Raw genomic sequence first — 57,671 nt, 5'->3', positions numbered from 1 at the left:
TACGACTTCATTCAGTGCAGTGCCGAAGTCGCCTACCAGAGAACAGCAGATACACCCGGAATTCATTTCCGTCACCTGGATTCCCGCCTCTTTTAAAAATCCTCCGTCAATGCCGATCTCTCCAAATTCATTTTCAATCAGAACGACCTTTTCCTGCCCCAAAGCCTCTTTTAAAAGCTTTTTGATCAGCGTTGTTTTTCCTGCTCCTAAAAAACCTGATACAATATCTATTTTTGTCATGGTCCTTACTTCCTTTCCTTCCAATTGCACAAGATAAAAACAACCCGTGTGAGCCTGTTAAAATCAACATTACACGGGTTTTATATATACTGTTATAATTTAATTTGCCTGTGCCAAAAATTTTTTAATCATCGTTACATCCACTTTAAGAGATTCAATATCATCGCTGCCGTCTTGATAACGTTTGTAGGTATCTAAGTAACAGGACTCGATCTCTTTTAAACGCGGCAGTATTTCATTTTGCTGTGTAATCTCTAAGTTTGTAATGCTGTCTTTTACTGTCTTTAAATCTGCCTTTAGGAAAACAACATCCTTCTTTATAGTCGAAACTTCTTTACTCACTGATGTAACTTCTTCACTCACTGATTCGACTTGTTCTCTTACTGATATGACTTCTTCACTCACTGATGTGACTTCTTCACTTACTGATGTGACTTGTTCTCTTACTGATGTGACTTCTTCACTTACTGTTTCGACTTCTTCACTTACTAATGTGACTTGTTCTCTTACTGTTTCGACTTCTTCACTCACTGATGTGACTTGTTCTCTTACTGTTTCGACTTCTTCACTTACTGATGTGACTTGTTCTCTTACTGATGTGACCTCTTCACTCACTGATTCGACTTGTTCTCTTACTGATGTGACTTCTTCTCTCACTGATGTAAAATCTTTTTTCAAAGTACTTATATCCGTACTCATACTTGCCATATTGACAGTCAATTCAGACATCATTTTTAACATCGTGTTCTCGAAATTACTCACTGCATCACCTCACTTGTTAACATAGCAATATATTAGCATAGAATACATGCAAAGTCTATGATGTTGAGCTGATTTTAATTATTAAATTTCCATAAAATTCCACACAAATAAATCATTTTATACCTTACTGTGGAATGTCCTTTTGGGTATACTTTTCACTTGTGATATAATCGGTATATCAACGGCAGTCTTAATTTGTCATATTCCCCGGCCGCAGTTTTTTTGTCCTGAACGTAGCAAACACGGATTACTTCGCGTTGCATTTCCTTAATTATAGGTTATTTTTATGACAGGGCGGGGTTCATCTTTTATAGTGGTTCCTGTATAGGAGCCAACGAAGATCAGGCAGACAGAAAGGAGTTTTATGTTAGAAATCATTCTCTGTGACGATGATCCTTTTATCTTGAAGATTATCAAAGAGCAGGTAGAACATATTTTATCAGAGTCGGTCTCTGAAGGCCGTGTGGCATGTGTTGCCTCCGGCTATCAGGAATTGTTTCTCTATTTAAAGAAGAATCCAGGCGACTATCTTTTCTTTTTAGATCTGGATTTTGGAAGCAATGAATTTAATGGAATTGATATTGCAAAACAAATCAAAAAGAATTCTCCAGGATCAAAGATCGTATTTGTCACAAACCACTATGAACTGGCACTGAATGTTCTGAAATCCGGGGTCGAGCCTTTTGGCTTCATTGAGAAAACCACGGACATTAACAAAATGAACCAGTGCTGCTACCAGTATATCTATCTTGCACAAAAAAGTCTTCCGTCCAGCCACCCTGAGACGGATACTGATACAGTAACTTTGAAGATCGGTACCGATGAAGAGCTTTCTCTTCCCACAGCCGATATCCTCTATGTGGAAGCAGTCAAAACAAAATCTCACTGTATCTGCTATCACACAGTAAACGGCTCTTCTATTACTGTCCGGGAAACCATAGACCATGCATTGGAATCTTTAGGTGATGGATTCATAAAAAGCCACCGCTCGGTGATCGTCCAAAAGTGTCACATGATCGGCCTTTCCGACGGAATGATTAAGTTTATTAACGGAGACACAGCTCCCTGCTCATTCCGGCAGAGAAACGAAATAAAAGGAGTTATCTATGGAAACCACGGCTAGGAAGTTCGTATTGATCCTGTATCCTTTTGTCCTCGGACTGATCTGGTACCTTCTGTTTTGGCGGATTAAAAATATGACAGGCACCACTTTTATGCAGTATTTTGTAATCAGCTTAGTATCAGTCCTGTCCATTGCCATTTTAAATCTGCTGCGTTTCCGGCTTCCGGATTATTTGCTGCTGTTTTCTGCCATCCTGCTGGCAGTGTCAAAGCCCTTTTTTATAGAAACAATTTCAGATTTCTTTATATTCTTTCTGATCTTTGGCATCAGCTATTACAGGAAAGAGCTTCAAAACGGCCAAGTGTTTTTTTCGTGGATCACTTTTATTCTATATGTGGTCAACAGGCTGTTCCTGCGGATGATTTACGATTCGTTTATGGACATTTATTTCAGCTATGCCAATGGGCAGCAGGCGGAATATTTAATTAAAATAGGAATCTTTGCGCTTTTATCCGCTGCTGTGATCCTGCTGGATGCTCTTTTTGTTTTTTTGATCCGCAGGCTGTTCGGCCGGTTTCTTTTAAAAATCTCATTGCTGGAAAAATCTTATCCAAAGATTGCCCGCAATTTTATCATCTGCACCATTCTATTATTTGCATGGGGACTGGTCTTTCAATATCAGCTCTCTGTCCTCATGATAAAATTTTATACGAATAATTATTTAGAATTTTACAGCCAGCTCACAAAAAGTATCAATATTATAACAGTTTTTGTTATGCTGATTCAGATCATTATTCTGATAACCCTGCTGATGTTTTCCAAATACCGCTTTACCATTGACGCAAAGCGGCGGAACGAAGAAAATCTGCTTCTTTACAGCAATGACCTGGAAAAAAATCTGACAGAGATACGGAATCTCAAACACGATATGAAAAATATTTTATTTACCCTGAGCCATCTGATCGAGAACAGTCACGATGAACCTCTGAAAGAATATTTTCAACAGACAGTCAACCCTTATTTCCAGAGTGAATTAAAGAAAAATGATTTATATGCCCAGCTGCAGCAGGCAGATGATGAGCAGCTGAGAGCTTTTCTATATTATAAGATTTCTTCCGGCTTCCGTGAACACCTGGATATCCATCTGTCTTTTGACGGCACGTTCAAGGAAAGTCTGATTACAGATAACATAGATTTTCTGGACTTTGTCCGCATTCTGGGAATCTTTCTGGACAATGCCATGGAAGAAGCTGCCTTTACTGCAGAAAAACGAATCGACATCCGGTTTGTCTCAACCAGAGACATTTATGAAACTGTCATCTCCAACTCCATCCGGGAAGAAAAGGATGTGGTGCCTGGTCTCTCAGACAAAGGGCTGGGACGGGGCAACGGCCTGATGATCGTTCATAAAATACTGGACAAGTACCCGAATATCATTTTAAACTCCTATACAAACAATGGAAAATTCATCCAGCATCTTGAGATAAGCCGGGCTGAATGATCCTTTTCTGCCTGATCTCCCCACATTGAAAAGGAGATCACTATGAACAAAGAAACATCCAACAAATATTTTCAACGTTTTTTCTGGGCAGTCTTTATTTTCTATCTGCTCATCTTAATAAAAATTGTACTTTTAAAAGACACAGACCTCTCTTCTCTTCCAATGTTTCTGACCGGACAGAAAAAGGGATTCCGCTCTCTGAATCTGATTCCTTTTCAGACCTTTGTAAGCTTTTTCCGCATCGCAGGCCGGGGGAATTTTTTATGGAGCTTTTCAAATCTTTTGGGGAACAGCCTGGTTTTTCTTCCCTTTGGCTATCTTCTTTGCCTACTGAAAGGTCCTAAAGGCTCCAAATTGAAAATTATACTTTCGTCAGCTCTTTTGAGTCTTTTCTTTGAAACAAGCCAGTATGTATTTTACCTTGGATCAGCAGATATTGATGACCTGCTGCTGAATGTTCTGGGAGCAGGTACCGGAATCCTGTGCTTTCAATTTCTCACTGTTTTGTGCAGAAAGAACCAGCACCGGATTTACATCATCAGTCTGATCCTTGGATGTATTTCATTTGCCGCTGCCGGTTCCATTGCCTATCTGGAATTTGGAAACAGGCTGGGCCTCGTGCGCTATAAAACAGAAACTATAGGCGGAGAAGATATTCCAAAAAGGAAACCGGACTATAACGGCTTTGTTACTTCCGGAAATCCCAAGACAATCCGCTGCACCAGTGATATAGATGAAGCTTTCGGCGAACCTTCCGTTATAACTGCCGGTCCAGACACAAAAGTCTTCTATTTAAGTTATGAAAATGACAAAACCAGCCTTTACCAGATTAATACAATCTACAAGCGCTGCAGTCTGTCCCAGCTTAAATCCGTCAAAAAATATACGAAAGTGTCAGCCTGGTTTTCAAAAAAGGATAAGACCGCAGAGATCATCGTCCTGTCTGATCCTCCCGGAAACAGCAAAAACATAAAGACAAATGAATCATCTTCACAAAAGAAAAAGCTGGAAGGAAGCATCACAGATATTGGATCGGGAAGTTTCTCCATTTCCAAAATCAATAGCTACAAGGACAAAAAAAGCGGCGGTGACATTTCTGAAAGCACTGATATCCAGATCAAGGTAAAATATAAAACAAATACAAAGGTCACTGTCTGTGACGCTTACGACCAGGGAACAAGAACGAAAAACAGAAAAGGAAGTATACGGGACATAAAAAAAGGACGCACTGTACATCTTCAGGGGACAGTAAAAAACAAAGTCTTCTATGCTGAAACCATCACTGTATATATATTTCACAAATAAAATGTCCGGCATCACAGGATCATCAGCCTGCTGCGCTTCGTTGACACATTGTACAAGAACTGATACAATTTTTTATAACTATAAAGGCTGTGTGCGGACATAGAATAGCTGTAGAGTGTGCTCAGGTTGATGATATTCAAAAGGAGATTGCCTATGAAAACAGTTGGTCAAAGTATAAAAAGAGTTGATGCTTATGAAAAGGTTTCCGGAAGGGCCAAATTTACTGACGATCTGATTCCAAACCGCTGTCTTTTCGCCAAGGTGCTGCACGCTCCCATTGCCAACGGCATCGTCACCTCCATTGACACTTCCGAAGCCGAAGCTCTGGCCGGTGTTGTAAAGGTTGTCACTTTCCATGATGTGCCAAAGCATACATATCCTACACCCGGACACCCCTGGTCTGTGGAGCCGTCCCATCAGGATGTTGCAGATCGTCATCTGCTGACCGGAAGAGTCCGATATTACGGCGATGATATTGCCGCCGTAGTGGCAGAGGATGAAGTCACGGCTTCCAAAGCCCTGAAACTGATCAAGGCAGAATATAAGGAATATCCGCCGGTTCTGCATCCCCGGGAAGCAATGAAAGGCAGTTTTCCTCCGGTGCATGAGGAAAAGCCGGACAATATTTTAGCAAAAAGCGGATATGAGACCGGCCATGTAGACGATGCTCTCTCCTCATCAGATATCATTCTGAAAGAATCCTTTCGTACACCAATGGTCCAGCACTGCCATATTGAACCCCCGATTTCCTGCGCATATATGGAAAAAGGCAGAATCGTTGTAATCAGTTCCACCCAGATACCTCATATCGTAAAAAGGGTTATCGGCCAGGCTCTTGGTATCCCCTGGGGCAGGGTCCGTGTCATCAAACCATACATCGGCGGAGGGTTCGGCAATAAGCAGGACGTATTATATGAACCTCTCAATGCGTTCCTGACCACAGTTGTAGGCGGCCGTCCGGTCAAGCTGGAGCTTTCCAGGGAGGAGACCTTTGCCAATACAAGAACCCGCCATTCCATTGAATATGATGTAACGGCAGGTGTTTCCAAAGAGGGAAAGATTCTTGCCAAAGATATGAAGGCCTATTCCAATCAGGGAGCCTATGCTTCCCACGGCCATGCGATTGCAGCCAACGGCGCTACCGCCTGGCGCCATATGTATAACGTTAAAAATATCCGTGCAGACGCATATACTGTATATACCAACACGCCGGTAGGCGGAGCTATGCGCGGCTATGGCATCCCGCAGTTTTGTTTTGTGTCTGAGTGCCTGATGGATGATCTTGCCCGCAGACTTTCCATGGACCCGCTCAAATTCCGTGAACTGAATTTATATGACGGATATTTTGAAGATCCCGTTTTAACTCCTATTGCAGCAAATACCAACGGGGTGAAAGAATGTATGAGGCGGGGCGCTGATTATATACATTGGGAAGAAAAAAGGGACTTATATAAAAACCAGACAGGAGATATCCGGCGCGGCGTAGGAATGGCACTGTTCAGCTATAAAACAGGTGTATGGCCCATTTCTCTGGAAATATCCGGCGCCAGACTTGTCCTCAATCAGGATGGCAGTGTCCAGCTCCAGACCGGTGCAGCCGAGATCGGACAGGGTTCAGACACGGTTTTTACACAGATGGCTGCAGAGGTCCTTGGCCTTTCTCCGGAAGACGTACACATTCAATCTGTCCAGGATACGGACATCACTCCGTTTGATACAGGCGCCTATGCTTCCAGGCAGACCTACATCAGCGGAACAGCTGTCAGGGAGTGTGCCGAACTTTTGAAAGAAAAGATCCTTGCTTATGCCGGAACTTTGGTTTCCGAAGAATATAAGGGCCGGGAGCTTTCCCTGTTTGACAAGCAGATCTGGTGCGGCGGGGAATCCATACTGTCTCTGGAGGAACTGGCCCTTAACAGCTATTACAGCCGTTCCTGCTCTTCTGCTGTAACTGCCGATATTTCCCGGCAAATTAAAAAGAATACCATTGCCTTCGGGGCCTGTTTCGCAGAAATTGAGGCAGACTTAAAGCTGGCAAAGATCAAAGTCCTTGATATTATCAATGTCCATGACAGCGGCAAAATCATCAACCCCCAGCTTGCTTCCATGCAGGTCCACGGAGGTATGTCCATGGGCATCGGATATGGACTGAGTGAACAGATGCTGCTGGATGAGAAAACCGGGCGGGTATTAAACGGAACTTTGCTGGATTACAAGCTTCCCACCGCTATGGATGCCCCTGACCTTCATTTGGATTTTGTAGAGCTTGAAGACCCCACCGGTCCATTTGGAAATAAGGCTCTCGGGGAACCTCCGGCTATTCCCCCTGCACCGGCCATCCGAAATGCATTTCTTCACGCCACAGGGATAGCTGTCAACGAAATTCCCCTCTCTCCCCAGAGGGTATTTCAGGCATTAAGAAATGCCGGTCTGGTATAAGGAGGAATTACATATGTATGATATCGCCAATTATTATGAACCAGATTCTATATCAGAGGCTGTAAGCCTTTTAAGGGAACATCCGGATGCAGTTCCTGTCTGCGGGGGCAGTGATGTGCTGATCCGTATACGGGAAGGAAAGCTTGCCGGGTGCAGTCTGGTAAGCCTCAGAAATATCCGCGGCCTGAATGGCGTTACACTTAAGGAAGACAGAACCATCTCCATCGGTGCTTCCACTTCCTTCCGCCGGCTGACAGAAAACAAAGTCATCAGAGAATATATTCCCCTGCTTGGAGAGGCCGTGGATCAGGTCGGAGGCCCGCAGATCCGCAACATAGGCACCATCGGCGGAAATCTCTGCAATGGCGCAGTCAGCGCCGACAGTGCTCCTGCCTGTTTTTGTCTGAATGCCCGCTTAAGGATTGTCAGTAAAGACGGGGATCGAATCCTTCCAATCAAGGATTTTTATCTTGGTCCGGGCCGGGTGGCGCTAAAACCCGGTGAACTGCTGACCCATATTCTGATCAGTAAGGAAGATTACAATGGATATACCGGCCACTATATCAAATATGCCATGAGAAATGCCATGGATATCGCTGCAGTCAGCTGCTGTGTGATGTGCAGGGCTGATCTCCGCCGTCAGATCCTTGAGGATGTAAAAATTGCCTTCGGCGTGGCAGCTCCTGTTCCTTTCTGCTGCGAAAAAACACAGCAGAGACTGAACGGAATGTCTCTGGATGATGAACTGTATCAGACCATAGAGCAATCTGTGCGGAATGAAATCAATCCCCGGGATTCCTGGCGTGCTTCCCGTGAATTCCGGCTTCAGGTCGGTGGCGAGATTGCCCGGCGTGCTTTAAAAAGAGCCATTGAACTACAGGAGGTGAAATAACGTGGAACAGCAAAAAAAACTTATAACCTGTACAGTCAACGGAAAAGAAATTGCTGAATATGTGGATGTCAGGGAATCTCTGCTGGAACTTCTCAGAAACCGCCTTGGGCTTACCTCTGTAAAAAAAGGCTGTGAGGCAGGAGAGTGCGGTGCATGTACGGTCATTGTAGATGGAGAGACCATTGACTCCTGTATTTATCTGGCTGTTTGGGCACAGGGAAAACAGATCCGTACTCTGGAAGGCCTCATGGGCCCAAACGGAGAACTCACCCGGATACAGGAAGCTTTTATCGAAGAAGGAGCCATTCAGTGCGGCTTCTGCACACCAGGTTTTATTATGTCAGCTACAGTTCTCCTGGAACAGGGCGAGAAAGAATTAACCCGTGAAAAAATCCGAAAGCATATGGCCGGAAATCTCTGCCGCTGTACCGGCTATGAAAACATTATCAATGCAGTGCAGAAAGTAAATAAAGAACTCCAACCCTGACAATTTTTATATTTTAGCCATTTTTCCGTCTGCATTCGGACTGGCCAAAATGGACAGTATATATTCAGAAGGAGGCCCTTTCAGGGCCTCCTTCTGACAACTGAGAAATACTCAAAGTTTATTTATATGACTGAAACGGTCTCGGAGTTTTAAAAATCCCGGTGGCACTGCCTGCCAGTTCTGTACCTACATAGGCTTTCCCCATAAAATTCATGATGGTTTTTCCAGTGGATACTGCCTCTGCTTTGACCGTCACCGTTGATCCGATCGGAATTCCTTTCAGAAAAGAGGTGGACAGCTGGACAGTCGGCGCAATGTCGTAATCTCCCAGCCCGCTTGTCAATGTCCCGAACGTTATATCAAACATCCCCACCAGGGATCCCCCGAACATAATGTTAAAACCATTTCTATGAAAATCACCTGCATAGAACTCCATAGTCAGGCTCTTTTTATCATAGTCGTAATCAACAATCTTTCCACTCAGTTCATTAAAAATACTGTGATCGCTCACATGGCGGATAGCTTCCATCCGCCGTCTCATATTTGCTTCAAAGCTCTCCCGGTTTCCCATAAGGCTTTCTTCCCTTCTTTCTGAATTTTTTATTACTGCCTATTTTAACATACATCATCCTTTTTGCATAATATTTCTCTTTTGTGTAAATGCTACCTGTAACAGATGTATTTGAAAGGAGATTCATTATGGATAATCAGAACCTATTAAATGAGATGTACCAAAATCTTCAGATGGTGTTAAATACCATGCCGGAGCTTACCCAGGCCACCACAGACTGTGATCTCAAAGGATGCTTAGAACAGCAGGAACAGCAGTTTCAGGACTTCTTTTCCAGAGTAAAACAGGCAATGACAAAAGATATGCAGCAGCCGGAAGAAATCGGTGAGATACAGAAGAAATATGCTGAATGGATGACCAAAATGAAAGCCATTGCTGATAAATCTACAAGCCATCTGGCTGAGATGTCCATCCAGGGATATACCATGGGAATGATCCAGCTGATCCAGAGTTCCCACAAAAATTGTGACGCTTCCAAGGATAATTTGTCGATGTCAGCGGATCTTGTAAAACTCTACGAAGAAAGTATTGATAGTTTAAAAAAGTATTTGTAAAAAAACAATGGTTGTGTTATGATAATTACTGTTATTAGTGAATGTATAGATCACGTCCGGGCGGATGTTGTATTGCTATGTATCCCTCTGGAACGTGATCTTTTTTCGTTTTATCTTACAGTTCACTGATAATTAAAGTAATGTTAATTTTTTATTTTTAATGGAGGTACCCAAATGAACACTGGTACAGTAAAATGGTTTAACTCAGAAAAAGGTTACGGATTTATTTCACAGGAAGGCGGAGACGACGTATTCGTACACTTCTCAGCAATCTCTGGTGATGGATTCAAAACTTTAGAAGAAGGACAGCAGGTCAGCTTTGAAATCGCAGAAGGACCTCGCGGAAAACAGGCTGAGAACGTATCCAAATTAGCTTAATCTTTTTCTTTTTGAATTAAATAGATTTTGCAAGAATCCCACAGACGGTGCATGCACTGTCTGCGGGATTTTTAAATTTGTTTATGATTTTTCACAGCAGATAACTTCCATGCCCTGCTTTTCCAGCATTTCTCTCGTGTGGACCGGTATATCCCCATCGGTAATCAGCCTGTGGAACTCCTCTGTCTTTGCATAGGAACAGATGGTACGCTTTCCGATCTTAGAGCTGTCGCAGATTAAATACTTGCGCTCTGCGATTCCCATCATCCCTCTTTTTATCTCAGCCTGCTCCAGATTCGGTGTAGTGGCACCCTTTGCTATAGAAAGAGCGTTGGCAGACATAAATGCCTTGTCCGCAGACAGATCTTCCAGAAACTTAAGTCCCATATTTCCCACCGTACATTCAAAATGGTTCCTCACATGACCTCCCAAAAAGATCAGATAGATTCCCTGGTGCTTCTGCAGTTCCAGGGCGATCTGAAGATCATTGGTCACTACAGTGAGATTGTTGGCATCCTTCAAAAGCCTGGCAAGCTCCAGCGTGGTCGTTCCGCTGTCCAGAAGGATCATATCTCCGTCATCAATCATGGTTCTGGCAGTCTCTGCGATCTTTTTCTTCTCCTCTGTCCGTTTATCTTTTCTTGTAGAAATGGATTCTTCCATATCCAGAACATCCTCATTCAGCATGGCTCCCCCGTGTGTCCGGATCAGTTTGCCTGCCTTTTCAAGCTCTGTAAGGTAGGTGCGGATGGTTGTACCGCTGACCTGGAACAATTCGGTGAGTTCTCCGATGCTTGTCCTTTTATTCTGCCTTAAAAGCTTCATGATCTTTTCTTTCCGTTCTTCTGCAAACATATGATTCCTCCATGCTTTTTCTATTCGTTCAAGTATATCTCTTCAGGATAAATTATAGCACAGCATACCAAAAAGAAAAAGCTGCGGGGACTTCTGCCCTGCAGCTTTTGTATTGCTATTTTGTGAGAATTTTATAAAGTCCTTCCACGTCCTGGCCATCAACTATTTTTTGTACTTCATCTTCCTGGTTCAATGTGAGTGCCACATTGGAAAGGATCGACAGATGTTCCTGATCTGCCCCTGCGATTCCGATAATTAGCCGTACATTCTCATCGTTCCACATAACTCCGTCCGGTACAATCAGTGCCGCAATCCCGGAAGATTTGATTTCCTTCTTCGCCTCCAGAACACCGTGGGGAATGGCAATTCCGTTTCCCAGGTTGGTGGGATTTTCTTTCTCTCTTAACAGCATGCCCTCTTCATACCCCTCTGTGACATAACCGTCCTTTAAGAGCATTTGCGCGATCATATGAATTGCATCTTCCTTTGATTTTATCTGCCCGATGACTTTGATATTTTCCTTTTTTAAAACCGGAAGCGGGCTGGATGCCTGCTTTAATTTTAATACGATCTCGTCATATTTCGGACTGGAAAGGAAATTATCAACAGAAATATGTATTGCCTCCGGCCGCTCTCTCATAGCCCGTTCTGTCAGGGATTCATGGGTGACCACCACATCCACATCTGCCGGGAGATTTGGTATCGCCACATTTTTTACTTCAATGTCCAGCCCGGCCTGTTTGGCCTTGTCCTTGAGGATGGAGGCTCCCATGGCGCTGGACCCCATTCCTGCATCACATGCCACGTATACCTTTTTAATAACTTTTCCTGTAAAATCAATGGTTTCCTGTGCCCCTACAAGACCTCCGCCGCCGGTTCCCTCTGCTTTCATTGCATCTTTTTTTGCCACTGCTTTTTGAAGTGCTTCTTCATCGGAGTCATGGCAGAGCCTTAAAATAAAGGCACCTACAGCAAATGACACGGCTGTTGAGACAAGCATTCCTGCAATGATCGGAAGGTAGTCAGATTTCGGCGCCACTGCCAGCACAGAAAAGTAACTTCCCGGGGAAGCTGTAGCTACCAGACCGCATCCAAATATCTGGAAAATAAAGTTTCCTGATACTGCTCCGCAGATAGAAGCCAAAATCATCTGCGGCTTCATAAGGATATATGGAAAATAAGGTTCATGGATTCCGCCGAACGCATGAATGATTGCCACACCAGGAGCCGTCTTTTTAGCTGTTCCTGTTCCAAAGAATGTATAGGCCAGCAGAACTCCCACTCCGGGACCTGGATTCGGCTCCAGGATAAACAGAATGGATTTCCCTGCCTCTGCTGCCTGCGTAATCCCCAGCGGTCCAAGAATTCCATGGTTAATGGCGTTATTAAGGAACAGTACCTTTGCAGGTTCAATAAATATGCTGGCAAACGGTGTCAGTCCATGGTCAATAATAACATTGACTCCGGAAGACATAACATGGTTTAATACCTGCACAAACGGTCCGATGGCAAAAAAGGCTGCCAGGACTAAAAAGATTCCAAGTATCCCGCAGGAAAAATTATTGACGATCATCTCAAAGCCTGGTTTGACTCTTCCCTCAAACAGGCGGTCTACCTGCTTCATACAGACTGCTGCCAAAGGTCCCATGATCATAGCTCCCATAAACATCGGAATATCAGATCCTACGATGACACCCATGGTCGCTGCCGCACCGATGACACCGCCGCGGTCTCCGTAAAAATTCTTTCCTCCTGTATAACCGATCAGTGTCGGAAGCAGATATTTCAGCATTGGATCGATCAAAACCGCAATTTTCTCATTTGGAAACCACCCTGTTTTTAAGAACATTGCAGTGATCAGACCCCAAGTGATAAATGCTCCGATATTCGGCATTACCATGCCGCTTAAAATACCTCCGAACTTTTGGATTCTGGCCCGGAATCCTGTCGCTTCATTTCCCATAATTTCCTCCTATCCTTATAACATTACAATTTTCTTTTGTACAATAGATTCATTCCCCGCCTTCACAATCTTCACTGCCATTTTTCCGTCGTAGCCGCTGCATTCAACTTCGCTGTCATTTAAAATCGCCTCAATAAAGCTCTTGTCTTCCAAAAGATACGCATCCTTGAACAGATGGGTCCAGCTGTGCATGGAAGGCCGCTTTAACTGGTGGCTTTCATTGGCGCTGGTGATCTTCTTTTCATGCATATCTCCGATGCAGATAACACCTTTTGTTCCAAGAATCTCAACTCTGGCATCATATCCATACTGTACGTATTGGGCACCTTCAATGCTTGCGTGCACACCATTTTCAAATTCTGCATTCACGATCACATTGTCGTAAAAATCCGGATACTGTTCTGCAATCTCCTGATTCCTGAAGTTCCCTCCCAGTGCGTATACACTTTTTAACTCACTTCCTGCAAACCACCGCACTGTGTCAATGTCATGGCTGCAGACCTCTGCCAGGGGGCCGTTGCTTTTTTCAATATCATACATCCACTCACGCGGCTTGCTGGGACCCCTTGTGTGGGATTTTACCAGTACCACATCTCCGATCTCGCCCTCTTCAATCATCTTTTTTGCTTCTCTGAAGCTGTCATCAAACCGTCTCATAAATCCGATCTGAAGCTTTACGTTGTTTTTCCCGGCCGCTTTGATCATCTCATCACATTCTTCTTCGTTCATAGCCATAGGCTTTTCACAGAAAATGTGTTTGCCCGCATTTGCCGCTGCTACTGCGATATCTCTGTGGTATTTGGTCGGACAGGCAATGATCACCGCGTCAATCTGCTCATCCTCCAGCGCTTCTTTATAGTCCTGGTAACAGATCCCGATCCCCAGTTCCTCTGCTGCCGCTTTGGCTGCCTTCAGGTCAGGATCACAGGCCGCATAGATTTCTGCTCCCGGAACACTTCCTGCCATATTTCTTGCATGAATCATTCCCGCTCTGCCGGAGCCGATCAAACATACTCTTACTTTCTTCATGTTGTCCACCTCTTTAGTCCTGTTTTTTTAATTCTTTCACAATTTCCACGCCTGCACTGGTTCCCAGCCGTTCTGCTCCTGCCTCAATCATCTGGAGTGCTGTCTTTAAGTCTCTGATGCCCCCGGCTGCTTTGACTTTTACTTCATCACCCACTGTATTTTTCATCAGCTTTACATCCTCCGGAGTAGCTCCTCCTGTACCAAACCCGGTAGAGGTTTTAATAAAATCCGGTTTGACTTCCTTTGCAATCTCAGCAACTTTTACTTTTTCATCATCCGTTAAATAGCAGTTTTCAAAAATCACTTTGCTGATGACTCCTGCATTTCTGCACTCTGCAACGATTTGTTCCATTTCTTTTCTTATGTAGTCATAGTTCTTGTTTTTCAATTCTGCAATATTAATCACATAATCAATCTCGTCCGCACCTTTTTCAATGGCATCTTTTGTCTCAAACACTTTGCACTCCAGTGTGGTCTGTCCCAGCGGAAATCCTATTGCTGCACCTACATGGACCGGACATCCTTCCAAAAGACGTCTGCACCGTTCGGTCTGTGCGGGATTGATTGCCACCATCTTAAATCCGTATTCCCTGGCTTCTGTACATAACTTTTCAAACATTGCCTCATCTGCGAAGGCTTTAAGATTTGTGTGGTCAACCATACCTGCTATTTGTTCTGCAGTTAATTTCATTTTTGCTTCCTCCATTTTGTTTACTTTCATTATCTTTTACTTTGTACTTGTATATTATCATATTAACTTTTGTTTTGCAAGTATAAATACAAGAAAATAAAAGTTATTAAAACTTCAACTCTTTGCTTCTCCACTTAGAGCTGAAATTCTTCTAAACACAAAAAAAGCAGGGTAAATCCTGCTTTTTCTTGTTTGTTCTTATATAATTATTGTTCGTCTATTAATCCGTAAATCGGAAATAGTATAAGGATTGTTTAAATACAACTCTTGTTACTGTTTATCGCTCATTGAGGAAGGATACCAAAAAGGTTTCATAAATTTCAATACAACTCTTGTTACTGTTTATCTTTTTTCTACCAAAACCGCCTGCTCTGCTTCTATTTTATTTCAATACAACTCTTGTTACTGTTTATCTTTGGCTTTGACCTTTTTTCCGTTTAATATCCCCGTATTTCAATACAACTCTTGTTACTGTTTATCACCTAAGAGATATTCCATCGGAGGGAGTAAGAAATAATTTCAATACAACTCTTGTTACTGTTTATCCAACGTATTTACGCCATTCCTTGTTTCTATTATAAGCATCTTTTGGCTTAAAATCAACGTTTTCGCGATTTTTTCCCAACCGCCGTCTGTTTTTCTGTTACCTATATTAAAAATGCTATTTGGGCCCTATTTTATGCGGTTTTCCAGCCTTTGTCCGCGGTCAGAGGTTGGGAAATCAGCCTATAAATCTCTATCTATATCATAATCATAAAATCAAAGTATACTGGCTCCTTTGCATGCCGGATTAGTTTCCCGAATGCAAAGGAGCCGTACAGATACTCTGCACGGCCCGGTTCTTCTCTATGATTTCTGCCAGATATTCACGCTGGCATCGCTCGGCATTCGCAGATCCCCTCTCGGAGACACTGCAACACTTCCCACCTTCGGCCCGTCCGGCAGACAGGAACGCTTGAACTGCTGGCTGAAAAACCGCCAATAAAACTTATCCAGCCACTTTTGTATGGTTTCATCGTCATAGTCACCTGCAAAAGTCAGCCTTGCCATCCGGTAAAGCTTCTCTTTCGGAAACCCGAATCTCAGCATATAATACAGGAAGAAATCATGCAGCTCATACGGCCCCACCAAATCCTCTGTCTTCTGTGAGATCACACCGTCCATCGGAGGAAGCAGTTCCGGACTCACCGGAGTATCCAGCACATCCATTAGCACCTTAGAAAGCTCCTTATTTTCCACAGTCTCTGCATAATACAGCACTAAATATCGCACCAAAGTCTTCGGCACAGAACAGTTTACTGCATACATAGACATATGATCTCCGTTATAAGTAGCCCAGCCAAGGGCAAGCTCTGACATATCTCCGGTTCCGATCACCATACCATTATATTTGTTGGCAATGTCCATAAGGATCTGGGTTCTCTCCCTGGCCTGGGAATTCTCATAGGTCACGTCATGAACATTTTCCTCATGCTCAATATCCAGAAAATGCTGTCTTACCGCCTTCTCGATATTCACTTCCCTGAAAGCAGCTCCCAGCTCACGGATCAGGGACACTGCATTTTGATAAGTCCGGTCTGTTGTCCCAAAACACGGCATGGTCACACAGATGATGTTTTCCCTCGGGATATCCAGCATATCAAAGGCACGCACTGTCACTAAAACAGCCAGAGTGGAGTCCAGTCCGCCGGAAATCCCCACTACGGCATGTCTGCAGCTGGTGTGTTCCAGACGCTTTTTAAGCCCCATGGACTGAATGGATAAGATCTCGTCACACCGCTTCTCCCGCTCCTGCCTGTTGGACGGCACAAACGGATTTTTCGGAAATGTCCTGGAAAGCTGATGTTCCTTTACCGGAAGGATAAACGGCACTCTCCTGTAATCTTCCGGTTCCTCTTCAAAAAAGGTAGTCATCTTTCTCCGCTCTGCCTCAAGGCGTTTTAGATCCAGGTCGGCATAAATGATTTCATTAACAAATCTTTTTGCCTCGGCCAGCACCGTTCCGTTTTCGCAGATCAGATGATGTGCGCTGTAAACTACGTCGGTAGTGGATTCCCCTTCCCCTGCATTGGCATACACATAGCCGGAGAGAAGCCTTCCGGACTGGTTGGATACCAAATTGCTCCTGTATACTTCCTTGGTCGTAGTCTCCACACTGGCAGACGGATTGCAGATCACCGTCGCACCGGCCAAAGCATGAAACGTACTCGGCGGAAGCGGCACCCACAGATCCTCACAGATCTCCATTGCAATGGTCAGCTCCGGAATGTTTTCACAGGCCAGCAGGATATTAGCTCCAAACGGTACTGTCTCTCCATCCAGTACGATATCCTTAACCTTCCTGTTCCCCTTTGCAAAATGTCTGGCTTCATAAAACTCCCTATAGTTGGGCAGATGAATTTTAGGCACAACACCCAGAATATGTCCGTTGAACAAAAGGACACCGCAGTTGTAAAGCTTGTGTTCCACAGTCACAGGACAACCCACAGCAACGACCATGTCCAGACCTTCTGTGGCTCTTTTGATCTCAAACAACCCTTTTTGTGAAGCCTCCAGCAAAGGCTCCTGGAGAAACAGGTCTCCGCACGTATAACCGGAAACCGCAAGTTCAGAAAAGACCAGTAAACTGGTTCCCTGATTTTTTACCTGTCCTATGATCTTTATGATTTCTTTTGTGTTATATTCAGGATCTGCGACCTTTACCTTAGGTGTGGCCGCAGCAACTTTAATAAAACCATCTTTCATATCTACTCTTCTTCCATATTACTTAATTTGGCTGCCTGGTCCGCAGCAGTTAAACTGTCGATCAGCTCATCCAGGTCTCCGTTCATAACTGAATCCAGCTTGTGAAGGGTCAGCTTGATTCTGTGATCCGTCACACGGCCCTGAGGATAGTTGTAGGTTCTGATCTTCTCAGAACGGTCACCGGTTCCTACCTGGCTTTTTCTCTTTTCTGCTTCTGCGTCGTGGGCCTTCTGCTGTTCCAGCTCATACAGACGGGAGCGGAGTACCTTTAAAGCCTTGTCCTTATTCTTAAGCTGGGACTTCTCATCCTGGCAGGATACAACGATTCCTGTAGGAAGGTGAGTCAGCCGGACCGCAGAATCTGTCGTATTGACACACTGTCCTCCGTTTCCGGATGCACGGAACACGTCAAACTTACAGTCATTTAAATCAACTTCAACTTCCACGTCCTCAACTTCCGGCATAATGGCAACAGTGATAGTGGATGTATGGATTCTTCCTCCGGACTCGGTAGCAGGAATTCTCTGCACACGGTGGACACCGCTTTCGTATTTGAATCTGGAGTAAGCTCCCTGTCCCGAGATCATAAATACAAGCTCCTTAAAGCCTCCGATTCCGCTTTCATTAAAGCTCAGTGTCTCAACCTTCCATCTGCGGCCTTCCGCATAGCTCCGGTACATACGTGCCACATCTGCAGCAAACAGGGCAGCTTCATCACCGCCTGCTCCGGCACGGATCTCCACAATGATATTCTTGTCATCGTTTGGGTCCTTGGGAATCAAAAGAATCTTAAGTTCTTCTTCCAGGCGCTCCACATTTGCCTTGGACTCAGAAAGCTCTTCCTTTGCCAGCTCCCTCATCTCTTCGTCAGATTCTTCTTCCAAAAGCTCCAGGCTCTCATCGATGTTCTGCTTCTCCTGTACATATTCCTTATACTTTTCTACGATCGGAGCCAGGTCACTCTGCTCCTTCATCAGATCTCTGAACCGGTTCTGATCTCCGGCCACATCCGGGTCGTTGAGCTGCTGGAGCACGGTGTCCAGGCGTTCTACTAAACTTTCTAATTTATCAAACATCTTCTTCTCCTTCTGTCAGCGTTCCGATCACCATCCGGTCAAGGCCCGCCAAGTCTTTCTTTATCTTCACAGAGGAAAAACCAGTTTCCTCCATCATTGTTTTTACCGCCGCCCCCTGGTCATAACCGATCTCAAACACAAGAGTACCGCCTGTGTTTAAGTACTGCGGGGCTTCGCTCACAATTTTACGGTAAAAATAGAGCCCGTCCTCTTTGCCGTCAAGCGCAAGCATAGGCTCGTGATCTTTTACCTCCGGCATCAGCTCCATACACTCTTTTGTAGGGATATAAGGGGGATTGGAGATGATCAGGTCATAAGAACCGTCTACTCCGGAAAAAAGGTCACTCTTTATAAATTCTACCATAGGAGCCAGTCTTCTTCCATTCTCTTTTGCAATTTCTAAAGCCTTTTCATCAATATCTGTTCCGATGCAGATCTTTGGCTTCAGCATCAGGCACAGACTGACGGCAATACAGCCGGAGCCTGTACATACGTCGAGGATACTCTCATGAGGATACCCACCCTCAGCCACTGCCTCTACGACACACTCTGTATCCTGTCTTGGTATGAGTACATCCGGTGTAACCCGGAATGTATATCCCATAAAATCCTGGGTCCCGGTCAGATACTGAAGAGGGATCCTCTCCGTAATCCTGCGGTCCAGCAATGCTTTGTATCTTTCTAATTCTTCCCCATCTTCCACCGGTGCAGTCATAGAAAATAAATAATCCTCTCTGCTCAGCGAAAAACTGTGCGAAAACAGATACCATGCCTCTCCGTCCGGGTTGTCAATTCCTGCTTCCCGGAGCTTTTGGGCACCGTAAGCAACCCAAATCTTCCTATTCACGTTTGTTCCTTTCCTTTTCCAAATATGCCTTCCAGTCAAAAACCCCTTCCACAGACTTGATCGCCACCTCGATCATGCTCTCATCCGGCTCCTTCGTGGTCAAAAGCTGAAGACAGAGACCCGGTTTGCTGAGCAGCGTGATCACCGGATTATCTGAATTTCCGGCAAGCCGGATGAATTCATAGGAAACACCTGCAATTACCGGAACCAGAAGCAGCCTTGACACCACCTTCATCCAGACTGTATCAACCCTGATAAAAAAGAAAAAGATGATGCTGATGATCATGACGAAAAACAGAAAGCTGGTGCCGCATCTCTTGTGCAGCCTGGAATGCTTTTTCACATTTTCCGGCGTCAGGTCTTCTCCGGCCTCCAGACAGTTAATGGTTTTGTGCTCCGCCCCATGATACATAAATACCCGGCGGATATCGTTCATTCTGGATATGAGGACAATATACCCTAAAAATATACCTACACGGATGAGTCCCTCCAGCAGCAGAACCACCCCGCGGCCCATTCCCCAATGTTCAAATATATTGGACAGGAAATAAGGCAGCACCATAAACAGCCCGATGGCAATGGCAAACGACAGGGCAACGATACAGCCCATGAGGACTCCCTCCCACTTTTCGGAAAAATGGCGGGTAAGCCACTGTTCCAGACGGGACGGTTCTTCTTCCTCTTCTTCTATAAAGTCTGCTGAGTATGTCAGGGTTTTCATTCCGACGACCATAGACTCCACAAAGTTTACCACTCCACGCAGGATCGGAAGTTTTAATACCGGATATTTATCGGAAATGCTCGTATAACGGTCGATCTTCGTCTCAATCTCTCCGTCCGGTCTTCTCACGGAAACTGCATAGCGGTCCTCGTTCTTCATCATGACACCTTCCATGACTGCCTGTCCGCCAATCCTTACTTTCATATTCTGACCGTCCTTCCTTTTAAATTCTTATACAACAAAATAGGCTGAGATTTCGCAACCTCAACCTATCATTTCCCGTTTTCTACTTAGTACCATACTTACGATTGAACTTGTCAATACGTCCGCGGGCTTGAGTAGCTTTCTGTTGTCCAGTGTAAAAAGAATGACACTTAGAACAGATTTCAACGTGGATATCTTCCTTTGTAGAACCTGTTACAAATTCGTTACCGCAGTTGCAAACTACCTTTGCCTGATGGTATTCTGGATGGATTCCTTCGCGCATGTTTCTTCACCTCTTTGATCTTAGTTTATCTTAAACATTCCTTTTGTTTATTCTTAAACAGCTTTCTCATTATATCACAGCATCCGTCACAATGCAAATATTTTTTCGCTTATTTTCTCAGCAGAGATTTCTTTGCAAATTCAATAAATTCCCGGTTATTTTTTGACCGCTTGAACATATTCAGTGTCTGCTCAAAGAACTCATCGGACCGGCTTCCGGACAATTCTTTATGAAGTGCACTGACCACAGACTGTTCATCCTTGGAAAGCAGCAGATCATCCCGCCTTGTACCCGACTTTGCAATATCCACTGCCGGGAAAATCCTGCGTTCTGAAAGATGGCGGCTCAGCACAAGTTCCATGTTTCCGGTTCCCTTGAATTCCTCAAATATCACATCGTCCATCTTGCTTCCTGTCTCTACCAAAGCGGTGGCAAGGATCGTCAGGCTTCCGCCTTCCCGCATATTTCTGGCGGCTCCGAAAAACCTCTTGGGCATATGCAGTGCAGCCGGATCCAGCCCTCCGGTCAAAGTCCTTCCGCTTGGCGGCACCGTAAGGTTATATGCTCTGGCCAGCCTTGTGATGCTGTCTAAAAGAATCACCACATCTTCTTTATGTTCTACAAGGCGTTTTGCCCTCTCCAGCACCATCTCTGATACTCTCTTATGGTGATCCGGGAGTTCGTCAAATGTAGAATAAATAACTTCCACATTCTGGCCTTCCACAGACTCTTTAAAATCTGTTACCTCTTCCGGGCGCTCATCGATCAGCAGTACGATCAGCTTTATATCTTTATAGTTTTGGCTGATGCTCTGGGCCATCTGTTTTAGCAGTGTTGTCTTGCCGGTCTTTGGAGGCGATACGATCATCCCCCTCTGCCCTTTTCCTACCGGTGACAGAAGATCTACCATACGCATCGGAATCGTTGCCCGCTCTGTCTCCAGCCTCAGCCTTTGATTCGGAAAAATCGGCGTCAAATCTTCAAAATGCTTCCGCCTGGCTGCTGCCTCAGGGTGGTATCCATTGACTGATTCAACAAACAGCAGCGCCCCGAATTTCTCGTTCTGGCTTTTTACACGGATTGCACCGCATAAAATATCCCCGGACTTTAAATTAAACCTGCGGATCTGAGTCGGAGATACATAGATGTCATTCTCCCCCGGGAGATAGTTTTCACAGCGGATAAACCCATATCCGTCCGGCAGCACTTCCAGGATTCCGTTGGCTTTTTTTCCGCTGTCCAGGCTTTTGATATCCCTGGGCACCCGTTCCTGCTTTGCCTCTTTTGGAGGTTCATCCTTCTTTTCAGGTTCTGCCTCACTCTGTTTATGTCCGCTGTCATAATTTTTTAAATATTCAATCAGTTCCTGCTTTTTCAGGCTGCTGATACCTTTGAGATTCTTTTCTTTCGCCGTCTGCCGAAGCTCAAGCAAAGACATAGATTCATATACCATAGAATATTCTCCTTTGTTTAAAAGCACAATACTATAACTTATTTTGATTCAAATTGCAATTTTCAGTGCGGGAAAATGGATGATGTATCCGATGACCTGTAATTTGACCGATCCCTACAGAATTGTAATCATAAGAGGGAAATTTCCCTCTTAGATTATACTAACACATTTTTCAACTATGTCCAAGAATTTGTTTTCGCATGCGGAGCAAAATCTTCTTCTCCAATCTTGAAACCTGAACCTGGGAAATAGAAAGCTTTCTGGCAATCTCCTGCTGTGTTTTCCCCTGGAAATACCTCATTGTAATCAGCTCTTTCTCATCTCCGGACAAAGAGTCCATGAGTTCTTCCAGCATCACATGATTGATTACTGTCTCTGACTCATTCTCTTCTCCCGGCAGCTTGTCCACCAGAAGCACCTGGCTGTCATCACTCTGATAAGTCGACTGATAAATGGATTCCACATCCTTATTTGCTTCCAAAGCTACCACAATCTCATCTCTGGCGATCTTAGTCTCTCTGGACAGTTCATCGATGGTTGCCTCTCTGTTATGCTTCATGGCAAAGGCTTCCCCTGCCTGCCGCACCTGGTATGCGATCTCCTTTAATGACCGGCTGACCTTAATCATTCCGTCATCCCTTAAAAACCGTTTGATCTCTCCTGTGATCATAGGCACCGCATAAGTAGAAAATTTCACATCATAGGACAAGTCAAACTTGTCCACAGCTTTTAAAAGCCCGATGCTGCCAATCTGGAACAGATCCTCGGGCTCATGTCCCCTCCCGGTAAAACGCTTTACCACGCTCCAGATCAGACCCATATTGTCAAGCACTATTTTCTCTCTTGCATCCTGATCTCCTTCTTTCGTAAGCTTTAATAACTCTCTAGTCTCGTCCATATAAAAGGCCTATTTCCCAGTCACTTTCTTTTCCATGACGACTTTGGTGCCTTTCCCGGATTGAGAAGTGACCTGAACTTTATCCATGAACGCCTCCATAAAGGAAAACCCCATGCCTGTCCGTTCTTCGTCCGGTTTTGTTGTGTACATTGGCTCCATAGCCTGCTTCACGTCCGGAATTCCCACACCAAAATCTTCAATAATAATTTTCAGTATATTTCCTTCATTTGATATATCCATGCTGATCTTCCCCTGGTCATCGTCGTACCCGTGGACAATACAGTTGGTCACAGCCTCAGAAACCGCTGTTTTCACATCTGCCATTTCCTCCATGGTCGGATCAAATTTCATCATATAAGTTGCAGCCAGCACCCTTGCGATCCCTTCGTTCTCTGATTCGCTGTTGAATTCTAAATGTATCATTCCTTATCCTCCCTATCGCCTATCGTTCATTGATGATCTTGTGCAGACCTGCCATGTGTACGATCCGTTTCACTACGTCATTGACATTTACTACGCTTACTGTGCCTCCCAAAGGCTTCAGCTGCTTGTACCTCCCAAGGATCATACCTACCCCTGAACTGTCCATGAATCCGGTATTTTTAAAGTCAAATTCTATGTCCTTGATCGGATATGATTTCAGGATCACATCGCATTTATGCCTGACCCGTTCTGCCAAATGATGATCCAGCTCACCGTCCAGCCTTACATACAGTGTCCTGTTTTCAACCTGATATTCTGTTGCCATACGCTTCCTCACTCCTTATAAAAAAATGAAAGAGAAATACACCGGAAGCTCTGCTGTCTTCCGGATATATTTCTCTTTCGTGTCTTATCAGTTTCTTTTCAGCTGTTTAAAGATTTTTCGCCTTTTTATTCTGTAATTGATCCAGGTAAGTCTGTGAATTTCTTGCACTGTTTGTGCCCGGGAACTTCTTGATTACATCCTCGTACGCTTTTATGGCTTTCTCTTTGTCACCGTTCTTTTCGTAAGATCTTGCCAGATAGAAATAAGATCCCACGTTGGTGTCTTTTACCTTGATTGCCTTTTTGAGAGTACTGATGGCATCTTTGTAGTTGCCCTGGTTGTATGCGCTGATTCCCTTGTTATAAAGGCCTGTAGCCGCATATGGATACACCTTCTGCTCCAGGTCATCATAGATCTCTTTCATCTTCTTAGAGCCTAATTTATCCCGGTCAATATTCAGCAGGGCATCCGCAGATTCTGTATACTGACGGTCACCATAATACTGCATCGCAGTCAAAAGTGAATCGTAGATCCCTTCTGTCTTGCTGTCTCCCACAAACTCTTTTAATTCCTTTTTCGCCTTTGCCTCAGCCGCCTTTGCCTCTTTGATGTCTTTTTCATTACTCTTAAGCTGAGTTTCCTTTGCCAGCAGCTGTTCCTTGTAATTCTCAATCTTAGATGTATACTTGTAGCCGGATGCCTTTTTGATGCTCGGATATAAAAGTACCATGGAGACAAGTACTCCGATCACAATTCCACCCACCATATAAATCATCCGATGGCGGTTAGAAGGCAGCTCCTCGTATTTATTAATGACGCTGCTCAGACTTTTCTTCTGTCCTTCCGCTTTCTCTGTACTTCCGTCTTCGGCCTTGATGTCTGCCGGCTTCATGAGAGACTCTGTCTCCTGAAGATACTCAAGTGCCCTTGGATTCTTGCAGTCAATTTCCAAAACCTTTTTTAATGCCTTCTGTGCATCCTGGTACTTTTCATCTTTGATGGAAAGCAGGGCAATCAGAAGCTGTGCGTTGACAAAATTGGGCATCATTGATACAACATTTTTCAGCTGGATCATAGCAAGATCTTCATTTTCCTGCTTTGCATAAACAAGAGCCTGATTGTATTTTTTAATCACCTGGTTGACTGTATCCAGCTGTACCGGGTTCTCCTGCACATCCTTCAGATAATCAATAGCCGCATTGTCATCCTTTTTCAGGTTGCTGCTGATGACCCACTGGCTCAATGCCGGGACAATATCCCCCATCTGATAATAGACCAGCCCCAGAAGATTTCTGGCGTTCATGTCATTCTTATTATAAAATAATGCAGTTTTCAGGTTCTTTACAGCCCCGGTCAGATCGTTGGTGTTGGCTTTTTCTAATCCAAGGTTGTAGTAGTATTTGGAACTGTTTTTAATCTTTTCCTTACTCTTCATATCCGCCACCTAACTATTTCTCTTCTTCTATGTCTTCTTTGATTTCGTTGATCAGATCCTCTACATCTTTTAAATCATCGCTGTAAATGGCATCTTCTGCCTGATCCACATCTAAGCAAGGTTCAAACTTCTTTAATTCTTCTCTGTAATTGATCATTTTCTTCCTCCATATAATTTTTTACCTTACCAGCTAAATAAAAAGAGCCGATGCAAAAGCAGAGAATCCCTTCCTCCGACTTTTGAATCATTGTTTTATATGCCTTTATGAAATCATCATCCGGTATTTTCCGGTTCTCAACCGGAACCTTTAAGATTCCTTCTACATTTTTAACTTTCTTAAGAAGCTTCAGGATCCCTTCCTCTTCCTGTCTGTGGGAAGGGGCAAATACTATAAGCTTCCTCTGCGGAAAGTAACTGTCCAATGTATGGCAGAATGCCTCCGCCGCTTGGAGATTATGCCCTCCGTCAATATAAATCCCCGGACTTACTTCTTCCATCCTGCCTGTTAAAGAAGCAGAAGCAAGACCGCAGAACACATCCCGCCTGCTGATTTCCGGAAACAGCAGATGAACTGCTGCCGCTGCAAGTGCAGCATTTTCATACTGGAAATCGCCGAAAAGGCCTAATTTCAGGCATTTACTCTTTTTATCATACGCACTCTTTTTAAAAAAATCAATATAATCGCAGCTTTTTTCAGAAAAAATAAGATTATCTTTCGAAATTGTTAGGAATTCTGATTTCTGCCGCTCTGCCTCCGCCTGAAATACCTCCATAACTTCCGGTTTCTGTTCCAGACAGATCACCGGAACCTTTGGTTTTATGATCCCTGCTTTCTCTCCGGCGATCAATTCCAGAGTATCTCCCAGGAACTCCTGGTGATCAAGACTCACTGCAGTGAGAATAGAAACTTCAGGCATAATGACATTGGTTGCATCGTGTCTTCCGCCCATTCCTGTCTCCATGATGCATATTTCTGCTTCTTCTTCCTTAAAAAAGACGACGGACATCAAAAACAAAAATTCAAAAAAGGATGGATGTGCCGCTCCTTCCTTCACAGCCTGGCTGACAGCTTCTTTTACTTCCGTAAAAACTTGTGCAAATCTTATTTTGGAAATCTCTCTGCCGCAAAACTGTATCCTTTCTTCTATGCGGACTAAATGCGGGGAAGTGAACCGTCCGGTCTTCTTCCCTGCACCAGTGAGAATGGAATCCAGAAACGCGCAGACCGAACCCTTGCCGTTCGTCCCGGCCACATGAATAAAGGACAGCTCCTTTTCCGGGTTTCCCAAAACATCCAGAATCCATTGTACATTGGATAAGGCTGTTTTTTTAGCGAAACCTGTCACATGGTCCAAATAATTTCTTGCTTCTTCATAATCCGCCATGTTATTTTTCAAGCTGCTCCAGGCGTTCCTCTACCTTGTCCAGCATCTGGCGGTATTTTGAGAGCTTTTCTTTCTCTTCTTCTACCTTCTGGGCCGGGGCCTTGCTCAAAAATCTTTCATTGTTCAGCATGCCCTCACATCTCTTAATCTCACCGCCCAAATTCTTCTGTTCCTTTTTCAGGCGTTCGATTTCCTTTTCAATATCCACAAGCTCAGCAAACGGCATATAGATCTCCGCATCCGGCACCACTGTGGACACCGCATCTTCCGGAATTCCTTCTTTGTCTGCCTGAACCAAAACCTCGCCTGCATAACCGAGTGTCCCGAAGAAAACTCTTCCCTGCTCAAAAATGTCTCTTACCTCTTCCTTCTCAGAAACAACGAATACCTTCGCTTTCTTCTTCGGAGATACGTTCATCTGGGCACGGATATTTCTGATTCCTCTGACCGCTTCTTTCATCAGTTCCACAGCAGCCTCTTCCTTTGTAAAACTGTATTCTTCTCTATATTCCGGCCAGGATGCCAGCATGATAGATTCTTCCCCGGTCAGGTTACAGTAGATCTCCTCAGTAATAAACGGCATAAACGGATGAAGCAGTTTCAGTGACTCAGAAAGAACTTTTTTCAGTGTCCATAATGCTGCAGCTTTCGTATTGTCCCCGTCATTATAAAGACGGGGTTTCACCATCTCAATATACCAGTCACAGAATTCTTCCCATATAAAGTCATTGAGCTTCTGTACCGCAATTCCAAGCTCATACTTGTCCATATTGTCCGTTACATCTTTAGCCAGTGTGTTGAACTTAGATAAAATCCAGCGGTCTGCCTGGGTCAGGTCGGAAAGCTCCACATGGGAGAAATCTGCCTGCTCAAAGTTCATCATCATGAAACGTGATGCATTCCATACCTTATTTGCAAAATTACGGCTGGCCTCCACACGCTCCATGTAGAACCGCATGTCATTTCCGGGGGCATTTCCGGTAACCAGAGTAAATCTCAGTGCATCTGCCCCATACTGTCCGATAATCTCGAGAGGATCTATTCCGTTGCCGAGGGACTTGCTCATCTTACGGCCTTTGTCATCTCTCACAAGTCCATGAATCAGCACCGTATCAAACGGAGCCTTTCCTGTATGTTCATATCCGGAAAATACCATGCGCACTACCCAGAAAAAGATAATGTCATATCCGGTTACAAGGACATTGGTCGGATAGAAATAGTCAAGTTCTTCTGTCTGCTCCGGCCATCCAAGAACAGAGAAAGGCCACAGGGCAGAACTGAACCAGGTATCCAGGGTATCCTCATCCTGAGTAAAGTGAGTACATCCGCATTTTGGGCAGACTTCCGGCTTTTCTTTTGCCACGACAGTTTCACCGCACTCATCACAGTAATAAGCCGGAATCCGGTGTCCCCACCAAAGCTGTCTGGAAATGCACCAGTCACGGATATTCTCAAGCCAGTGAAGATAGGTCTTTGTATAGCGCTCCGGAACAAACTTGATGTCCCCGTTTTTCACTGCCTCAATGGCAGGTTTTGCAAGCTCATCCATCTTTACAAACCACTGGGGCTTAACCATAGGCTCAATGGTTGCTTTGCAGCGGTCATGTGTACCTACATTGTGTTCATGATCTTTGATTTTAACAAGGTATCCCTGTTCTTCCAAATCTTTTACAATCGCTTTTCTTGCCTCGTAACGCTCCATGCCCTCATATTTGCCGCCGTTTTCGTTGATGGTAGCATCATCGTTCATTACATTGATTACAGGAAGATCATGGCGTCTGCCCACTTCAAAGTCATTCGGGTCATGAGCCGGTGTAATCTTCACAGCCCCGGTTCCGAATTCTTTGTCCACATATTCATCTGCCACGATAGGAATCTGGCGGCCGCACAGAGGAAGTTCCAGCATTTTTCCAACCAGTCCGGCGTATCTTTCGTCATCCGGATGGACAGCCACAGCTGTATCTCCCAGCATAGTTTCAGGACGTGTGGTAGCGATCTCCAAGTAATCGTCAGTTCCCACAACCGGATATTTGATATGCCAGAAATGTCCCGCCTGGTCCACATGCTCTACCTCCGCATCGGAGATGGAAGTCTGGCAGACCGGACACCAGTTGATGATCCTGGATCCTTTGTAAATGTATCCTTTTTCATATAATTTGATGAAAACTTCTTCCACAGCTTTGGAACAGCCCTCATCCAATGTAAAGCGTTCTCTTTCCCAGTCACAGGCAGACCCCAGCTTCTTTAACTGGCTGACAATCGTGCCGCCGTATTCTTCTTTCCATTCCCAGGCTCTTTCGAGAAACTTTTCCCTGCCCAGATCTTCTTTTTCAATGCCTTCTTCTTTCAGAGCTTCAATAATCTTGACTTCTGTAGCGATGCTGGCATGGTCTGTCCCCGGCTGCCAGAGCGTGTTGTATCCCTGCATCTTTTTGAAACGGATCAAAATATCCTGCAGGGTTTCATCCAGTGCATGCCCCATGTGCAGTTTTCCTGTAATATTGGGAGGCGGAATAACGATCGTAAACGGTTTTTTGCTGTGATCCACTTCCGCATGAAAATACTGGTTGTCCAGCCACTTTTGATATAGCCTGTCCTCGATCTCAGACGGGTTATATGTCTTTTCCAATTCTTTGCTCATCTCATATCTCCTACTCTATTTTAATCTTATGATCCTCTACATTAAAAGATTGTTGCGGATCGCCCTTTCATGCTGCACCATAGCCTGCTCACAGACAATCTGCCTTCTGGACAGCCATTCCATGCGGTTGATCCTTTTTGGTATATCATAAATTGCTTTCGGGTAAAAGCACCAAGCCTCAGGCGCATGCATTCCGCACCGGTTCAGAGCCAAAACAAGCTCTTCCCTCTGGGCCGAGAGTTCCTCACTGCAATTTAATTCCGCTGCAACTTTAGCACAAAACTCAAATAATTTCCACTGTTCTTCTGAAATATATCCGAACAGCACCTGGTATTTCTCCCGGAAGAACTCCAGATCATTGACAATTGTATCATATTCTGACTGCATGCGCCGGCCCGAAGTCTCTTTATGGCTTCTAACCATCCGGTACATTTTCTTTCTGTCTGCAGCTTTGTGCTGTCTGGACTTCAGTACAAGAAGGATCATGACAGCACCAAGTGCCGCTGCAGCCACAGGCCACAAGGACACAGTCAGTGTGATCTCAAAATATAATACCGCTGCCGCACACAAGCCCGCCGCTGCCAGTGCCATGACCAGTGTGGAAATGAAATACGCCCTCCGGTTGATAAACTTTCCCTGAAATTCCTGCTCTTTTATTTCAAGCTCAGCTTCTTCTTTGCCCTGGGCATAGATCTCTTTTTCAATCTGCTTTTTCTCCCCCTCCAGCGAATGAATGCGGGAAAGGCCCTGTCTTATCTCTTCTTCCCGTTCCCAAAGAGGGAAAAATTCCTCATCAGAGACTCGCCCGCCTGCAGAATCATAAAAGATCCTTGCAAAAATACGGCTGTATTTCCTTGACTCTTCCTCCAGAATTTTTGCTTCTTCCTCTGAAAGTTTCTCCATAGCCTCGATATCTTCCTTCTGTTCCAGAATATAAGATATCTCATCTTCATACATTTCCACAAAACGCTGGTTTAATTCCATCCGCTTTTTCTGATATTCAATTTCAGATAATCTCTCTTCTGTACTCATTTTTCCACCGTTCCAGCATTGACCAGGTCAATCTTCTGGTCATCAGATCATCGGGTTTCTTTCTGTGATAATCAATCTTTTTCAGTGCATGGGATTCCTCGCCGCCGTTCAGCTTTTTTTCCATCCCTGATATATTTTCATAGATTTCCTTCAGTGCTTCCTCCGTAAACGAAAGCGCCCTGCCGTCCTCTAAAAACTTTTGGCAGTCACCCTGCATGTAGGAAACAATAAAGTATGCTTCCTGGCATTTCTTATTCTCCCCAATGCGGCAGCTTCGCTGAAAGAATTCTTTTGCTTCCTGAAAACGGAACATCCGGGTCAGACAGAGTCCTGTGTGATACAAAACCTCCTGCTGTTCTTTCTGTTTCAGCTGCAGCAGCCCTGGGAGTGTCTTTTGATACGAATGATACGCACTCAGATATTTGCTGTGCTTTAAATACAGGTCACCCAGCATCTTATACTTGCGCACAGAGGAGTAAAGATAGGCCGTCCGCATCTGCTGGACCAGAAGTCTCTGCTCCGGCTCTGTAAAATAATTGCGGTAGCTGATAATCTGTTCCAGCTGCTTTTTTGTCTCTTCTTCCTCTGAAAGGCTCAGTCCGATCTCCTCTTCGATCCATTGTTTCATCCCTTTTGGGATCCCTTCCACCAAAAAATATAAATACTGTCCGGAAATAATATAGCATAATTCTTCATAGGAGGAAATGGTCTGCCCAAAAGAATTCAGCGTGTAATGCCTTCTGATCTCATCTGTCTCACACAATACCATTCTCACGGCTGTCCCCTCCTTTCCCATGACAGTACCTGCTGAAACACCTGATAGGTGGGAGGAAATAAGGTCCCGAATCCAAGATCCGTGATCTTGATCCTGCACTTTGTCTCCCCGGTGCACTCTGCTTCTATCTTAAGCTTTGTGGCCCGCCCTTCCCTCTTTATCAGCCCTTTAAGCGGTACTGAAAATCTCATTCTGTCACCCTTTCCGGGAAACAGAGGCTTGATCTCCACGGGAACCGAAGCCGCTGTGTCGATCAGAACGGTCATGCTGCCCCGGCTCTCAAACCACGGGCGGCCGCCCTTTACAAGAGGCAAAAATTCTTCTTTCCCGTGGTTCCAGGCCATGACGCCGATCTGGTACATCATAACGGTATCCGTAAGAATCACGGCCGAGTCAATATCCGCTGCATTTTTTCTTCCCAGCAGATAAACAGCTCCGGTGGCGTAAACATGATTCCCAAGAAACACGCGCCTCCCTGCACACAGTTTTGCAGCTGCATTTTTCAGCCATCCGCTGTCAAATCCCTGTCCGCATAAGTAAACCAGAGATGTGACTTCCTGGGCCAAAGCCTGCTGTACGGCATTCTCAAACGCCATATCCTTCTGGTGTGGGAGACGTGTATTTCTCATAAAGGCTGAATAATCCTCCCTTTCCACCATCATCTGCCCATCCTGTCTTTTCACCATATAATAATAGAGCTGCCCCTGAGAAGAGTAGTCAAACAGACCGACCGCACCCTGTTTCAGCTGGTCTTCCCTCTCCCCGGCAAGGCCTAAGAAGGCTTCTTCCTTTGTAAACAATTTCAGCTGGTCCCCGGATAATCCTAATTCTTGGCGGAGCTCAGCAGCTTTTCCTGTTACGCCGTCTTCTGCCGCCTCTAATACAATACCCAGATACAAATTGGCTGTGTCCGGATGCTTTCCGGCTTCTGTCCTCACATAGTCAGTCCAGTCTCCGGAAAGCTCTGCCGGTTCTTCCTCCACAACCTGTCCGTCTGCGATGGAGCACTGATATATCATTCCCTGTTCTATCTGTATTCCTATCTTCATCATTGATCCTCTGTCATCGGACGGATCAGATCCGTCATCGCTTTTTCATAAGCATAGATCTCCATTTCCATGGCTACACTTTCTCTCTGTTTTTCTTTGAGCATATGGTTCAGCTGATAAAACCTTCCTTTTTGATTTCTCCCTGAATGGTCAAGAAAAACGATATCTTTTCTCCTGCGTCTCTCCTCACCGGGAGCCGTCACATAATAGTCAGCTGTCTCATCGGCAAAAATCAGCACTTCTGCCGTATAATATCCCGGGAGCAGCTCCCTCATGGGAATCTCCCTGGCCGGCTCCGATTTATTTTCTGCATAGTGGAAGACCATGCTGCTGTCCTTTTCTCCCCGGTAGACCACATAAGTGTATGTATAGCACTCATATGGCAGCGGAATTTCTTCCTTAAACTGCAGCAGCACCGGCAGAATCGAATGACGGTCCTCCTGAAACTCTATGATCTTTGTGATTCTTGCTTTCTGCTCCTTAGATAACTCTTTATCCTTATAGTAATCAAGGTAAGCCCACTGCCACAGGAGCTTTTGATTCCCCTGATCCAAAAGCTTTCCGAGCAGGGGATAAAATTCGTCTGAAAGCTGTCTGCCTTCCTCATAAGCTAAGGAGACAAACTGGCCTGTCAGCTTCCTCACCAGTTTTCTGTCTTTTGCATCCTTTCCGGCATAAACCAAAAATATAGGAAGCATCTCCCATCCGGCACCTTGTCCTGCTGCACTTTTCAGGACTTCCTCCGTAAACTCATGGTCATAAATCTTGTGCCTCTCGCCCTGTTCCCAGATCTTCTGCATCAATTCCAGATCTCCCCTGAAAAAGCGCTCCAGATAGGCCAAAATTTCACTGTTATATACCTGCCCCTGAAAAACAGCCAGGCTCATGTCAAGAAGCGGCTGTACTTTCTTCCGGCTCCGTGAAGTAAGCTCATGAAGCACCACTTCCTTTAAAGGCTCCGGATCCATAAAATCAAATCCAAAGAGCTCCATACCTTTCAGAGCCTCTTTATAATGTCGTCCTGCAATAAAATATTCCAGCATCTGCTTGCAGTTCTCACTGGACAGATACTTCCACTGCACCATAGACAGTGCCTGTTCCAGTTCCTCCTGCCTGCCGTGCTTCCAGTAGTAATCCAGCAGCTTTTCAAAAATTCTGTGCCGGTACTCCTCTTTCAGGCTCTGGCACTCCAAAACTGCCTCCACATCCCGGATATCTTCGCCGGCGAACTCGGTCTTCTCTGCAAAGACAAGGCTTTTCCGGATCAAGTATGCCTCATTCCTCCTGCCGAGTCCTGCAAATACAGCTTCTTCCTGTTCTTTGGTCCACAGCCTTGAAAAGGAATAATCCAGTGAAAGATAACGGTTATCCTCCTGATCCAGGAAAACAACCAATGGCTCACTGTATACTGTTACATATACCTCGCCCCCTTCTAAAGAGACATTCTGCACCTCTTTCAGTTCTGCCTGGTACAGGACCGCTTTCTCTATAGCAGGATTACTGCAGATCAGCTTCTGCTTGGCCATAATGTTGGCAATACCGGCCCGGCCCTTCATTCCCTCCAGCAGCCGGTCAAAAAATGCCTGGTAGAGAAGGAACAGATTGCTGTTAATCCTTCCTTCTGCCAGCTGTTCCAGCAAAAATTCTTCGATCTGAGGTTCAAAGGACGGAAAGACAGACTCATATTTCCTCCGGTTTTTTACCAGATTTGCATACAGATATGCCCGCTCTGCGCTGCTTAAACTGTTGCTGTATGAGAAATATAAGAGAACATTCTTTTCCAGATACGGATATCTGTCTTTTGCGATCGTCCGCAGATAGGACTCCTGAAGCCCGATCATCTGGATACCTGACTGCACCGCTTTTTTATAATAAATATGATAGCACTCATCAATACAGTTTCCCCGGATCAGCATAGAACAGATCGCCTGAAGCCCCTCCCTGGTCTCTTCCTTCTGAAATAATACAATAAGGTCTGCCAGAAGATATTCTGAAAATCCCTTTTCTTTCAGCACAAGACTGTATATATGCTTCTGCATACTTTTACTGAACAGACCGCGGCTAATGCCAAAATGTAAAATTTCCTGCTCAAAGGCTCCGATTGATTTGATTCTGCTGTGATCCTGATTCCAGATACTGACTGCCTCAAACCACAAAAAGCTGTTGCTCTGGCCGGCTTCATAAAGTTCCCGGATTTTCTGAAGCTGCAGTCCGGAATCATAAGTGAGATCCTCATCCAGATAAATGAGCATCCAGAGCAGATATCCTTTTTTCTCTCCCGCCTGCCCATAAAGCCCGTGTATCTGGTCTCTTGCGTGGGCAATCTGTTCGGGGGTCTTTAAGTAAAGCGCCTTCAAGTACAAAAAATATCCTAAATAAAAGGAATCGGAATGTATCTCGCTCATATTTGGCTCAAGTCTTGCAAAACCTCTCTCAATGGCTTCCTCAGCCCCCTGAATGATATGACAGTGCAGCGACAGTAAAGTTTTCAGGATCTCATAAGATGCTGTTCCCTCCATCTTCCCGATCAGTTTTTTTTCTCTTTCCGCAAACTCTGCAACATGGCATTTGCCCAGGCAGAAATCCATATAAACTTTGAAAATGTCTTCTGATAACCCGGCAAGTCCCTGCTCTCTGTCACCCTCTGCGTCAAACAGAATATCTGTCTGACAGCTGCTGTATGGGGTGCAGACTGTGAGGATCCCTCTGCTCTCTTCCTCAGCCTCTAAAAACATCACAGGAATCGTCAGGATCCCATCTTCAAAATCATCTTCCGTAAACTCTGTCTTTTCTATAGAAAGAAAGGTGGATTCCAGATGGATCCTGCCATGGACATACCCTTTACCTTCCTTGCGTATCCTCACATTCAAAGGTTCAACGGCATTCAGCCTGTGAATCTCATACTCTTCTTTTTCCGGTTTAAGGGCCGCAGGCTCTTTTCCTCCTGCACAGATGAGAAATTCCTCCAGGATCTGTCCCCGGTTTCTCCCCAGCAGCAGCTGATGATATATTTCTTTTTCCCTGGAACCGTCTTCCAGATAGTCATTTTTGAAGGCCTCAGAAAAAAAGAGGGCTTTTGCCCGCTGTTCATCTTCCTGTACGATTTGTATGAACTGCTTCATCTTTTCCGTCATAGGTTCCTCCGATTTTGCACTGGTGGTCTCAGGGTATTTGGTCTATAATGGACTGTAATCTAATCATTGTGATACAGTCTTGTCATATGATACGGGGTTCGTCCCCTATACCGTAACATTATAGCAAACTTCGACAAAATAGAAAAGATAAAGAAAGGTGAAACTATGCCGGAAAAGAAACAAGTCTTCCACGGAAGCGACTTAGAAAAAATAGAAGAAATATATGGAATCAAAAAAGAGTCTGTCATTCCTTTTGGAGGAAATGTCAACCCGCTGGGTATCTCCCCGCTGTTCCGCAAAAGCCTCATAGACCATGTAGATGCCGTCTGCACCTATCCGGACCGGGATTACAAGTCTCTGCGTACTGCTCTGAGCCTATATACAAAGGCTCCGTTGGAGCACATCATTACAGGCAACGGAGTCACAGAACTGATCAGCCTTACCATGCATCTTATCCGCCCCAAAAAAGCCCTGCTGCTCTCCCCTACGTACTCTGAATATATGCGGGAAATCTCTATGATCGGCGGCTCTTGTCAGGAATATGAGCTCTCGGAAGCCTCAGACTTTAATTTGGATCTTGAAGACCTGAAGTCATATCTTACGGATGATATCGACCTGTTTGCTTTCTGCAATCCCAATAATCCCACATCCAGTGCATTGAGCCGGAATGAAACCGCCGAGATTCTCTCCCACTGTAAAAAGCACAATATTTTTGTTCTGGTGGATGAAACCTATGTAGAATTCGCCCCGGATATGGATGGGATCACCGCAGTGCCCCTGGCAGAAAATTATGACAATGTACTGATTCTTCGAGGCACTTCAAAGTTCTTTGCAGCCCCCGGTATCCGTCTCGGATACGGCATCAGCGGAAATCTAAAGTTCCTGAAAGCTATGGAGGACCGAAAAAATCCATGGAGCATCAATACCCTTGCCGCGTTGGCAGGAGAGGCCATGTTCATGGATACCGGCTACATCGAAGAGACGAAGGCGTATATTGAAAAAGAGCGTCAGAAATGCAGAGACAGACTGTCGCCCTCTGCTTCCTTAAAGATCTATCCTTCCTATGCAAACTTTCTGCTGGTGCGTCTGATGGACGGCACATCTTCTTATGAAATGTTTGAGCGGTGTATAAAAAAAGGACTGATGATCCGCGACTGTTCAAGCTTCGATGGACTTCACGGAGAGTATATAAGATTTTGTTTCCGCAGATCAGAGGAAAATGACATGCTGCTGGATACCTTATTAGATGATAAATAATACAGATATATATCTGATTCAGCTCCTTATAGAACAGAAGGAACCCCGGGCGATAACCGTCAGGGGGTTCCTTCTGTTAATTATACATTCAGTTTTTACTCATTTTTCGTGTAAAAGATATATTTCAGAAACAGAAGCGTCACATAAATCAGCAGAGCCGCCGCCAATACTGTCTGAAAATCTACAATCCATTTTAAATATGTCACCGGATATCCCCATTGATTGAGCGCAATAAACGCCTGCTTAAGAGCAGCCGCGCTGATCACAAACGGAAATGTATATGCAGCAAAAGAAGGTGTAAACGGCATGACAATATATTTTAACCCTGCCGCAAGCACAAACACATATAATACCAGCGATAAAACAGTAAGGCCGATCACAAGCCACACCATCGGTTTCTCAAAAGAATGAAGATAGCCCGCCAGCAGAAGACTTGCCGGAGCCGCAAAAATACAGATCAGCGGAAGATGCTGTTCCGGGATTTCCTTGACCTTCACATAACGTTTAACGACAGGAACGGCGATCACTGCCGTGAACAGGCATCCTGCCCAGAAAAACCAGCGGCCGATCTCCTGCATATCGCTGTTGGGAGCTGTCATGCTGCTCATTGCCAGACCAGCATAAAAAATAAAAAAGCTGGCATAGACGTTTTTGATATTAAACTTATAGTATATAAAATGTCCGTTGAAATAAACCAAAAGATATACATGTACCGCCAATGCAAGAATCCATATGATTGAAACCGAATCTCCCACATACGGCTTCAGGTAGGCAGTCAGTACAAGAAGTCCCATGGAAAAGGCCGCAGAAATACTGCAGTTTACCGGATCTTCCAGCTCTTCTTTTACCATGTCAATACAGGTGCCGATCTTAAGAAGCAGCAGAATCAGCAGACAGACGGAGACGGCGGCACAGATTAAGTTTGCTGTCTCAGAATAATTCCCGATCACCTCTCCCATGACTGCAAATCCAAGCATCGGCCCAGCCAGCGGGAGAGGTATCCTTTCTAATGTTTTTCTCATTTTTATCCTCCTAGTGTTCTAGTTTCTATAAATGTCCTTTAAAATTGCATCGGCGTATTTGTTATGATATCCTTCGGGATCTTCCATAACATAATTTCCTGATACATCCCATCTCATCTGATCATACTGGGTGAGATAACTCATGCCTCTGGAACAGTCCGGATATCTCCGGTACCATTTCCTATAATACTTTTTCATGTATTTCTTTGCAAGTGCCAGAGCCTGGCTTTTTGTTCTGCCTGTTTTCGCCGGCGTTCCGGAAAGCTGGACCCCATGCGGGCTGGAATGAACCAACACCATACTTCCGTCCCTGCAGGCCCCGATGACGATCCATACATGTCCGCAGTCTGAGGATCCCATAATATCACCCGCTTTATAATCTGTCACCTTCTTCTTGCTTCTGTATGTGCCCCATCCCTTTTCTGCAAACAGCACAGGCTGATCCTTGGCTTTTCTCACATAACCGCCTTTACCGGAAACCGTATTTCTGATATTATACACCGCCCACCCGACAAAACCGGAACAGTCCAGCCCCTTCCCATGCCGGTAGCGGTATTTCTTATAGTTATATTGGGAATTCTGGGATAAGAAAAACTTGTTCCATTCTCCATTCAGCCCGATCCTTTTTCCGTCTTTTCCAGTTCCGGTATCAGACTTATTCCATCCTCCTCCCCAAATATACAAGGTAGAACCCACCGGAGACACTGCTGTCTTTAAAAAATTCTTAATAGTAGACTCGCCTTTGGCAGCCATGGATACCTTCACTGTTTTTGAAAATCCACTGCAGTATTTTTTCTTTTTATACATTCGGTAGGACCGGACTTTAAAAGTATAATTGACACCGGGCTTCAGCCCCCTGACTGCATATCTGTCCGCTTTTACGTCCGCTTTCTTTCTATATTTTTTCCTCCGTCTGTCATACAGATAAACCTCTGTGCCTGAGGATTTATTGCCCTTGATCCATGACAGGACAATCGTCCGTTTTACGGCAGTGGCCATAACGCCTGAAGGTTTTCCTGGTTTTTTTACAGCTTTTAAAATAATGCTTTCTCCTCCTGCCGGCACCAGCATAAGAAAAGTGCTGCAGGCAGTATCTTCTTTGCTTTCATAATTATGTATCTCTTTTTTTAATTATTCAATAAACGCCAGTATTTCCTTAAAAACCTCTTCTGAACATTTCTCATTTAATATCTCATGCCTGCAGCCTTTATACAGTTTGCCCCTGATGTTTTTATAACCCATATGTTTTAAAAATGAAACCGCCTTCCAAAACTCTTTTTCAGAGACAATACAAGGATCATCCTGCCCTGCAATAAACAATATGGGCAGATCCGGATTCCCCATGCACCAGCCCTTCTTGCTGTATGTCTCATCCATCAGATGAAACAGGTTCAGAAATCCATTGTTTGTAAAAACAAATCCATCCAGCGGATCATCATCATACTTTTTGACATTTTTTCTGTCATAACTGATCCAGCCATTTTCGGACTCATCCTCCTTTAATATCTTTTGGAATGTTCCGAATGCCAATTTTTGAAAAAAAACACCTTTTTTCCTTTCGCCATTGATCCTGCAGGCAGTCTGTGCCATCCATACAGCAGGCTTTGCCAAAGCGTTCCTGCTCGGACTGCCGCAGACAGTCAGTGAAGCCAGTTCCTCATCGTACTTTTTTAGATAACAGCGTACTACCAGAGATCCCATACTGTGTCCGAATAAATGAAGCGGTACGTCAGGAAATTGTTCTTTGGCCCACTTTGTAACCTGATGGGCATCCTCCACAACCGCCTTCCCGGCAGTATCATAAAAATAGCCCAGATCATCTTTTCTCTCTATACTTTTTCCGTGCCCTCTGTGGTCATGGATCACCGCAGCATAACCAAAGCTTAATAAATATTTCATAAACTTAAGATAGCGTTCCTTATGCTCACTCATCCCATGGCAGATCTGCACAACCGCTTTCGGTTTTGTTTCAGGCGCCAGCAGCAGGACATGGAGACGGTGCCCATCGGCGTCAGATTTCAAAAATAATTCTCTTCTCATGCATACGCCCTCCGTTCAATTTAAATTCTGCCTATTATTCTGTCTATTATAATGTATTATACTCGTTTTGCTTTACCTTGGAAAGAATAACAGATATAATTATATTGTAATGTATTCTAATTTAAAGAACACAGGAGGGCAAACTATGAAAAAATTTAAAAAGGTTCTGGCGCTTACTCTGGCAGCCGCAATGCTTTTTACACTGGGAGGCTGTAAAAAGAAATCCCCGGAGGAAGTACTGAAAGCAGCCAATGAGAAGCTGAATAAAATGGATTCTGCTGATATGGACGGAACGATCAAAATGAAAATGAGCAGCACTTCATCCAACAGTTCCAGCTTTGAGTTAAAGATGGGAATGAAGATGAAGGCCACCGGCATGACTTCCAAAGACATGAAGATGGATATGGACATCACCACCGCCATTGCCGGTCAGGACTTAAGCGTAAAGGCATATTACAAAGACGGTTACTACTATATGAATTACAGCGGTCAAAAAGTGAAACAAAAAATGGATGTGGAGGCTATGCAGAAACAATTAGAAAACTCTACAGGCCAGTTTAATACCTCTGCAGACAATTACAAAGATCTTAAAATGTCCAAAAAAGATGGCAATTACGTTATTTCTTTCAAGTTTAAAGAAAAAGCCATAAATGATTATGTAAACAAAATGATGGGACAGCTGAATTCAACAGGTTCTGCAGGCTCCTCTGCCAACTATGCAGATCAGGTAAAGTTTGACTCTATGTCCGGCACCATGACTGTCAATAAAGACTCAGAGATCATCGCACAAAAGATCAACATGACTGTTTCCAGCAAACAGGAACCAAAGATGTCTATCAAGATGTCCGCAGACTTTAAGTATAACAACATTGGAAAAGATGTGAAGGTAACCCTTCCTTCTGACCTGGACACCTATAAAGAAGCACCTGCTGCCTCCGCAGCCACTACCGCTGCTTCAAAGTAAATTAATAAGGACCGCCGGGGCAATCCGGCGGTCCTTATTTTTCTTCTATATTATCGTTCTTTGATCGGGGTATACTCTTTATGTCCTGCTACTCCCTTATATGCCGGCCGGATAATTCTGCCTCCGTTCACCAGTTCTTCCATTCTGTGAGCGCTCCATCCTGCGATTCTTGCGATAGCAAACAGAGGAGTGTACAATTCATACGGAAGATCCAGCATACTGTAGATAAAGCCGCTGTAGAAATCAATATTGGCGCTGACGCCTTTATAGATCTTGCGCTCTTTTGCAATAACCTCTTTTGCCAGCTTCTCCACGCTGGTGTATAAGGCGTATTCCTTTTCTTTGCCTTTTTCTTTTGAAAGTCCTTCCACAAAATAACTCAATACTTTTGACCTTGGGTCAGAGATAGAATAAACCGCATGACCCATTCCATAGATCAGACCGGATTTGTCAAACGCTTCTTTCCGCACCATCTTGGTGAGATACTCTCTCAGCTCGTCTTCATTGTTCCAGTCCTTTACATTTTCTTTGATGTCAGCAAACATCTGAACAACCTTGATATTTGCTCCTCCGTGCTTCGGACCTTTTAATGAACACAGGGCCGCGGCTACGGAAGAATATGTATCGGTCCCGGATGAAGAGACAACATGAGTCGTAAATGTGGAGTTGTTTCCTCCCCCATGTTCGGCATGCAGCACAAGGGCCAGATCCAAAATCTTTGCCTCCAGCTTTGTATACTTACTGTCAGGCCTTAACAGGTACAGAATATTTTCCGCAGTGGACAGATTTTCTTGCGGCGGATGGATAACCAGGCTTTCTCCCTTTTCATAATGGCTGTATGCCTGATATCCATAAACAGCAAGTACAGGGAACAGCGCAATCAGCTGCAGAGACTGCCTGAGTACATTCGGAATGGATGTATCGCTGGCATTGTCATCGTAGGAATATAATGTAAGCACACTCCTTGCCAGGGTATTCATCATATCACGGCTTGGAGCCTTCATAATAATATCCCGTACAAAATTGGTGGGAAGCTGCCGGTATGCTGCCAGCAGCTGCTTCAGATCCAAAAGCTGTTCCTCATTCGGAAGGTCTCCAAACAAAAGAAGATACACCGTTTCTTCAAATCCATACCGGTCTTCTTTAATAAAGCCCTGGACAATCTCTTCAACATCGATCCCATGGTAATATAACTTTCCGTCACACGGAACAATCTCTCTGTCCTCTACCATGTAAGACATAATTGTCGAAATGTCAGTCAATCCTGCCAGTACACCTTCCCCGCTCTGTTTCCGCAGTCCTCTTTTTACATCATACTTTTCAAAAAGAGTCGGGTCGATTTTATTCTCGCATTTCTTTGCCAGCTGTTCAATTTCCGGTGTAATTTCAGAAAATTTATTCGGCACATTTTTTATCATCTTGATTGCTCCTTTCCTGCTATGATTCTGCTCGTTTCGGGCTCCTTTGTACCCCGCTGCTATGCAATATCGTGGTACTTTCCAAGGAATTCCCGTGTACGCTCGTTAGATGAATTAAATACATCTTCCGGCGACGCATCTTCTACGATTACTCCCTGATCCATAAAAATGACCCTGTCAGAGATTTCTTTGGCAAAGGCCATCTCATGTGTGACAATCACCATGGTCATATTCAGGTCTGCCAGGGACTTTATAACTTTCAGAACCTCTCCTGTCAATTCCGGGTCCAGGGCTGATGTGGGCTCGTCAAAAAACAGGATTTTAGGTTCCAGGGCCAGTGCCCTTGCAATAGAAACTCTCTGAGACTGGCCTCCTGACAGTTCACACGGATAGGCATCTGCTTTCTCTTCCAGTCCAAGCTTTTTAAGCAGCTGCATGGCTTTTTCTTTCGCCTCATCCTTCGGAACTCCCGCTACCTGTACAGGCGCTTCCATAACATTTCTGAGTACACTGTAATGGGGAAACAGATTAAAGTTCTGGAACACAAAACCTGTCTCCATTAAAATTTTCTTTTGTATTTCTTTGGATGCATATTCAGGCGTATCCCCATTCGTTGAAACTAAGGTGTGCCCGTTGATTTCAATCGTCCCCTTCGTCACTTTTTCCAGCTGGTTCATACACCTTAACAGCGTTGATTTCCCGGAACCGGAAGACCCGATAATCGTCACGATCTCTCCGTCATTGATCTGGAAAGAAATATCTTTAAGCACATTCAGCTTTCCAAAATTCTTCTGGAGATTAGCCACAGATAAAACACTCATTTTCTTTCCTCCTTTAACGATAATAACTCATCCGTTTTTCCAGGATGCCAAAGACTTTAGATACAATCATATTCATAATCAGGTAAAAAATGCCTGCTACGATCAAATATTCCATTCCCCGGCTTCTTGACATATTATTTGCTGCCACCACATAAATCTCCATGACCCCGATTACGTGTGCAAGGGAAGTATCCTTAACAAGTGTCATACACTCACTTCCCATAGGCGGGAGGATGATTTTCACCACCTGAGGAAGAATGATCTTAAAAAAGGTCTGTGCCTTTCCGAATCCCAGCACTTTGGCTGCCTCATACTGTCCATTGGGTATGGCCTGGATACCGCTTCGGTAAATCTCTGCAAAATATGCCGCATAGTTTAAAGAAAATGCCACCACTGCAGCCATCGTCCGCTCAATACGGATACCCAGCAGCAGATTCAGCCCAAAATAGAATCCATATAACTGAAGAATCAGCGGGGTTCCTCTCATGATCAGAAGATAAAAACGGACCGGCAGCTGGATAATTTTAAACTTTGTCATCCTTCCCAGCGCCAGGACCAGACCCAGAGTCAGCCCAAAAACCAATGTAAGGAAAAAGATGATCAGTGTCTGATCCAATCCATTATGTAACAGCATATTTGCAATGCCAGGCAATTTTTCAAACCATTGTATGATACCATCAAACATTTTTTTGCTCCTATAATATACTTTATCGTGCGGGGCACACCCATCCGAAGGATATAAAATACGGTGTGCTCTGCGGGTATAAATTTTCCGGAATTTTAAAAGTCAGAAATTAATTTCTATGCCAGTGAAAAAATCAAGAGGCTTTCAAAAAAGCCTCTTGCTTCTTGTCTTTTATTTGATTGTTGTCAAATCTTCGCCGAACCACTTTTTGCTGATCTTAGCCAGCGTTCCGTCTTTTTTCATGTCCTTTAACTGATTTTCTACTTCTGTTTTCAGTTTCTTATCTCCAGTACGGAAACCAATGACATATTTCTCAGTCGTCAAGTTGTCATTTAAAATCTTGAACTTTCCCGGATCCTTTTTCGCATAGTACTTTGCAACTACCTCATCCATAACAGCTGCATCACATCCATTTCCAAGATCATTCAAAATCTCAACGTTGTTGCCGAAGTATACAATCTTTGCATTCTTTAATTCTTTTGTCTTGTCAACCGCATCTGCTGCTGTAGATCCTTTCTGAACTCCCACCTGCTGTTTCTTGATGTCTTTTAAACTCTTGATCTTGCTTTTTTCCGGCACTAGCAGAACCTGATGGTTATCCATGTAGGACGCAGAACACAGCATCTCTTTTGCCCGGTCTTCGCTGTATGTCAGTCCGTTCCAGATACAGTCAATAGTCTTTCCTTCCAGTTCCTGGTCTTTGGAATCCCAGTTGATCGGCTGTAACTTTAATTTGATTCCCATTCTTTTGGTAACTTCTTTTGCCAAATCAATGTCAAATCCTACGATATTCTGGTCTTTATCTGTGAATCCCATAGGAGGAAAAGATGCATCCAATCCCAGTACTAATTCTTTGTTGTCTTTTACATACTGAAGGGAGTCATCCGTTTTGCTCTCTTCTTTCTTAGAACATCCTGCCAAAAGCATAGAACCTGCCAGCACTGCACTTACGCAAAGCACTAATAATTTTTTCACTCTCATCCTAAAACTCCTCCGTTTTTTAATTCCTTATTATGATAGCACATTAGTGTACTAAATTCATACGTTAATATACTATCAAACTACTTCATTTTTGTCAATCTCCATGGATAGTATTTCCTGCCGTTTTTCCTGGAAAATCCTTGTTTTCAGCTGCCCATCCATGTTATATTAGACTTATCTTTGGTAAAGAAAGGAAGGGAAATGAATACTATGAGAAAAAAAGGACTGAAAATACTCGCCGTCTCCGCAGTATTAAGTGTCTCTATGACTGCTTCTGTTTTTGCAGGAAGCCTGGCGCTTAAATATTCAGGAAAGAACCGTACATATACCGGAAAACAGCTTTCGTTTTATTATAAAGGCAAAAAAATTGACTTGGGAAAGGCTCCGGGTATCCAGATCAACAAAGTCAATATGCTGCCATACTATAATGCGATTGTAAAAAACGGACCGAAGGTTAAGAGAAGCTATAACAGCAAAACCGGTAAACTGGTACTTACTAACGGAAAGAAGACAATTACTTTTTACAAGAATAAAAAGTATGCCTATACCAATGGAGTAAAGAGGACTTTTACTACCGCTCCTCTGACTGTAAAGTACAGAAGCATCAACAAAAATTATATCCTGCTTCCGGCAAAGTTCACTGCAAAATACCTGGGCATCAGTTATACATATTCCAGCTCTGCAAAACGGATTGATTATGCAAAACCTGCAGCGGCAAGTAATTCCACATCCACTGTAAAGTCCAATACTACGACAAAATATAATACGACTTTGTCAAATTATATAAAAAAGCAGCAGGCAGAATGGAAAACTTACGGCGGCAAGACCATCGACTACAAAAAATATATTCCAGTAACTACAGATAATACAAATAGTTTCCAATTTCTCAGGCTTGATGCTTATCATCCGGTAAACGCTTCTAAGTTCTCGTCCACTCTCCAGACGATGCTGGCAAACAAATCCGGAAGTGTTTTATCCGGCAAAGCCTCTGTGATTACAAATTCTGCAAGTACATATAAGATTGATCCTCTGTATTTTCTCTGCCAGACGATTCATGAAAGTGGTTATGGTACAAGTACTCTTGCAAAAGGGAAAGAAGTGACTCAAATTATAACCGGTGATTCTCTCTCTCCAAAAGGAGCAACCGGTACTAAAGTAACTGCTTTCAAGACGGTAACAAAAGCCGAAAAAACAGCTGGTGAAAAAAAAGGAAAACATTATTACAAAGTTAATAATAACGCATTTTATGAAGTGAAAGATATTTCATCAAAAAAAGTATATAATCTATATGGAATCAAAGCATATGATAATGCTCCTCAGCTGGGCGGCTTCAGTTATGCATATTATCAGGGATGGACAAGCGTAGATAAGGCGATTCAGGGTGCTGCGAAATACGTCAGTGATAATTACATTCACCATGCATCCTATAAACAAAATACTTTATATAAGATTCGATACAGCCCCTATCTCCAGGATTTAGGGCATCAATACGCTTCTGATCCAGCTTATGCCCAGTCTATAGGAAAGCTGATGAACACATATAAAAGTGTTTATTCCGGTACAAACGGTTTTATATATGACACACCAGTATTTAATTAAATAGTATCATAATGCTAAATGGCACAGAAAAAATTCTGTGCCATTTTTTGTTATTTGCCTTTGACAAGTCGCATTTGACGCGCAAAGTAAACAATCCCCTCAAAGAGTTAGACTTTGGGGAGATAAGGCGGCTCGTCCGCTTTGTTCTGTCTTCATTTTAAATATTACATTAATATTACAATATTATTGTTTATATTTTAAAATAATGCTATAATTATATTACATTTTAATTACATAAGGAGGATAAATAAATTATGAAGAAACGTACTATTGCAGCTTTTACAATGTTTTTTGCCTTTACATCTATATTTTCCGGATTTCCTAATTCAGATGTATCTGCTGCATCCTTAAAGATCAGATACGGAGGAAAGACAAGATATTACACAGGAAAACAGCTGAACTTTACCTATGCTAAAAAGGGAATCTCAACGAAAACCCCAGGTATTCAAATGAACAGTATTAACATGATTCCTTATTATGACATCCTAGTAAAACACGGACCGAAAATTAAACGCAGCTATAACAAAAAGACAGGGAAACTTGTACTGAAGTATAAGAGCAAAACCCTTACCTTCTATAAAAATAAGAAGACCTGCTATGTCAACGGCAAGAAAAAAACCTTATCTGCCGCACCTGTCTCAGTCAAATACTATACAACAAAAAAATATAATATTTTGCTGCCTGCCAATTTTACCATTAAAAACTTAGGGCTGGATTATTCCTATATTTCCTCTGCCAAAAGAATCCACATCAACAAGCCTGGCTACAGTTATTTATACACATCCAATACGACAACCAATTATAATAAGAAAACATCCGATTACATCAAAGCTCAGACAGTAAAATCTTACGGCGGAAAAAAGATCAATTATAACAGCTATGTGCCCACAAGTACTGATCCAACCCACGGCTATCAGTATCTCCGTTTAAATACATACCGCACCGTCAACAGTTCAAAGTACAACAGCCTTCTTAACAGCAAGGTAAACTCAAAAAGTGTTCTGAAAAATAAAGGTTCTGTTTTAAACAGTGCTGCAAAAACTTATAAAATTGATCCGGTATACTTTTTATGCCAGACAATCTTAGAGACAGGCTACGGGACAAGCACTCTGTCTCAGGGAAAATCCATTACCAAGGTCGTCACAGGAAAATCTGTAGTCCGGGATAAAAAAGGAAATGTGACAGGTTTTCAAAAAGTAAACGGGAAATATCAAACAAAAAAAATCTCGTCTAAAAAAGTTTATAACTTATACGGCATCAAAGCCTACGACTCAGACCCTCAGCTGTGCGGCTTCAGTTATGCATATTACCAAGGCTGGACAAGTGTTGACAAAGCAATCAAGGGGGCCGCAAAATATGTCAGCCAGGAATATATAAATAACAGTACATACAAGCAAAATACTCTGTATAAATTCCGCTACAATCCTAACACATCCTACATATGGCATCAGTATGCCACGGATCCGGGTTATGCCCAAAAGATCGGAAAGCTTATGTACAGTCAGTTCAGGAGCGCCTATGCAACAGGCAATACACTGACATTTGACCGTCCAAAATTTAAGTAATATAGAAAGCAGCCGGAAACTTCGCATATATGTTTCCGGCTGTTTCTTTTATTTTTTCCTTTTCTTTATCCCTGCTGCTGTCCCAGTGAGCGCTGCTCCAAATATAAGAATCAGACATAAGATCTGCCTGTCATCCCCCGTTTTGCTGACACGGACTCCGTCCGCACGCTTCCTGTATTCCCATTCAGGCAAAGCTTGTTTCTTCTTTGGCTGCTTTTTCTCAGACGGCGGCGGAGATAGAGTACTTGATGCCGTACTCGCTGCTGTGCTTTCCGCTTTACTTTCTGCTTTACTTTCTTCCTTCCATCTTGCCTTTAGTTTTATATCTTCATGAATCGGTGTTTTGAAGTCCCATTGTATCTCTTGTCCTTTTTCATCAACATAATACCATCCCTCAAACACATAACCATCTTTCTTGGGATCCTGTGGCGGTACAGCACATTCTCCTCCTTTGACAATCTGATCCTCAGGTTTATAGTCTCCTCCGTCCGGATCAAAGGATATTTTGTGATCCCCTGTCAGGGTTACTTTGACTGTTGCTTTATTTCCGTCTGCCAGGGAAAATGTCAGATCAAAAACTCCTGTTTTTCCTTTTGTTTTAGCCTCATTAATGATCTGAAGCTGTTTTTGGTCAGCTAGTATTCTGGCATTGTCCGCATTCTTATCCTTTCCTTTTGCTTTACAGAGTTCAATGATCTGTTCCTCAGTAAACGGATCACCTTTGGTAGGATGTGTCATGTGGTTTGCACTGATCACAGGGAAAGCTTCATCCTGCCCTGGCTTTTGGGCATCAGCCCCCTCATCCCTCAGAAATACAGTGATAGTTACTTCTGTATTTTCCGGAGTCCGGAATGTCAAAGGAAAATCTCCGATCTGATTTGCCAGTTTTGCTTTATTAATAGCAGTGACCTGGCCTTCATTTGCAAAGCTGATGTCCTCTGCAGATATCTCCCCACCGTCTTTATCTACTGCTTTTACCATGGATAGCTTTTTCAGCTGATCATTTGTAAAAGCAGCACCACCTGTCTTGCTGATGATATTTTTCCCTTTTATCATTTCACTTGTGTCCGGATTCTCGGTAATCGCATCAAACTCACCGACCAATGTGACTGTAACTGTCACCTTATTTCCCTTTGAGTCGAAATACGTCAATTCAAATTTTCCTGCTTTCCCCTGTGTCTTATGTTCATTTATCACCTTAAACTGTCCCTGATCTATAGAAAAATCATCCAGGGAAATATTATTGCCGTCCTTATCTTTGCCTTTTACCTCACCCAGCTTCTTAATATCCTCTTCTGAAAATGGGCTGCCTCCTGTTTCTTTTGTAAAATCATTGGCTCCAATCTGCTCCTTTATATTATCTTTTTCAAATTCTCCGGCATCTTCACCATCACTTTTTAAAAATATCGTGACTGTGACACTTGTGCCGTTAGGAGTGGTATAGGTCAAAGGAAAATCTCCGATTTCTCCTTTAGTCTTTGCATCGTTGATGGTTTCCAATTCTGCCGGGTCCGCCAGTGTCAGCTGTTCTTCCGGGAAACTTGTACCGTCCTCCTGCTTTCCGGTTACTTTTGTAAGGTGACGCAGCAAGTCTTCCGTAAATGGTTTCCCTCCGCTTTTACTGATTACATGATTGGCCCCAATCTGCTCTTTTGTGTCATCTTCAATCCCGTTTGCATCCCGGAATGGTCCAAAATAAACTTTCGTACAGAGTTTTCCTACCCTGATATTGATCTTTTCATGGAAAGGTGTCCCCTCCATAAAACTATAATCCTCAAGGCTCGTACCATCCTGGACATATCCCTGATATCCCGTATCAGGCTCTGCTGTTACATTACTGACATGTTCGTTGCCTCCGGCAGCTCCGATTCCCGGCATACCTGTGCTTTTATCTCCTATGGCAATAACCACTGTGTCTCCGCCGCTGATATGTACATTTTTTAGATTATAGCTTGTGTCGTTTCCTGCGGCACTTGCCCCGATTCCTGGTGCATTCAGTCCTCCCTGAGCCTCAACCTTGCCTCCGGTAATATATAATCCGTCAAAGTCACCTCCATATCCTCCCCCAATTCCAGGTCCATACTCAGTCCCAATTGCTTTTATATTTCCTCCTGATATGGAGATATTTTTAGTGTAAGCTGATGCATTGAAAGCATGTGTTTCACATGCCGCTCCGATTCCTGCTACATGCCGCCCTCCATTGACATCAATATTTCCTCCTTTAATGCTAAAATTGCAAAATCCCGCTTCACTGATATTTCTAACATTGGTCAGTGTACTTCCAATAGCACCTGCATGAACTGTATTTCCCCTTGCAATCAATGTTCCGCATCTATCATTACACTGATGTCCTTCCTGGTCTGCATATTCACACTGTAAAGTCAAGAAACCATCCATCCCATCCTTGGCGAGTGCTGCTCCACCTGAATATCCAGAATCTTGTCCATAGTTACAGCCCAATTTATTAACACCTTTTAATGTGATTGTCACTTCTGCATGAGAGACAACTACACAACTCTGGGTCGTACTGTTGCTTTCAATCTCTACATTGTCAAGTGTCAAATCTGTCTTAACCCCTTTTGCAACAACTACATTGTAGTTCCTGGTTTTCCCTGTAATATAATATCCATTTGGGTTCAGTTCTGTCTCTGCCTCTGAAAGCCCCCCTCCAGAAGCTCCAGTCTGGTTGATCCTCACATTTCCCAGACTCACATCCAGCTGAGTCTGTCCCTCTTTTGTCTTTTTCGTTTTTTTCTCTGATATCTTAGTTACTAAAGGAGTTATTGCTTTATCAGTATCTAAGAAATGTTCAGCAATATTTTTTTCATTGGAAGATTGAATCCCCCCCCCAATTTTTTCCTTTTCAAACTGTGGTTCCTTCTTTTCTGGTTCCATACCGGTTTCTGGTTTCTTTGACACTATTTCTGCGTTCTCTGTATTTTCTATTGCTGCTTCAGACTTCTCATCCTCTGTATATTCTGTGCTTTCCGGTGACTCCTCTCCCCCGGACTCTGCAAAAACCATAGCCTGCCCCGTACCAAACACAACGATCAACAAGAAGACTAATATTTTTCTTTTCATAACTGCTGCTCCTTTTCCACACAATCTGCTATTTTTCTTATCAGGTGGCTGTTCTGAAAAAATAGTTAGTTTTAAAAGAACATTTTTTATTTTTATCTAACATCAAATCCTATACTGTTCTCTTAAAAACAGTACGCCCGGTTTCTCCGATAAATCAAATCGGAGAAACCAGACGTATCCCTCATAATTATCATATTTAGAAAACCTGAAAAGAAGGAACCAGAGAATCTTTCCTTTTCTTCAGGTTTTTTGGCGGAAATCAAAGACTTCTTCTGTTCCGCTTTTTGACTTTAGATGAAAAACAAAATCTTTCATAAAAACGGAAAAATAAAAAACTTTTTTCTCCCCGTTAAATTCCTGCGGCTTTACTTTTTTTCCGCCCACAGTTTCCGCATATGTCCCTTTGTAATCTACATCTCCTGTCACATAAATTTCAATCTGCTCTCTTTTTTTGCTGATTTTGATTTTACTGACATCGACAGGGACATATACTTGCTTTTTAATAACCTTTTTCTTTGGTATTGTTATGCCTGATAAGTCTTTTGTTTCTAACTGAGGACCAGAAAATTTAAGACTTCCGAAGTCCTGTTCAGACAATTCTTCCCCTCCAAACAAAAGAACTCCTGCGGCACCTGCCCCTGCTGCGACCGCTGCCCCCACGATAATCTTTTTCAAGGCAAGTACTCCCTGTTTTGCTCCTTTTTTTGAAGAATAAGACAGGGTATTCCGCAAAACAGGATATAGGGTAAAAAAGCCAAAGCTTCTGATATTCAAGACTTCTCTGTCCTCTTTCGGCAATTCTGCTATCTGTTTTTTCAAATTTCTTCTTGCATTATACAGCAGATTTTTTACTGCATTTTCCTTACAGTCAAGCACATCTCCTATTTCTTTCATTCTCATCTGCCGGAATGAGTACAGCAAAAGAGCGGCCCTCTGTTTCTCTGGCAGCTGCTGGATACACTTTTCCAGCAGCTCTGACTTTTCATTCTGAAGAACAACATCCTGAGGAGACTCACTTTCATCTGTCAGGCTTTTGATAAATTCTATATTCTCATCTCCGATAAAGGCTTCTTCATTCTCCTTTATAGACTTCACACAGCAATGATATGTAATCTGTCTCTGCCATGCACAAAATGCCATACTGTCTTTTAAATTAGGCAGAGACCGGTAAACTTCAAGATAAATTTCCTGCAGAATATCTTCCACTTTATTTTTATTTTTGCAGAAATTATAGACAAAGTAGCGCGTGGGTTCTATCGTAGCCTCATACAAATATGCAAAGGCTTCTTCACTTCCCTGCTTAGCCTGTTCCACATAAGGAACCAATTCTTCATATCTTTTCTCTCTCATCTTTTATCCCTTTTCTTGGCATTTTTTCGTCTTGATGCAAAGTATAAAGGAGAACATAAAAAAAATCAACCGGTGGAAATTTCCTTCTTCCGGTTGATTTTAACTGAAATCCGCTGGATTCAATCCTCAATATAAGATTTCAGGCGTTTTGTTTCTTTCTTCAATTTCAGTTTTCTGAGTGCCTTACCTTCAATCTGCCGGATACGCTCCCGGGTTACATGATATTCTTTTCCCACTTCCTCCAATGTCCAAATACGGTCCCCGACAAAACCAAACCTAAGCCTTAATATGGTCCGCTCCCGCTCTGTAAGTTCTGATAAAATACCATTGATCTGCTCCGCTAATATCTCATGTTCTGCAGATTCAAACTGTTCCGGCATACTCTCATCCGCCACAAAATTAATAAGCATAGTATCATCTTCTTCCCCCACAGGAGTATCTAAAGATACTGTATCACTGTACAGTCTCAGGATTTCCTCCGTCTGTTCCAGGCTCAGCCCCATAGCCTCTGCCAATTCCCCTGTACTGGGTTCCCGGCCGTTTTCAGCTAAAAACTTCCGGGCCGCACTGCTGGCTTTTCCCATTTTCTCTTTCATATGGACCGGTATCCGGATTGTTCTGGCCTGGTCTGCGATGGCTCGCGTTATAGACTGGCGGATCCACCACATTGCATAGGTACTGAACTTAAATCCTCTCCGGTAATCAAACTTGTCCACCGCTTTCATGAGACCAATATTCCCTTCCTGAATCAGGTCCAAAAGGGCCATATTGCTGCCCGCAGTATACCGTTTGGCAACGCTGACCACCAGCCTTAGATTTGAATTGATCATTCTGTCTTTTGCAGTCTGGCTCCCCGCTTCAATTTCCTTTGCCAGCCTCTTCTCCTGCTCCCTGGACAGCAGAGGGAAAGATCCAATTCTGTGCAGATAAGATTTGACAGAATCCTCCATCACATAGTTATCTGCCTGTACCGGATCGTCTTTTGCTGTGAAATCTGAGAACTCTATATTTTTTTCCTTCAGACAGCCGATAATGTAATCGAACTCCTGCTCACTCAGATTTTTGTCAAATACTTTATCTACTTCACTTAAATCAATGATATTCTGATTCTGTTCGGCTATTTTCATCAGCTCAGTAATCTGTTCTTCTATTTTCACAGCTATATGGCTCCTTTCCTTTTATTTCTGTCATTTATTATTTTGAAAAAACAAGACCGGAAAAAATTCCGGCCTCTCTCGCTGTTTTTCTGTATATTTTCTTTTATTTTACCACATTTTCCTTTTCTTCATAAGCCTTAGCAAAAAGAAATATTATTTTTATTACATTTTCTCAATTATATTCCAGGTTTTATTGTGCAAACCGCACAATAAACAGCCTACTCATCCAGTGCATCTCTAAGGCTTTTGGTAAATTCATAGACTTTGCCGGGACTGTCTTCCCCATATTTGCTGATGATTTTTACAATGGCACTGCCCACGATAACGCCGTCGCAGTACTGGCTCATCTTTTTTGCCTGCTCAGGCCCTGAAATTCCGAATCCGACTGCACATGGAATATCAGCATTTCGTTTGATAACATCAAAGAATGCATCAAAATCTGTAGTAAATTCATTTCTTGTACCTGTAACTCCGATGGATGAAACACAGTATAAAAATCCCTCCGCATCTTTGGCAATCGCTTCGATACGGTCATGGGAAGCCGGAGTCACTAAGCTGATATTATCTACGCCGTGTGCTGTCGCTGTACCCTGAATCTCCTCTTTTTCTTCATACGGCATATCCGGTACAATAACACCGTCAATGCCGCATTCATTGCAGAGGTCAAAAAATCTTTCTGTGCCGAACCTGTAGATTGTATTTAAGTACATCATCATTACAAATGGCGTATCTGTCTCATTTCTCAATTCCTTTACCATCTCAAAAATCCCCGCCAGGGTTGTTCCTCCATCCAGAGAATGCTGGCTGGCTTCCTGAATAACAATTCCCTCGGCTATCGGATCAGAAAACGGTATTCCAATCTCAATGATGTCTGCACCTGCATTGACCATGCTCATAATATTTTTCTTGGTAGTCTCATATCCATAATCTCCGGATACAATATAAGTAATCAATGCCTTCTGTCCATTTTTTTCCCGCTTTTCAAACGCTTCTCTAATTCTCATCTAACTTTACTCCTCTATATCTTGCTACCTGGAATACATCTTTATCTCCCCGTCCTGACAGACAGATGACTACATTTTGATCCTTTTCCATTTTAGGCACAATCTCCATAGCCGCTGCCACTGCATGGGCGGATTCAATCGCCGGAATAATTCCTTCCATCTTCGTCAAGTACTCAAATGCGCATACCGCCTGTTCGTCCGTAATGCTCACATATTCGGCTCTTCCAATGTCATGCAGATGGGCGTGTTCCGGCCCGATTCCCGGATAATCAAGCCCTGCTGAGATAGAATAGACCTCATCAATCTGGCCTTCCTCATTCTGCAGAAACAGGCTTTTCATTCCATGGAAAATCCCCTTGCTTCCTCTGGCGATTGTAGCAGCATGTTCAATCGTATTGACGCCTCTTCCTGCTGCCTCAGCTCCCACTAAACGGACACTGTCATCTTTTACAAAGTCATAAAACGCTCCCATAGCGTTGCTTCCGCCGCCTACACAGGCAATCACACAGTCAGGAAGCTTCCCTTCCTTTTCCTGCATCTGGCGTTTTGTCTCCTCGCTGATAATCTTTTGGAAATCCCTGACCATCGTCGGATATGGATGAGGTCCCATAACAGAACCAATGCAGTAAAAGGTTGTTTCAATATTCGTAGCCCAGTCTCTCATGGCCTCGTTGATGGCATCCTTTAACGTCCGGGTCCCGCTTTCCACAGCTACTACCTTTGCTCCCAGAAGCTCCATGCGGTATGCATTCAGACTCTGGCGCTCCACATCTTCTGCCCCCATGTAAACAACACAATCCATGTCAAACAAGGCTGCAACTGTGGCTGTGGCAACTCCATGCTGGCCTGCTCCGGTTTCAGCAATAATCCTTTTCTTTCCCATCCGCTTTGCCAGCAGGATCTGCCCCAGAACATTGTTGATCTTATGGGCTCCTGTGTGATTTAAATCTTCCCGCTTAAGAAATACCTTAGCGCCGCCCAGATCCTTGGTCATATGCTTTGCCTCATACAGCATTGAAGGGCGGTTGGCATAATCTCTGTAATATTCATGGAGTTCCTTTAAAAAGTCAGGATCATTTTTATATGTCTCATATGCTTCATTTAACTCATTCACTGCATTCATCACGATCTCCGGAACATACTGTCCTCCGAAATCTCCGAATCTACCGATTTTACTCATTGTTTCCTCCTCTTACACACTGGGTTACACGCATCATTTTATCTCTGTCTTTGACTCCCCCGCTCTCAATTCCGCTGGAGATATCAATTCCGTATGGTTCTAAACCTTCCAAAATCCCGGGGAGATTTTCTATCGTCAGGCCTCCTGCTATAAAGTAGGGCTTTGGGATCTTTATCTGACGCAGCACGTCAAAATCCATTACTTTTCCGGTTCCTCCGTAGGAATTTTCTGAAAAACTGTCCAGCAAAAGCTTATCTGCCGGAAGCTTTAAAGTTTTTTCTATGTCTTCTGCCGTTTTCACCCTGACAGCTTTCCAAATCTCTTTTTCAGTCCCCTGCTTTACTTCATTGATGTACTCTCTGTCCTCATCTCCGTGCAGCTGAATAATATCAATTCCCGACTGCTCAGCCGCCAAAATCAAATCTCTGACCGGTTCATTTACAAAAACGCCCACTTTTTTTATGGAAGGATTTAATTCTTTCCCCAGTTTCGCTGCTTTTTCTGCGCTGACTTTTCTTTTGCTCTCAGCAAACACAAAGCCTATATAGTCCGGAATACACTCATTTGCATAAATGATGTCCTCCGTTCTCCGAAGCCCGCACATTTTTATTTTCATAGGCTTCCCCTCAATTCATCTATTGTCATTTTTATATTGTCAGACCGCATCAGGGTTTCCCCGATAAGCACTGCATCGGCTCCATATTCCCGTACGGTTTTTATATCTGCTCCGTCTTTCATCCCACTCTCAGATACAAGAACTGCATCGTAGGGAATCTTTGCAGCCAGATTCTTTGTGGTATCCAGATCCACATGGAAGGTCTTCAGATCCCGGTTATTGATGCCGATAATATCACATTTACAGCGTATCACTTTGTCAAGTTCTTCCTCGTTGTGCACTTCTGTCAGGCAGTAAAGCCCAAGAGACTCTGCCAGACGGCGGAATTTCAGTATTTCCTCTTCTTTAAGAATCGCGGCAATCAGAAGGACTGCATCGGCTCCCAAAACCTTTGCCTCATAAATCTGATATTCGTCAAATATAAAGTCCTTTCTCAGAATCGGTATGCTGACAATAGCCCTGATATCCGCCAGGTATTTGGCGGCTCCTTTAAAGTAGTGTTCCTCTGTCAGACAGGATATTGCGCTGGCGCCGGCTTTTTCATAAGCTTCTGCCTGTTCTGCCGGCCGAAAATCTTCTGAGATGATGCCTTTGGAAGGAGATGCCTTCTTCACTTCTGAAATAATGGAGATCCCCTCAGCCTGCAGCGCCGCCTTAAAATCAAGTGAGGTTCTTTTAGAATTCAGGGCCATCTCCCGCATTTCTTCAAACGGAACATTTTCTTTCTCTCTCTCCAGCTGCTCTCTTCTTTTTTCTACAATTTCATCTAATATCATTGGCCTTCTCCTAATAACGGTTCGTAAATTCAATGAACTGATTCAGCTTTTCCAAAGCTTTTCCGGAATCAATGGACTTCCTTGCCATTTCAATTCCTTCCTGCATATCCTTTGCCGCTCCTATAGTGTAGAGTGCACTTCCTGCATTTAAAAGAACGATATCCCGCTTTGGACCCTGTTCTTTTCCTGTCAGAATCTCTCTGGTGATCACTGCATTTTCGTCAGATGTTCCGCCCTTGATTGAGTCTTTTTCTGCCATGGAAATGCCAAACTCTTCCGGACTGATTTTGTAGGAGATCAGCTTTCCGTCCCGGATTTCACAGATACTTGTAGTATCAGAGATCGATATTTCATCCAGACAGTCATCCCCATATACAATCATGGCCTGTTTGACCCCCAGATTCTGCATGACCTCTGCCATTGGCCTTAAAAGCTCCTCCTCATATACTCCAAGTACTATATAATTTGTCATGGCCGGATTTGCCAGCGGTCCTAAAATATTAAATACAGACCTTACCCCAAGCTGTGCTCTCACGGGGCCGGCATATTTCATAGATCCGTGATGGGTCTGTGCAAACAGGAATGCCACTCCGATTTCCTCCAGACATTTTTGGTTTTGCTCCGGTGACAGTCCGATCTTCGCTCCTAACGCTTCCAGTACATCCGCTGCCCCGCTCTTTGAGGATACGCTGCGGTTGCCGTGCTTCGCCACTTTCTGCCCCGCTCCTGCGATGACAAATGCAGACGTTGTGGAAATATTAAAGCTGCTGGCCAGATCACCGCCGGTTCCCACAATATCAATGGCTTCTGTCTCATTGGGAACCACCGCGGCCTTTGCCCTCATGACTTTTGCAAATCCGGTGATTTCATCTACCGTCTCGTGGTTCATTCTGAGTCCTGTAACAAAGCTTGCAATCTGCGCCTGGGTAGCTCCCCCCGACATGATACAGTCCATGGCTTCATATGCCTCGTCAGCAGTCAGATGCTTTCCTTCCACTA

At 43.8% G+C, this 57,671-nt stretch carries 51 protein-coding genes and 1 pseudogene (2 of these 52 running past the window's edge); 12 read left to right on the top strand and 40 right to left on the bottom strand.

The window, feature by feature from the left end; all coding sequences use genetic code 11:
* Positions 1–240 carry the 5' portion of a CobW family GTP-binding protein gene (locus KH180_RS02360; RefSeq protein WP_290755992.1) on the bottom strand. The gene continues 774 nt to the left of window position 1, outside the view, so only the first 240 of its 1,014 coding nucleotides appear in the window; it begins with the start codon at positions 238–240; the stop codon falls past the left edge of the window.
* Positions 241–339: 99 nt separating this feature from the next.
* Entirely contained in the window at positions 340–981 is a 642-nt protein-coding gene (locus KH180_RS02355; protein WP_290755989.1) for a hypothetical protein, read from the bottom strand.
* Between the two features lie 385 nt (positions 982–1,366).
* On the opposite strand from KH180_RS02355, the gene KH180_RS02350 reads away from it, so the two are divergent.
* The 6 genes from KH180_RS02350 (at position 1,367) to xdhC (ending at position 8,689) form a co-directional block, all read left to right on the top strand.
* Complete coding sequence (locus KH180_RS02350) at positions 1,367–2,125, top strand: LytR/AlgR family response regulator transcription factor (protein WP_290755987.1); 759 nt, start codon at positions 1,367–1,369, stop codon at positions 2,123–2,125.
* Positions 2,109–3,566 carry a GHKL domain-containing protein gene (locus KH180_RS02345; protein ID WP_290755985.1) on the top strand — a complete coding sequence of 486 codons (1,458 nt, stop codon included), beginning with the start codon at positions 2,109–2,111 and terminating at the stop codon, positions 3,564–3,566. The genes KH180_RS02350 and KH180_RS02345 overlap by 17 nt, the downstream gene beginning before the upstream one ends.
* A gap of 42 nt (positions 3,567–3,608) precedes the next feature.
* Positions 3,609–4,871 (top strand): VanZ family protein, encoded by a 1,263-nt coding sequence (locus tag KH180_RS02340; RefSeq protein WP_290755983.1) that lies wholly within the window; start codon positions 3,609–3,611, stop codon positions 4,869–4,871.
* A 153-nt stretch (positions 4,872–5,024) separates the two neighbouring features.
* Positions 5,025–7,310 carry a xanthine dehydrogenase subunit XdhA gene (xdhA, locus tag KH180_RS02335; protein ID WP_290755981.1) on the top strand — a complete coding sequence of 762 codons (2,286 nt, stop codon included), beginning with the start codon at positions 5,025–5,027 and terminating at the stop codon, positions 7,308–7,310.
* 13 nt (positions 7,311–7,323) lie between these two features.
* On the top strand, positions 7,324–8,202 hold the full coding sequence (gene xdhB / locus KH180_RS02330) for a xanthine dehydrogenase subunit XdhB (RefSeq protein WP_290755979.1): 879 nt from the start codon (positions 7,324–7,326) through the stop codon (positions 8,200–8,202).
* Between the two features lies 1 nt (position 8,203).
* Positions 8,204–8,689, top strand: coding sequence for a xanthine dehydrogenase subunit XdhC (gene xdhC / locus KH180_RS02325; RefSeq protein WP_290755977.1), 486 nt, complete (start codon positions 8,204–8,206; stop codon positions 8,687–8,689).
* A gap of 118 nt (positions 8,690–8,807) precedes the next feature.
* Here the strand turns inward: xdhC and KH180_RS02320 are convergent, their stop codons facing one another.
* Positions 8,808–9,260, bottom strand: a complete 453-nt coding sequence (locus tag KH180_RS02320; RefSeq protein WP_290755975.1) for a PaaI family thioesterase — start codon at positions 9,258–9,260, stop codon at positions 8,808–8,810.
* A 128-nt stretch (positions 9,261–9,388) separates the two neighbouring features.
* Between KH180_RS02320 and KH180_RS02315 the strand changes: the two genes are divergently transcribed.
* Positions 9,389–9,814 (top strand): RNA helicase, encoded by a 426-nt coding sequence (locus tag KH180_RS02315; protein WP_290755973.1) that lies wholly within the window; start codon positions 9,389–9,391, stop codon positions 9,812–9,814.
* A gap of 174 nt (positions 9,815–9,988) precedes the next feature.
* Positions 9,989–10,192: a cold-shock protein gene (locus KH180_RS02310; protein ID WP_006565614.1), complete on the top strand. Its 204-nt coding sequence runs from the start codon at positions 9,989–9,991 to the stop codon at positions 10,190–10,192.
* Positions 10,193–10,273: 81 nt separating this feature from the next.
* On the opposite strand, the gene KH180_RS02305 is transcribed toward KH180_RS02310, so the two are convergent.
* The 22 genes and pseudogenes from KH180_RS02305 to KH180_RS02200 all read right to left on the bottom strand — a co-directional run.
* Complete coding sequence (locus tag KH180_RS02305) at positions 10,274–11,047, bottom strand: DeoR/GlpR family DNA-binding transcription regulator (protein ID WP_290755968.1); 774 nt, start codon at positions 11,045–11,047, stop codon at positions 10,274–10,276.
* Between the two features lie 115 nt (positions 11,048–11,162).
* Positions 11,163–13,010 (bottom strand): PTS mannitol transporter subunit IICBA, encoded by a 1,848-nt coding sequence (locus KH180_RS02300; RefSeq protein ID WP_290755966.1) that lies wholly within the window; start codon positions 13,008–13,010, stop codon positions 11,163–11,165.
* Positions 13,011–13,025: 15 nt separating this feature from the next.
* Positions 13,026–14,039: a Gfo/Idh/MocA family oxidoreductase gene (locus tag KH180_RS02295; RefSeq protein WP_290755964.1), complete on the bottom strand. Its 1,014-nt coding sequence runs from the start codon at positions 14,037–14,039 to the stop codon at positions 13,026–13,028.
* 13 nt (positions 14,040–14,052) lie between these two features.
* Positions 14,053–14,745: a deoxyribose-phosphate aldolase gene (deoC, locus tag KH180_RS02290; RefSeq protein ID WP_290756041.1), complete on the bottom strand. Its 693-nt coding sequence runs from the start codon at positions 14,743–14,745 to the stop codon at positions 14,053–14,055.
* An 831-nt stretch (positions 14,746–15,576) separates the two neighbouring features.
* Positions 15,577–17,475: an NAD(+) synthase gene (locus tag KH180_RS02285; RefSeq protein ID WP_290755962.1), complete on the bottom strand. Its 1,899-nt coding sequence runs from the start codon at positions 17,473–17,475 to the stop codon at positions 15,577–15,579.
* A 2-nt stretch (positions 17,476–17,477) separates the two neighbouring features.
* Entirely contained in the window at positions 17,478–18,551 is a 1,074-nt protein-coding gene (prfA, locus tag KH180_RS02280) for a peptide chain release factor 1 (RefSeq protein ID WP_290755960.1), read from the bottom strand.
* Positions 18,544–19,398: a peptide chain release factor N(5)-glutamine methyltransferase gene (gene prmC, locus KH180_RS02275; RefSeq protein ID WP_290755958.1), complete on the bottom strand. Its 855-nt coding sequence runs from the start codon at positions 19,396–19,398 to the stop codon at positions 18,544–18,546. The genes prfA and prmC overlap by 8 nt, the downstream gene beginning before the upstream one ends.
* A complete protein-coding gene (locus KH180_RS02270) occupies positions 19,391–20,323 on the bottom strand; it encodes a DUF1385 domain-containing protein (protein ID WP_290755956.1) in 933 nt (310 codons plus the stop codon). Before KH180_RS02270 ends, prmC begins: the two co-directional genes overlap by 8 nt.
* 82 nt (positions 20,324–20,405) lie before the next feature.
* On the bottom strand, positions 20,406–20,606 hold the full coding sequence (gene rpmE / locus KH180_RS02265; RefSeq protein ID WP_009290709.1) for a 50S ribosomal protein L31: 201 nt from the start codon (positions 20,604–20,606) through the stop codon (positions 20,406–20,408).
* A gap of 109 nt (positions 20,607–20,715) precedes the next feature.
* Positions 20,716–22,059, bottom strand: a complete 1,344-nt coding sequence (gene rho / locus KH180_RS02260; protein ID WP_290755951.1) for a transcription termination factor Rho — start codon at positions 22,057–22,059, stop codon at positions 20,716–20,718.
* 172 nt (positions 22,060–22,231) lie between these two features.
* The gene (locus KH180_RS02255) at positions 22,232–22,957 is read right to left on the bottom strand and encodes a SigB/SigF/SigG family RNA polymerase sigma factor (protein WP_290755949.1); all 726 of its coding nucleotides are present in this window, start codon (positions 22,955–22,957) and stop codon (positions 22,232–22,234) included.
* Positions 22,958–22,966: 9 nt separating this feature from the next.
* A complete protein-coding gene (gene spoIIAB, locus KH180_RS02250; protein WP_290755947.1) occupies positions 22,967–23,380 on the bottom strand; it encodes an anti-sigma F factor in 414 nt (137 codons plus the stop codon).
* Between the two features lie 19 nt (positions 23,381–23,399).
* A complete protein-coding gene (gene spoIIAA / locus KH180_RS02245) occupies positions 23,400–23,705 on the bottom strand; it encodes an anti-sigma F factor antagonist (protein ID WP_137329516.1) in 306 nt (101 codons plus the stop codon).
* A 106-nt stretch (positions 23,706–23,811) separates the two neighbouring features.
* Entirely contained in the window at positions 23,812–25,140 is a 1,329-nt protein-coding gene (locus KH180_RS02240) for a tetratricopeptide repeat protein (RefSeq protein ID WP_290755945.1), read from the bottom strand.
* A 13-nt stretch (positions 25,141–25,153) separates the two neighbouring features.
* The gene (locus KH180_RS02235; protein ID WP_290755944.1) at positions 25,154–25,297 is read right to left on the bottom strand and encodes a hypothetical protein; all 144 of its coding nucleotides are present in this window, start codon (positions 25,295–25,297) and stop codon (positions 25,154–25,156) included.
* The gene (locus KH180_RS02230; RefSeq protein WP_290755943.1) at positions 25,263–26,537 is read right to left on the bottom strand and encodes a bifunctional folylpolyglutamate synthase/dihydrofolate synthase; all 1,275 of its coding nucleotides are present in this window, start codon (positions 26,535–26,537) and stop codon (positions 25,263–25,265) included. Before KH180_RS02230 ends, KH180_RS02235 begins: the two co-directional genes overlap by 35 nt.
* A complete protein-coding gene (locus tag KH180_RS02225; RefSeq protein ID WP_290755941.1) occupies positions 26,527–29,166 on the bottom strand; it encodes a valine--tRNA ligase in 2,640 nt (879 codons plus the stop codon). Before KH180_RS02225 ends, KH180_RS02230 begins: the two co-directional genes overlap by 11 nt.
* Positions 29,167–29,202: 36 nt before the next feature.
* Complete coding sequence (locus KH180_RS02220; protein WP_290755940.1) at positions 29,203–30,198, bottom strand: hypothetical protein; 996 nt, start codon at positions 30,196–30,198, stop codon at positions 29,203–29,205.
* Positions 30,173–30,967 (bottom strand): hypothetical protein, encoded by a 795-nt coding sequence (locus tag KH180_RS02215; protein WP_290756040.1) that lies wholly within the window; start codon positions 30,965–30,967, stop codon positions 30,173–30,175. The genes KH180_RS02220 and KH180_RS02215 overlap by 26 nt, the downstream gene beginning before the upstream one ends.
* A gap of 2 nt (positions 30,968–30,969) precedes the next feature.
* Positions 30,970–32,025, bottom strand: a complete 1,056-nt coding sequence (locus KH180_RS02210) for a DUF5716 family protein (protein ID WP_290755939.1) — start codon at positions 32,023–32,025, stop codon at positions 30,970–30,972.
* Positions 32,022–32,909, bottom strand: coding sequence for a DUF5717 family protein (locus KH180_RS02205; protein ID WP_290756038.1), 888 nt, complete (start codon positions 32,907–32,909; stop codon positions 32,022–32,024). Before KH180_RS02205 ends, KH180_RS02210 begins: the two co-directional genes overlap by 4 nt.
* A 48-nt stretch (positions 32,910–32,957) precedes the next feature.
* Positions 32,958–35,165: pseudogene (locus tag KH180_RS02200) on the bottom strand (DUF5717 family protein); the annotation flags it as partial.
* Positions 35,166–35,321: 156 nt separating this feature from the next.
* Between KH180_RS02200 and KH180_RS02195 the strand changes: the two are divergent.
* A complete protein-coding gene (locus tag KH180_RS02195) occupies positions 35,322–36,413 on the top strand; it encodes a pyridoxal phosphate-dependent aminotransferase (protein WP_290755937.1) in 1,092 nt (363 codons plus the stop codon).
* Between the two features lie 95 nt (positions 36,414–36,508).
* On the opposite strand, the gene KH180_RS02190 is transcribed toward KH180_RS02195, so the two are convergent.
* Genes KH180_RS02190 through KH180_RS02180 form a run of 3 tightly spaced genes read right to left on the bottom strand, consistent with a single transcriptional unit; the run spans position 36,509 to position 39,475 of the window.
* Positions 36,509–37,435 carry a TDT family transporter gene (locus tag KH180_RS02190; protein WP_290755935.1) on the bottom strand — a complete coding sequence of 309 codons (927 nt, stop codon included), beginning with the start codon at positions 37,433–37,435 and terminating at the stop codon, positions 36,509–36,511.
* Positions 37,436–37,453: 18 nt separating this feature from the next.
* Complete coding sequence (locus KH180_RS02185; protein ID WP_290755934.1) at positions 37,454–38,506, bottom strand: fibronectin type III domain-containing protein; 1,053 nt, start codon at positions 38,504–38,506, stop codon at positions 37,454–37,456.
* A 60-nt stretch (positions 38,507–38,566) separates the two neighbouring features.
* The gene (locus tag KH180_RS02180) at positions 38,567–39,475 is read right to left on the bottom strand and encodes an alpha/beta hydrolase (RefSeq protein ID WP_290755933.1); all 909 of its coding nucleotides are present in this window, start codon (positions 39,473–39,475) and stop codon (positions 38,567–38,569) included.
* Positions 39,476–39,620: 145 nt separating this feature from the next.
* Between KH180_RS02180 and KH180_RS02175 the strand changes: the two genes are divergently transcribed.
* Positions 39,621–40,439, top strand: a complete 819-nt coding sequence (locus tag KH180_RS02175) for a DUF6612 family protein (protein ID WP_290755932.1) — start codon at positions 39,621–39,623, stop codon at positions 40,437–40,439.
* Positions 40,440–40,489: 50 nt separating this feature from the next.
* On the opposite strand, the gene KH180_RS02170 is transcribed toward KH180_RS02175, so the two are convergent.
* The 4 genes from KH180_RS02170 to KH180_RS02155 all read right to left on the bottom strand — a co-directional run bounded on the left by KH180_RS02170 (position 40,490) and on the right by KH180_RS02155 (position 44,344).
* Positions 40,490–41,857 (bottom strand): citrate/2-methylcitrate synthase, encoded by a 1,368-nt coding sequence (locus KH180_RS02170; RefSeq protein ID WP_290755931.1) that lies wholly within the window; start codon positions 41,855–41,857, stop codon positions 40,490–40,492.
* Between the two features lie 59 nt (positions 41,858–41,916).
* Positions 41,917–42,678: an amino acid ABC transporter ATP-binding protein gene (locus tag KH180_RS02165; protein WP_290755929.1), complete on the bottom strand. Its 762-nt coding sequence runs from the start codon at positions 42,676–42,678 to the stop codon at positions 41,917–41,919.
* Between the two features lie 13 nt (positions 42,679–42,691).
* Positions 42,692–43,363 (bottom strand): amino acid ABC transporter permease, encoded by a 672-nt coding sequence (locus tag KH180_RS02160; RefSeq protein WP_290755927.1) that lies wholly within the window; start codon positions 43,361–43,363, stop codon positions 42,692–42,694.
* 171 nt (positions 43,364–43,534) lie between these two features.
* Positions 43,535–44,344, bottom strand: a complete 810-nt coding sequence (locus KH180_RS02155) for an amino acid ABC transporter substrate-binding protein (RefSeq protein WP_290755925.1) — start codon at positions 44,342–44,344, stop codon at positions 43,535–43,537.
* Between the two features lie 201 nt (positions 44,345–44,545).
* Between KH180_RS02155 and KH180_RS02150 the strand changes: the two genes are divergently transcribed.
* On the top strand, positions 44,546–45,943 hold the full coding sequence (locus KH180_RS02150) for an N-acetylglucosaminidase (protein ID WP_290755923.1): 1,398 nt from the start codon (positions 44,546–44,548) through the stop codon (positions 45,941–45,943).
* Between the two features lie 254 nt (positions 45,944–46,197).
* Entirely contained in the window at positions 46,198–47,508 is a 1,311-nt protein-coding gene (locus tag KH180_RS02145) for an N-acetylglucosaminidase (protein WP_290755921.1), read from the top strand.
* Positions 47,509–47,556: 48 nt separating this feature from the next.
* Here KH180_RS02145 and KH180_RS02140 read toward each other — a convergent pair whose 3' ends face one another.
* The 8 genes from KH180_RS02140 to KH180_RS02105 form a co-directional block, all read right to left on the bottom strand.
* Positions 47,557–50,589 (bottom strand): InlB B-repeat-containing protein, encoded by a 3,033-nt coding sequence (locus KH180_RS02140; RefSeq protein WP_290755919.1) that lies wholly within the window; start codon positions 50,587–50,589, stop codon positions 47,557–47,559.
* Between the two features lie 240 nt (positions 50,590–50,829).
* On the bottom strand, positions 50,830–51,939 hold the full coding sequence (locus tag KH180_RS02135; protein WP_290755917.1) for an RNA polymerase sigma factor: 1,110 nt from the start codon (positions 51,937–51,939) through the stop codon (positions 50,830–50,832).
* 119 nt (positions 51,940–52,058) lie between these two features.
* Positions 52,059–53,096 (bottom strand): sigma-70 family RNA polymerase sigma factor, encoded by a 1,038-nt coding sequence (locus tag KH180_RS02130; RefSeq protein ID WP_290755916.1) that lies wholly within the window; start codon positions 53,094–53,096, stop codon positions 52,059–52,061.
* Between the two features lie 218 nt (positions 53,097–53,314).
* Positions 53,315–54,100, bottom strand: a complete 786-nt coding sequence (gene trpA / locus KH180_RS02125) for a tryptophan synthase subunit alpha (RefSeq protein ID WP_290755914.1) — start codon at positions 54,098–54,100, stop codon at positions 53,315–53,317.
* Positions 54,090–55,280 (bottom strand): tryptophan synthase subunit beta, encoded by a 1,191-nt coding sequence (trpB, locus tag KH180_RS02120; RefSeq protein WP_290755912.1) that lies wholly within the window; start codon positions 55,278–55,280, stop codon positions 54,090–54,092. The genes trpA and trpB overlap by 11 nt, the downstream gene beginning before the upstream one ends.
* Complete coding sequence (locus tag KH180_RS02115) at positions 55,273–55,896, bottom strand: phosphoribosylanthranilate isomerase (RefSeq protein WP_290755910.1); 624 nt, start codon at positions 55,894–55,896, stop codon at positions 55,273–55,275. Before KH180_RS02115 ends, trpB begins: the two co-directional genes overlap by 8 nt.
* Entirely contained in the window at positions 55,893–56,672 is a 780-nt protein-coding gene (gene trpC, locus KH180_RS02110) for an indole-3-glycerol phosphate synthase TrpC (RefSeq protein WP_290755908.1), read from the bottom strand. Before trpC ends, KH180_RS02115 begins: the two co-directional genes overlap by 4 nt.
* 10 nt (positions 56,673–56,682) lie before the next feature.
* Positions 56,683–57,671, bottom strand: partial view of a bifunctional anthranilate synthase component II/anthranilate phosphoribosyltransferase gene (locus tag KH180_RS02105; protein ID WP_290755906.1) — the 3' portion only. 649 nt of this gene lie beyond the right edge of the window; only the last 989 of its 1,638 coding nucleotides appear in the window; its start codon lies beyond the right edge, outside the window — the gene reads right to left on this strand; it ends in the stop codon at positions 56,683–56,685.

Source organism: Anaerostipes sp., assembly GCF_018381315.1.
Classification (GTDB): domain Bacteria; phylum Bacillota; class Clostridia; order Lachnospirales; family Lachnospiraceae; genus Anaerostipes.
This window is presented reverse-complemented; position numbering and strand designations above follow the sequence as displayed.

Excerpts from the sequence above, each read along its gene's own strand:
- KH180_RS02345 (WP_290755985.1), top strand. The coding sequence starts at position 2,109 with ATGGAAACCACGGCTAGGAAGTTCGTATTGATCCTGTATCCTTTTGTC.
- KH180_RS02180 (WP_290755933.1), bottom strand. The coding sequence starts at position 39,475 with ATGAGAAGAGAATTATTTTTGAAATCTGACGCCGATGGGCACCGTCTC.
- KH180_RS02340 (WP_290755983.1), top strand. The coding sequence starts at position 3,609 with ATGAACAAAGAAACATCCAACAAATATTTTCAACGTTTTTTCTGGGCA.
- KH180_RS02190 (WP_290755935.1), bottom strand. The coding sequence starts at position 37,435 with ATGAGAAAAACATTAGAAAGGATACCTCTCCCGCTGGCTGGGCCGATG.
- KH180_RS02320 (WP_290755975.1), bottom strand. The coding sequence starts at position 9,260 with ATGGGAAACCGGGAGAGCTTTGAAGCAAATATGAGACGGCGGATGGAA.
- KH180_RS02300 (WP_290755966.1), bottom strand. The coding sequence starts at position 13,010 with ATGGGAAATGAAGCGACAGGATTCCGGGCCAGAATCCAAAAGTTCGGA.
- KH180_RS02135 (WP_290755917.1), bottom strand. The coding sequence starts at position 51,939 with ATGAGAGAGAAAAGATATGAAGAATTGGTTCCTTATGTGGAACAGGCT.
- KH180_RS02195 (WP_290755937.1), top strand. The coding sequence starts at position 35,322 with ATGCCGGAAAAGAAACAAGTCTTCCACGGAAGCGACTTAGAAAAAATA.
- KH180_RS02205 (WP_290756038.1), bottom strand. The coding sequence starts at position 32,909 with ATGAGCCTGGCTGTTTTTCAGGGGCAGGTATATAACAGTGAAATTTTG.
- prfA (WP_290755960.1), bottom strand. The coding sequence starts at position 18,551 with ATGTTTGATAAATTAGAAAGTTTAGTAGAACGCCTGGACACCGTGCTC.
- spoIIAA (WP_137329516.1), bottom strand. The coding sequence starts at position 23,705 with ATGGCAACAGAATATCAGGTTGAAAACAGGACACTGTATGTAAGGCTG.
- KH180_RS02175 (WP_290755932.1), top strand. The coding sequence starts at position 39,621 with ATGAAAAAATTTAAAAAGGTTCTGGCGCTTACTCTGGCAGCCGCAATG.
- KH180_RS02185 (WP_290755934.1), bottom strand. The coding sequence starts at position 38,506 with ATGCTGGTGCCGGCAGGAGGAGAAAGCATTATTTTAAAAGCTGTAAAA.
- spoIIAB (WP_290755947.1), bottom strand. The coding sequence starts at position 23,380 with ATGATACATTTAGAATTCAACAGCGAATCAGAGAACGAAGGGATCGCA.
- KH180_RS02255 (WP_290755949.1), bottom strand. The coding sequence starts at position 22,957 with ATGGACGAGACTAGAGAGTTATTAAAGCTTACGAAAGAAGGAGATCAG.
- KH180_RS02310 (WP_006565614.1), top strand. The coding sequence starts at position 9,989 with ATGAACACTGGTACAGTAAAATGGTTTAACTCAGAAAAAGGTTACGGA.
- KH180_RS02155 (WP_290755925.1), bottom strand. The coding sequence starts at position 44,344 with ATGAGAGTGAAAAAATTATTAGTGCTTTGCGTAAGTGCAGTGCTGGCA.
- KH180_RS02220 (WP_290755940.1), bottom strand. The coding sequence starts at position 30,198 with ATGAGTACAGAAGAGAGATTATCTGAAATTGAATATCAGAAAAAGCGG.
- KH180_RS02295 (WP_290755964.1), bottom strand. The coding sequence starts at position 14,039 with ATGAAGAAAGTAAGAGTATGTTTGATCGGCTCCGGCAGAGCGGGAATG.
- KH180_RS02115 (WP_290755910.1), bottom strand. The coding sequence starts at position 55,896 with ATGAAAATAAAAATGTGCGGGCTTCGGAGAACGGAGGACATCATTTAT.
- xdhB (WP_290755979.1), top strand. The coding sequence starts at position 7,324 with ATGTATGATATCGCCAATTATTATGAACCAGATTCTATATCAGAGGCT.
- KH180_RS02305 (WP_290755968.1), bottom strand. The coding sequence starts at position 11,047 with ATGTTTGCAGAAGAACGGAAAGAAAAGATCATGAAGCTTTTAAGGCAG.
- KH180_RS02240 (WP_290755945.1), bottom strand. The coding sequence starts at position 25,140 with ATGAAGAGTAAGGAAAAGATTAAAAACAGTTCCAAATACTACTACAAC.
- KH180_RS02235 (WP_290755944.1), bottom strand. The coding sequence starts at position 25,297 with ATGATCAATTACAGAGAAGAATTAAAGAAGTTTGAACCTTGCTTAGAT.
- KH180_RS02210 (WP_290755939.1), bottom strand. The coding sequence starts at position 32,025 with ATGATGAAGATAGGAATACAGATAGAACAGGGAATGATATATCAGTGC.
- KH180_RS02160 (WP_290755927.1), bottom strand. The coding sequence starts at position 43,363 with ATGTTTGATGGTATCATACAATGGTTTGAAAAATTGCCTGGCATTGCA.
- rpmE (WP_009290709.1), bottom strand. The coding sequence starts at position 20,606 with ATGCGCGAAGGAATCCATCCAGAATACCATCAGGCAAAGGTAGTTTGC.
- KH180_RS02315 (WP_290755973.1), top strand. The coding sequence starts at position 9,389 with ATGGATAATCAGAACCTATTAAATGAGATGTACCAAAATCTTCAGATG.
- KH180_RS02215 (WP_290756040.1), bottom strand. The coding sequence starts at position 30,967 with ATGGTATTGTGTGAGACAGATGAGATCAGAAGGCATTACACGCTGAAT.
- KH180_RS02145 (WP_290755921.1), top strand. The coding sequence starts at position 46,198 with ATGAAGAAACGTACTATTGCAGCTTTTACAATGTTTTTTGCCTTTACA.
- KH180_RS02350 (WP_290755987.1), top strand. The coding sequence starts at position 1,367 with ATGTTAGAAATCATTCTCTGTGACGATGATCCTTTTATCTTGAAGATT.
- trpB (WP_290755912.1), bottom strand. The coding sequence starts at position 55,280 with ATGAGTAAAATCGGTAGATTCGGAGATTTCGGAGGACAGTATGTTCCG.
- trpA (WP_290755914.1), bottom strand. The coding sequence starts at position 54,100 with ATGAGAATTAGAGAAGCGTTTGAAAAGCGGGAAAAAAATGGACAGAAG.
- KH180_RS02170 (WP_290755931.1), bottom strand. The coding sequence starts at position 41,857 with ATGATAAAAAATGTGCCGAATAAATTTTCTGAAATTACACCGGAAATT.
- rho (WP_290755951.1), bottom strand. The coding sequence starts at position 22,059 with ATGGTATATGAATCTATGTCTTTGCTTGAGCTTCGGCAGACGGCGAAA.
- trpC (WP_290755908.1), bottom strand. The coding sequence starts at position 56,672 with ATGATATTAGATGAAATTGTAGAAAAAAGAAGAGAGCAGCTGGAGAGA.
- KH180_RS02355 (WP_290755989.1), bottom strand. The coding sequence starts at position 981 with ATGTTAAAAATGATGTCTGAATTGACTGTCAATATGGCAAGTATGAGT.
- KH180_RS02270 (WP_290755956.1), bottom strand. The coding sequence starts at position 20,323 with ATGAAAGTAAGGATTGGCGGACAGGCAGTCATGGAAGGTGTCATGATG.
- KH180_RS02225 (WP_290755941.1), bottom strand. The coding sequence starts at position 29,166 with ATGAGCAAAGAATTGGAAAAGACATATAACCCGTCTGAGATCGAGGAC.
- KH180_RS02165 (WP_290755929.1), bottom strand. The coding sequence starts at position 42,678 with ATGAGTGTTTTATCTGTGGCTAATCTCCAGAAGAATTTTGGAAAGCTG.
- deoC (WP_290756041.1), bottom strand. The coding sequence starts at position 14,745 with ATGGAGGAAGCAAAAATGAAATTAACTGCAGAACAAATAGCAGGTATG.
- KH180_RS02150 (WP_290755923.1), top strand. The coding sequence starts at position 44,546 with ATGAATACTATGAGAAAAAAAGGACTGAAAATACTCGCCGTCTCCGCA.
- xdhA (WP_290755981.1), top strand. The coding sequence starts at position 5,025 with ATGAAAACAGTTGGTCAAAGTATAAAAAGAGTTGATGCTTATGAAAAG.
- KH180_RS02140 (WP_290755919.1), bottom strand. The coding sequence starts at position 50,589 with ATGAAAAGAAAAATATTAGTCTTCTTGTTGATCGTTGTGTTTGGTACG.
- KH180_RS02285 (WP_290755962.1), bottom strand. The coding sequence starts at position 17,475 with ATGAAAGATGGTTTTATTAAAGTTGCTGCGGCCACACCTAAGGTAAAG.